Here is a 57,671-nt window from a genome sequence, read left to right on the forward strand (position 1 = left end):
GCGCCGCCGCCTCCTCGGCGGTGAGCGGGGAGAGCGGCACCGGCCGGGCGCCCTCGGTGGCGATGAGCGGCGTCAGCAGATTGCGGCTGGTGATCACGACGAGACAGCCGGGCGCGCCGGGCAGCAGCGGCCGCACCTGGGTGGCGTCGCGCGCGTTGTCGAGCACCACCAGCACCCGGCGCCCGGCGACCAGGCTGCGGTAGAGCGCGGCCTGCGGCCCAAGGCCGGCCGGCACCGACGAGGCCGGCACCCCGAATGCGTCGAGGAAACCGCGCATCACCTCGGCCGGGTCGGCGGCCGCACCCTCCGGGCCGAAACCGCGCAGGTCGGCGTAGATCTGCCCGTCGGGGAAGGCGGCGGCGGCGCGTTGCGCCCAGTGCACGGCCAGCGCCGTCTTGCCGACACCGCCGCTGCCGGACACCGCGGCGATCACCATCGCGTCGGTGGCGTCGGCCAGGGCGAGGTCGAGCTGGCGCATCTCGTCGGCACGGCCGGTGAACGCGGGAACCGCCGCCGGCAGCTGCGCCGGCACCCGGGTGGCACGCGGACGGCTCGCGGCGACCGGTGGCGGGCCGGGGCCGGCGGGTGTGGCAGCGGGCGCTGCCAGGCCGGCGTCCTGCCGCAGGATCGCGGTCTCCAGCTCGCGCAGCGGCGGGCTCGGGTCGATGCCCAGCTCCCGGCGCAGGCGGCCGCGCAGCTCCTGATAGGTGCGCAGAGCCTCGGCCTGCCGCCCGGCCCGGTAGAGCGCCAGGATCAGCCGGGCGTGCAACTGCTCGTCGAACGGGTGGGCGGCGGCCAGCTCCGCCAGCTCCGGCAGCAGCGCGGCGTCGTTGCCGATCGCCTGCTCGGCCTCGGCCAGGTCGCGGCGGGCCCGCAGGCGCAGGTCGTCGAGGCGGCGGGCCTGATCGTCGAGCCACGGCAGGGTCGACACGTCGGCGAGCGAGGAACCACGCCAGAGTGCCAGCGCCGACCGCAGCCGGCTCGCCCGCACCGCCGGGTCGGAGCTCTCGGCGGCCTCCCGGATCAGCGCCTCGGCGACGGCCACGTCGGTCTCGGTGGCCCCGGCCGGCAGCAGATAGCCGGGGGAGCGGGCCACGATCGCCGACCGGTCGCCGAGCACCTGCCGCAACTGGGAGACGTGCTGCTGCAGCGAGTTGGCCACGGTCGGCGGGGCGCCGGCCGCCCACACGCTGTCGACGAGCCGCTCGACACCGACCACCTCACCGCGGCGCAGCGCCAGCACGGCGAGCACCGCCTTGCGGCGCAACCCGGTCACCGGCCGGGGCAGTCCGTCGCGAACAACCTCGACCGGCCCGAGCAGGTTGATCCGCATGCCGTCCACTGTGGCACGTGCGGGACATGCCGCAGAAACAGTGACGTTGTCGGATATCCGCAGTCCGGGCGGGTGTTGCCGGGCCGATCTTGACCGGTTCACCACCGGCGACGGTGGCTGATCGGTCAAGGTCCGGCAGGGCGGCCCGGTGGACCGATCGCGCGATACGCACCGTGAGAGCAGGCCCTACTCCGTGTCCGTGTGGTGGACGAGGCGTAGCCAGCGGCAACTCCAATCGCCCTGTCCGGTGGCGGGGCCGGCTGGGGCGTAGCGGCCGTCCGCACCCTGGTGATCGCCGTGCCCGATCCGGTACCGCCCGGGACGGATCGGGAGCAGCGCGCCGATGCCCACCAGGCCGGGCAGGTCCAGCTTGATCGGTGTGTCCCGGCCGGCGGCGAGTGCTGCCGGGAGATCGATCACCTCGTCGGCCGGTGTCGCCGCCCACACCACGGCTATCCGGCCGGACGGCAGGTCGATCTCGCCGACGGTGTGGTGGTCCCGCGCTGCGGACCCGGTCACGTGGCGGCGTGGCCCGTCGTGGTCGGCGCCGACCCACGACCGCATGACCAGAAGGCTCGTCCGGTCGGCGTCGACGGCGATCTCGGCGGTGCCCGCGCCGTCCATCTGCCAGACCAGCCCGGTGTGCCGCCTCTCCGGCCCGAACTCCAGCAGCCCGGCTTCCACCTCATCGTCATCCGGGTGGAGCACCACTTCGGCGCGTGCCTGGTCGCAGGCCGGGTCGAGCTGCCAGTCCTCGTCGAAGACCCCGCCGGTCCAGTCCGCGAACGCCTCGGCCCCGCAGACGAGAAGGGAACCACCTTCGTTGCCGGTCCGGGCGACCCACGAGTAGTGCCTGTCGATCATCGAGCCACCGTATCGCCCGCGGTCGGGCTCAGCCCAGGTGCTTGGGGCCCAGGTAGCTGCCCCCGGTCGCGTCGATGGTGTTCGCGGTGAGCCAGGCGCTGTCGGGGCCGGCCAGGAAGGCGACCACGTTGGCGATGTCGGCGGGCCGGCCGACCCGTTCGATGGCCTGGCCGGCGGCGACCACTGCCTGCATCTCGGGGCGGTCGAAGACGAACGCCGTCTTGTCGGTGCGGGTGGGGCCGGGTGCGACCGTGTTGATGGTGATCCCCCGGGAACCGACCTCGTTGGCGACGTTACGGGTGAGGGTCTCCAGTGCGGCCTTCGTCATCGCGTAGGCCAGCTCGCCGGGCAGCGCGATCCGGGTGACGCCGGAGCTGATGTTGATGATGCGCCCGCCGTCGCCCATCAGCGGCAGCGCCCTCTGAATGAGGAAGAACGGCGCCCGCACGTTGACGGCGAACAACCTGTCGAACGCCTTTCGTGTCTCGGAGCCGATGCCGCCGTCGGAGTCGTCGATGCCCGCGTTGTTGACCAGGATGTCCAGCCGGGCGTGGCCGGTGCGGGCCCGCAGCCCGGCCTCGACGGCGTCGATCACGGCGTCGGCGTCGCCGTCGACACCGAGCTCGGCGCGGACCGGGAACGCCTGCCCGCCGGCGGCCTCGATGGTGGCGACGGTGTCCGCGGCGGCGGCGTCGTTGCTGGCGTAGTGCACCGCGACCAGGGCCCCGTCGGCGGCGAGGCGCTCGCAGATGCCCCGGCCGATGCCGCGGGAGCCACCGGTGACGAGTGCGGTCCGGCCAGCGAGAGTGCTCAAACTGTGTACCTCGTAATCAGTCATGTTTATGTTATACACAGTTCTGGAGTTCGGCGTCAACACCGGGATGAGAGGTTTCGATGAAAGCTGAGGTCAGCGCCATGGATCTGCTGTGGGGGCGGGGTGTCCGGGGGAGTCGCGGGCCCCGGCCGGTGCTCACGGTGGGGCAGATCGCCGAGGCCGCCGTCGAGATCGCGGATGCCGAGGGGTTGCCCGCGGTGACCATGCAGCGGGTGGCGCAGCGGTTCGGGTTCACGGCCATGTCGCTGTACCGGTATGTCCCCGGCCGGGCGGAGCTGGTCGCGTTGATGGTCGACAGCGCGATGGGAGTCGCGCCCGCCGTCGACGCCGCCGAGGGCTGGCGCCCGGCGCTGCGGCGGTGGGCGGGTCACCTGCGTGACGTGTTCCGGAGTCACCCGTGGGTCACCCAGGCCACGATCCAGGCGCGGCCGATCGGGCCGAACGAGTTGAGCTGGCTGGAGCGGGCCGTCGCGCTTCTGGGCGGATCAGGGCTGGCCGGCGGCGAGCGGGTGGATGCCGTCATGATCGTCACCGGTCACGTCCGAAATCAGGTCCAGGCCGAGATCGGCATCGCCGCGGACGATGGTGTCCACCTCGCCATGTCGCTGGCCGAGACACTGCGCGAGCGTGCCGCGGACTTCCCGGCGCTGACCGAGGCGGCGGCCGGCGGCGCGTTCGGCCCCGGCGATACGGACGGCTTCGCCTTCGGGCTCGAATGCATCCTGGACGGCCTGGAGCGGCGGATGCCGACGTGAATGCCGCGGTCCGTACTCGATGCGAGGCGGGCGGGCAGCATGGTCCGGAAAAGGGCAGGTAAACCAGGCGGAGACGAGAAATGGAAGCTCTGGAGTCTCTCGTTTCCCCTGGTTACCGTCCGGTAACGCAGCTCCACTCATTGACGCCGGTGAGTGGATTCGATGCTGAGTTCCCGGAGGCCGTACATGTCCGTACGTACCCGTATCTCCATCGCTCTGACAGCCACCGCCCTCGCCACCCTCACCACCGCGATCCCCGCGCAGGCCGCCACGTCCCGCGGCGTCACGATCCCGGACTTCTACACCCCGCCCGCGGCACTCCCGGCGGCCGACGGCACCCTGATCCGCACCGAACCGCTGCCCCTGGCACTGTCCCTGCCGGGGATCAGCGGAACCCTCCCGGGCCGCGCCACCCGGATCATGTACAAGACCACCGACTCGACCGGCGCCCCGGCCGCGGTGACCGGCGCCTACCTGGAACCGGCCGCCTCCTGGAAGGGCAAGGGCGCCCGCCCGCTGGTGGTCCTGGCTCCGGGCACGATGGGCCAGGGCGACCAGTGCTCCACCTCGCTGGCCCTGCAGCGAGGCCTGATCCTCGGCGTCGACGACGGCCAGACCACCGTGTCGATCGGCTACGAGGTGCTGGCCATCTACCGCCTGCTGGCCAAGGGCATAGCCGTCGTGCAGACCGACTATCCCGGCCTGGGGACCACCGACCGGGTGCACACCTACGTCAACCGGGTCGACTCCGGGCATGCCGTCCTCGACGCCGCCCGCGCGGCCCGGGCGTTGCCGGGCACGTCGATCACGGCCACGTCGGTGGTCGGCCTCTACGGTTACAGCCAGGGCGGGGGAGCGGTGGCGTCGGCGGCCGAACTCCAGGCGACATACGCCCCGGACGTGAAGGTCACCGCCACCTACGCGGGCGCTCCGCCGGCCGACCTGGCCGCCGTCACCGAGGGTATCGACGGTAGCGAGTTGCTCGGCGCGCTGGGCTGGTCGGTCAACGGGTTCGCGCAGGCGGAACCGGGACTCCAGCCGCTGCTCGACCGCTATCTCAGTGACTCCGGCCGGGCGGCGCTCAAGGATCTGTCCACGATGTGCGTGGGCGATGCGATCTTCGGGTACGCCGGCCGCCGCAGCACCGCCTGGACGACGAACGGGAAGTCGCTCACCGACATCATCAAGGCCGAGCCGCTGCTCCGCACGTACATCGGGAAGCAGTTGATCGGCACCCGGAAGCCGGCCGGTGTGGTCCGGGTGGCGACCGGTGTCTTCGACGATCTGGTGCCGCACGGTCAGGCCCGTACCATGGCCGCCGCCTGGTGCCGCCTCGGCGGCTCTGTCGTCTATGCGCCCGTGACGCTGCCGTGGACGGTGAGCCCGCTGCTCAACCACTTCGGTCCGCTGCTCACCGACCAGGGCACGGCTGTCGACTGGCTCTCCGACCGGCTGGCCGGTAGCACCGCGCGGAGCAACTGCTCGGTCATACCGCTGCTGCCCTGACCGGCAGGGTCACGACGAACTCGGTGCCGCCCCCGGGGCGTGGCCGGGCGATGACGGTGCCGTGATGCGCGGTGATGATGGCGTGCGTCACGGCCAGCCCGAGGCCGGTGCCCTTGATGCCGCGGCTGGTCGCGGTGCTGGCCCGGAAGAACCGGGTGAACAGTTTCGGGTACTGCTCGGCGGGGATGCCGATGCCGTTGTCGGCGACCGTCACCGTCACGGTGTTCCCGTCGTCGTGGCTGCTCACGACGACCGTCCCACCGGCCGGCGTGTACTTGACGGCGTTGGAGAGCAGGTTGTCGAGCACCTGCCGGAGCCGGCCGGCGTCGCCGTCGACCACGGGCACCGGCGCCAGGTCGGCGACGATCGTGACGCCGGCCGCGTCGGCGGCCGGCTGCCCGGACTGGACGGCCTCCCGCAACAGCCGGGCGATGGTGACCGGCCGCGGGTCGATGGTGTCGTGCCCGGCGTCGAGGCGTGCCAGGTCGAGCAGGTCCTGGACGAGGTGCAGCAGGTGGGCGCTGGTCCGCGCGATGACGTTGAGTTCGCGCCGCCCGGCCAGGTCCGGGTCGTCCAGCAGTTCCTCGGTGTAGGCGGCGATCACCCCGACCGGGTTGCGCAGCTCGTGGCTGACCACGGCGACCAGTTCGTCCTTCATCCGGTCGAGGCGCTGGAGCTGGGCGACGTGCTGTTCGCGCTGGTCGGCGAGTTCCCGGCGTTCGGTGATGTTGGTGCAGATGCCGTCGACGAACAGGCGGCCGTCCTCGTTGCGGCAGGTCGCCCGGGTCCACACCCAGCGCACCACGTCGTCGTAGCCGATCACCCGCACCTCGACCTCGGCGGGCTGCCCGCCACTGACGGTGGTGTGGAACCGGGCGAACAACGGCATGTCGTCCGGGTGGACGCGGGAGGCGAGGACGGCGGCCATGTCGGCGTCGACCGGCAGCACCGCCCCGAACACGCCCGTGCCGTTGGGGCTGGCGTAGACCGACTCGACCCGCCCGTCGGCGAGGACCTCCACGGTCCACAGGTAGTCGTCGACGTGCTCGATCATCCGGTCCAGGTCGCGGCGTACCGCGGCCAGGGCGAGGGTGAGGTCCTCGGCGCGACGGCGTTCGACGAACCGGCTGACCTGGGCCGCCACCGCCCGCAGCATGTCCAGGACACCGGTGTCGCAGGGGGTCTCCTCGTCGAGGTAGAAGGCGATCACGCCGGCCACCCGGCGGCCGCTGCGCACCGGCAGCCCGATCCCGGTGACCAGACCGGCGCGCAGGCCTTCGCGGACCCGGCCGGGCTGGTCGGCCTCGGCGGCGATGCGGCTGCTCCACAGGTCGGCGCCGCGTTTCCAGACGAGCCCGGCCAGGCCCTGGCCCCGGACGAAGGACAGCGGCCCGTCGCCGGTGAACGCGGACAGGTCCAGGCCGGGCCGGGTCCACGAGCTGGCCCGGACGATGTGCTCGCGCTCCTCGTCGACCTCCCAGTACTCCGCGCACGCCCAGCCGAGCTGCGCACCGATGGCGGCGGTGGCCGCGGCGGCGGCCTGCCCGGCGGTGGTCGCCTCGGCCAGCGCGGCCGCGGCGGCATGCTGGCAGCGCAGCAGGGTGTCGGCCCGGTGCGCCGCGGTGACGTCGTGCATCGCGGCGACAGCACCGGCCCGGCGGCCGTCACCGAGGTCGATCGGGCGGGCGTTCGTGACATACCGGGTCAGGGGGCGCCCCGGCGGGCGCACCACCAGATGCTCACCGTGCACCTGCTCGCCGGCGAACGCCCTGGCCAACGGCACTTCCTCAGGCTTCAACGGGGTACGCCCATCCGCCCCGTACAACCGATAGGCCCGCGCCCACTCCTCCGGCCCGAGCGGCTGCTCCTCGGCGTCGTGTGCCTCCCGCAGAGCCCGGTTGAACAGCCGCAGCCGCCCGTCACTGCCGCACGCCACCACCCCGGTGTCGAGGCTGTCCAGCAGCGCCTGCAGGAACGACCGCTCCTCGGCCAGCGTCTGCCGCTCGGTCTCCAGTTGCTGCTGCTCGGCCCGCCGCTCGCTGATGTCGTGCAGGAACGCGTGGAACACCGGCAGGTCACCGGAGGTGTCCACCGACAGGCTCATCTCGACCGGGAACTCGCGGCCGTCCCGGTTCACGGCGGTCAGCTCGGTACGCTGCCCGGCCAGCGCGGACCGGCCGGTCGTGGCGACCCGGGCCATGCCCCGTGCGTGCGCCTCCCGCAGTGCCGCCGGGATGATCAGTTCGGCGAGGGGCCGCCCGAGCGCCTCCGCCGTCGCGTGACCGAACAGCACCTCCGCGGCATGGTTCCAGGCCGTCACCCGGCCGGCGTGATCCGACGAGATGAACGCGTCGGGACTGGTGTCCAGGATCGCCTGCGTCCGGGCCGCGGCCAGCAGCAACTGCCCCTGGCTGACCCGCAACGCGATCTCCGCCTCGGCCTCCTGCGCGAGGTCACCGAGTACCGCCACGTCCCGCTCGGTCCACACCCGCGGCTCGCCGTCGAAGACGCAGAACGATCCGAGGACCTGCCCGTCCGGATCACGGAGCGGAAATCCGGCATAGGCGATGGCCTGATGCTCACCGATTGCCGGGTTTCCGGAGAGCCTTTCATCGGTACGGGCATCGCGCACGACCATCGGGGCGGCGTCCGCCACGACGTACTGACAGAAGGAGTACGACAGTGGTGTCTGCCGTTTCTCGGCCAGTTCCCCGGTCAGGCCGTGGTGACTGGCGAAGACCTGCCGGTCCGGCTCGATCAGCGTGACCACCCCGGCCGGGACGTCGAGCAGCCGGGTGGCCAGCCGGGTCAGCCGGTCCAGCCCGGTCACGACGGTGCCGTGCTCCAGCAGCCCGGTCGCGCGCAGCGCCCGTAACCGCTCGGGATCCTCGATCACGTGCGCCACATCCAGGTACATCGGCCGACGGCGGCCCGCTGTGAGGCGTTCAGCCGCCGGCCGGTCACATCTGGAAGCTGTGCCGTCCGGGGTGGGTGGCCGGGAGCAGGCAGTCGTCGCCGGTGGGCTGGTGGGCGTGATGGCAGATGTCGAGGTGGCTGAGCTCGCGACCCTGACGGCTCCACCGGATCCACCACCAGCGGTCACCGCCGTCGTCGGCCACGACGAACGCGGCGTGCATCTGGTCGTGCCCGGCGGCCAGCTCGCAGGCCACGCCGGTGTGCGGGGGCGCGCCCACCCGCTCGCGCAGCATGTGCAGGCCGGACAACTCGGCGGCGGTGAGGGTGGTGGCGACGGCACATCGCGGCCACACCCAGGCCGCTGCCGTGTCGTTCTCGACGATCATGACGGCGGGGCCGCCCGGTGTCGTGCCATGGTTTCCTCCCGCTGACTGAAACAGTTTGCGGCGCTGTACCCAAGATCGGCGATCGTAAACATGATTGCCGAATTATTTTCGGAGACACGTTACGCTGGCCGCGTGATCGAGATCGGCGGGCACGCCCCGCAAGCCGCACCCACCGCCTGGATCGCTCCCGGAGCGGTCGTGGCCGGCCGCGTCACCCTGGGTCCGGACAGCAGCGTCTGGTATTCCACGGTGGTCCGCGGCGACCTGGACTCCATCGCCATCGGTGCGGGGACCAACCTGCAGGACGGTGTGGTCGTCCACGCCGACCCGGGGCACCCGGCCAGCATCGGTGCCAACGTGAGCGTCGGTCACCGCGCGGTCCTGCACGGCTGCACCATCGAGGACGACGTGCTGATCGGCATGGGCGCGATCGTGATGAACGGTGCCCACGTCGGCGCCCACTCGATCATCGCGGCGGGCGCGCTCGTCCCCGAGGGCGTGACGATCCCGGCCGGTTCGCTGGTGCTGGGCGCCCCGGGCAAGGTGCGCCGGGAGACCACCGCCGACGAGCGTGCGGTGATCGAGGCCAACGCGCTGATCTACGTCGACCTGGCCAAGCAGCATCAGGCCGCGGCCGCCGCCGGCCCGGCCGCTGTCTCCGGCTCGGCCGCCGCCGGCTCGGCCGCCGTCTCCGGCCCAGCTGCATAGGAGACCCGGTCCCGTCCGGCCGCTTTCGCCTGGTAGAGGCGCTGGTCGGCGAGCAGTGGCAACTGCTGTGGCTCGATACCGTCGGCGGGGGAGCAGGCGACCCCGACGGAGACCGTGACGGCGATCGCGGTCTCCGGCCCGGCCTGGACCGGGGTGCCGCGGATGATGGCGTGGATCCGGCCGGCGACGGTCCGGGCCTGCTCGGGGTTCGCGCCGGTCAGCAGGACGGCGAACTCCTCGCCGCCGTAACGGGCGAGCACACCGTGCGTGCCGACGGCCGCCGTCAGCCGGCGCGCGACCTCGCGCAGCACCCGGTCGCCGCCGTCGTGGCCGTACGTGTCGTTCACCTTCTTGAAGTGGTCGATGTCGAGCAGCAGCACCGCTGTCGTCGCGCCGGCACCGTCCAGGGCGGCCTGGAAGTGGCGGCGGGTGCGCAGTCCGGTCAGTTCGTCGGTGATCGCCATCCGCCGCTGCACCGCCACGAGCCCGGCCAGGCGCGCGATGACCAGCAGGAACAGCACGCCGCAGCCGACACAGATCAGCGGGACGTGCATCGGCGCCCCACGCAGGTACTGGACCAGCAGCGCGGCCGGGGCCAGCAGCGACGCGAAGGCGAGCGCGGCCAGGCGCGGCATGCCGAGGTCGGGGGTGGTGTGCGCGGCCGGAGCGTCCACGTCCCGCAGCGACGGGTGTATGCCGACCAGCCCGATGAGCAGCGCGGCCGCGGTCCACAGCAGGTAGGCGAACGGCATCCACCGCTCGTCGCCGGAGACCGCGGCGATCGTGCTGATCGTGTCCGGGGCGATGATCAGCACGAGATATCCGGTGAGTGCGCGTACGGCCACCGGCTTCGGCCCGCCGTCCAGGAGCAGCCGGGCGCCTAGGGCGGCCAGCAGCAGGTCGCTCAACGGGTAGGCGGTGGAGACGGCCCGCACCGAGAGACCGGTGGTGCCGCCGACGAGCGGGTCGATGACGTAGATCCAGGACAGCAGCGTGGCGGCGACCGAGATGATCCCCGCGTCGATGAAACCGGGCACGTCCCAGCCGGGGGTCCGCCGCCGCACGATCCGCACCAGGGCGAACGCGCCGATCCCGGAGGCGGTCAGCAGTACCGCGTCGGCAAGACTCGGCGCACGGTTCGGACCGTCCTCCAGCACGCTCTGCGGCAGCAGCGGCGCCGCCAGGACCAGCAGCTGCGAGGTGACCAGCAGCCACGGCCAGCGGGAGGCGGGGCGGTGCCGACGGATGCCGTAGAGCATGGCGACGATGCCGCCGACCATCGCCACCAGCGAGAGCACGCTGGTGACGACGTCGGGGGCGGAGGTCAGCAGGGCGATCGCGTACGCCGTGAGCACCCCCACGCCGAAGATCACGTACGCCGTCCACGGGGTGCGTCTCATCGAGCAGAACAGTCGGCAGCCGCGATGTCCTCCTGAGGCCGGAGGAGGGTCGGAGGAGGTTCGGAGAGGGGTCGGAGGAAGCCGCGGGATGCCGAGTGACCTGGAGCGCTACCTGACCGGCCGGGCCCGCCGCCGTGGCCGGTCAGGTAACGCCGTCCCAGCGGGGCGTCAGCCGCGCCGCCACTTCTGGTTGAGGGTTCCGGCGCATTCCCACAGCTGCACCCGGGCGCCGTCGTCGCCGTTCCAGTCCTGGATGTCGATGCACTTGTCGGCCTGCGGGTTCACCAGGTCACCGGCCGCGCTCAGCACCCACTGCTGTGCGGGGTTGCCGTTGCACGTGACGATCTGCAGGACCACACCGTTGGCGGTCGAGCCCCACGGCACGTCGAGGCACTTGTTGTTGCCGGTGCGCAGCGTGCCTCCGGTCGCCTCCCAGCGTTGTGCGGCCGAGCCGTTGCAGTTCCACATCTGGACCAGCACGCCGTCGGAGAAGTTCCCGTTCGGCACGTCGAGGCACTTGTTGTTCCAGTTGCTGATCACGGCGCCGCCACCGCCCCCTCCGGAGGTGGTGAGCGAGAGGCCGTACACCGAAAGGATCTCGTTGACCGGCTGGAACCACATGGTGCCGCCGGTGGTGCAGTTGCCGCTGCCGCCGGAGGTGACGCCCTGGGCCTGGTTGCCGGAGATCCACGAGCCGCCGGAGTCGCCGGGCTGGGCGCACGCGTTGCTGCGGCTCAGCCCGGACACCGAGCCCTGGGCGTAGTTGATCGTCTCGTTCTTGCCGAGCAGGGTGCCGCAGCGCCAGCCGGTGGTCCGCCCGGAACGGCAGATCGAGCTGCCGATCGCGGCCTCCTGCGAGCCGGCGACCAGCACGTTGCCGCCCGAGTAGTTGTTGACCCAGGGCTGCGAGACCCAGTTGCCGTTGGTGCGTACCCACGCGTAGTCGTTGCCGGGGAACGACGACCCGGCGAACGTGCCCTGTGCGACGTTGTTGAATCCGAGGGTGGGGCTGCCGGTGCCGCCGCAGTGCCCGGCCGTGACGAACCCGCCGGCCACCGCGAACCCGACCGAGCACAGCGTGTTGCCGTTGATCACGTACTGGTCGCCGCCGCGGGTGTCGTACATCGGCTGCGGGCGGGCCACGGTGCTGGTCCGGACGGTGACCCCGTTCGCCCCGCTGGCCTCGGCGAACTTCCGGGCCTGGGCCTCGGTTCCGGGCGCGGCGGTGAGGACGACACTGTTGGTCGCCGGGTCCGCATACCAGCTGTGCACGCTGTCCGGGGCGGCGTCGCCGTGCTCGTCGAGTCTGGCCCGGGTGGCGTCGAGGTCGCTCGCGCCGCGCTTGACCAGCTTCGGGACGGCACCCTCGGCGCGGACCGCTGCGGCGTCGGCGGCGCTGGTGACGGCCACCGTCAGGCGGGTGGCGCCGTCCGGGATCCAGGCGCCGGCGAACCGTTCGCCGAGCTGGGCGCGCAGCCGTTTCTCGACGACCGGGGCCGCGGCCTCGACGGTCAGCCGTCGGGCGATCTCGTCGGCGTCCAGTCCGAGGTCGCGCCGCATGGCGTCGAGCATGCCGGGGGACAGGGTGAGTGCCGGGGGTTGCGGTGCCGGTGGCGCGGCATGTCCGGGGGTCGGGCTGAGGGTGGCGGCCAGGAGGAGCGCGGCGCCGAGCAGTGCGGGACGGTACATGTTTCGTCCTTTCTTGCACGCACTTGACGGGGGAAAGAGAGCGCTCTCACCGGCTGAGTCTTGTGACCGTTAAGGTAACTGTCAACAAGGTTCAACAAAATATGTCGATGCCTTGCGGTGACCCGGTTGCCAGGTTCGTGGCGATGCGCGAGGCTGTCATCTGGAACATGTTCGTTTCAGTTAGGTTTCCGAGCAAGTCCTTGACAGAAAAAGTTCGATGATGCGTGAATGTGTTCCACCGCGAGTCATCCTGCGGTCACCCCACGAGACATCACGCGGCGAGCTGCCGCTTCTCTCGCAAGGAGTTCACGCCATGAGTGTTCGGTCGAACAGGTGGCGGCCTGCGGCCGCCGTGCTCGGTGCTGCCATGGTGCTGGCCGGAGCGGGCGCCTGCGCCAAGTCCGAGGAGAGCCCGGCCGGCAGTGCCGCGGGCCCCGCACCTGCTGCTTCGCAGGTCGTCCAGTCGGCCGCGGCCGGCGCCGCGACCTGCACCATCGACCAGTTCGGTGGCACGAGGATCGATCTCAGGACGGCCAAGGTCGGCTTCTCCCAGTCGGAGAAGGAGGCCAACCCGTTCCGGATCGCCGAGACCCAGTCCATCGAGGACGAGGCCGCCAAGCTGGGCATCACCAACCTCACAACAGCGAACGCGAACTCACAGTTCAACAAGCAGATCAGCGACGTCGAGCAGATGATCGACTCGGGTGTGCAGCTGCTGGTCATCGCACCGCTCAACTCCGACGGCTGGGACTCGGTCTTCGCCAAGGCGTCGGCCAAGAAGATCCCGATCGTCACGATCGACCGCAAGATCAACGCCACCGCCTGCAAGGACTACCTGACCTTCATCGGTTCCGACTTCGCCGAGCAGGGCAAGCGCGCCGCCGACGAGATGGCCAAGGCCCTGGGCAACAAGGGTGAGGTCGCGATCCTGCTCGGCGCACCCGGCAACAACGTGACGACCCTGCGGACCAGCGGTTTCAAGGACCAGATCGCGAAGGTCGCCCCGGACATCAAGGTCACCTTCGAGCAGACCGGCAACTTCTCCCGCGAGGAGGGCCAGAAGGTCACCGAGCAGCTGCTCCAGTCCAACCCCAACATCAACGGCATCTACGGCGAGAACGACGAGATGGCCCTCGGCGCGGTGACCGCCCTCAAGGGCGCCGGCAAGAAGGCCGGCGACGTCAAGATCGTGTCGATCGACGGCACCAAGGGCGCGGTCCAGGGCATCGTGGACGGCTGGATCTCCGCGGTGATCGAGTCCAACCCGCGCTTCGGCCCGCTGGCCTTCGGCACCGCGACCAGGTTCTTCGCGGGCGAGGCCGTCGGCCAGGACATCATCATCTCCGACCGGGCCTACGACACCACCAACGCCAAGACCGACATCGGCAGCGCCTACTGATCGCGAGGGCGTCCGGCGTTCCGCCGGGCGCCCTTTCCCCACCCCCTTGAGAGGTACGCGTGACGCTGCTCGAAGTCGCCGGCGTGTCCAAGAGTTTCCCCGGGGTCCGCGCGCTCGACGACGTGTCCTTCACCCTGCGGCCCGGCGAGGTGCACGCCCTCGTCGGTGAGAACGGCGCCGGCAAGTCCACCCTGATCAAAGTCCTGACCGGCGTCTACCAGCCGGACGCCGGCTCGCTGCGCTACCAGGGCCGGCCGGTCACGTTCGCCGCCCCGATGGACGCTCAGCGAGCCGGGATCTCCACGATCTACCAGGAGGTCAACCTCATCCCGCTGATGAGCGTGGCCCAGAACCTGTTCCTCGGCCGGGAGCCCCACAACGCCCTCGGCCTGATCGACCGCGGCCGGATGGAACGCGAGGCCCGCGGCATCCTCGCCGACTACGGCGTCACCACCGACGTCCGCCGGCGGCTCGGCACCCTGGCGCTGGGCGCGCAGCAGATGGTCGCCCTGGCCCGGGCCGTGATGATCGACGCGAAGGTCGTCATCATGGACGAGCCGACGTCCTCGCTGGAACCGCGCGAGGTGCAGACGCTGTTCTCGGTGATCCGCCGCCTGCACGGCCAGGGCATCGGCATCGTCTACGTGTCGCACCGGATGGACGAGCTCTACGAGATCTGCGACTCGGTCACCATCCTGCGCGACGGCGGACTGGTCCACACCGGAAAGCTCGCCGATCTGGAACGCATCGAGCTCGTGTCGATGATGCTCGGCCGGGAGATGTCACAGACCCGCCGGGAGGGCTTCACCGCCTTCGCCGGGGACCACGAGACCGACGTCGGTGCCCGGCCGGTCCTCAAGGTCACCGGGCTGACCAGCCGTAACCGTCTGCACGACATCAGCTTCGACGTCCGCCCGGGCGAGGTCGTGGGGCTGGGCGGGCTGCTCGGTGCCGGGCGCAGCGAGACGATCAAGGCGATCGGTGGGGCGTACCCCATCGACTCCGGCACCGTCGAGGTCGACGGCGCCGAACTGAAACGGCCGACCACCGTCCAGGCCGTCGCGGCCGGCATCGCCGTGCAGCCGGAGGACCGCAAGGCCGAGGGCATCGTGGCCGGCCTGTCGGTCCGCGACAACATCGCCCTGGCCGTGCTGCCGCGCCTGTCGCGTCTCGGCATCGTCTCGGACGTCAAGATCGACCGGATCGTCGAGCGGTACATGACCCGGCTGCGGATCAAGGCGTCCGGCCCGGACCAGCTGGTCGGCGACCTGTCCGGCGGCAACCAGCAGAAGGTGCTGCTCGCCCGCCTGCTCGCCACCGACCCGAAGATCCTGCTCCTGGACGAGCCCACCCGTGGCATCGACGTCGGCGCCAAGGCCGAGGTGCAGAGCCTCATCGACGAGCTGGCCGGCGAGGGGCTCGGCGTCGTGCTTGTCTCCTCCGATGCCGAGGAACTCGTCGAGGGCTCCGACCGGGTGGTGGTGCTGCGCGACGGCGTCGTCGTCGGCCACCTCACCGGCGACCAGGTGACCACCGAAGACCTCATGGCCGGCATCGCCGCGGCTGCACCCTCCGAGGAACAACCATGACCACGACCACACTGACCGCCCGGCGCCCGGACATCCGATCCTGGCTGCCCGAGTACGGCGTCTACCTCGCCGTCGGGCTGCTGATCCTCTACAACATCTTCTTCACGCCGTACTTCCTGACCCTGAGCAACCTGCGCATCCAGCTGATCCAGGTCGCCCCGATCGTGATCGTCGCGCTCGGGATGGCGCTGGTCATCGGCACCGAGGGCATCGACCTGTCGGTCGGCTCGGTGATGGCGCTGGCCGCGGCCCTGATCCCGCTCTATCTCGGGTACGGCGTGGTCGCGGCCATCCTGGTCTCGCTGGCTGCCGGTGTGGCGGTCGGCCTGATCAACGGCGTGCTGGTTGCCCGGGTCGGGTTGCAACCCATCGTCGCCACACTGGCCGTGTTCGTCGGCGGCCGCGGCCTGGCCGTGGTGATCTCCGACGGGCAGCTCAAGGACATCCGTAACCCCGACCTGCTCTACCTCGGGTCGGGTGACCTGTTCGGCATCCCGGTTCTGGTGTGGATCGCCGCCGTCCTGGTCGCGATCGTCGCGTTCGTGCTGCGTCGCACCGTGTTCGGCCGCCGCCTGCTGGCCGTGGGCGGCAACCGCCGCGCCACCGAGCTGGCCGGCCTGCCGGTCAAGCGGGTGCTGATCACCGTCTACGTGATCTGCGCGGTCCTCGCCTCGATCGCCGGCCTGCTGTCGGTGGCCCGGATCCAGTCCAGCGACGCCTCCGCGGTGGGCCTGCTCATCGAACTGTCCGCGATCACCGCCGTCGTCGTCGGCGGGACCCCGCTCACCGGCGGCAGGGTCCGCATCCTCGGCACTGTCGCCGGCGCAATGCTCATGCAACTCGTGATCGCCACCATGATCAAGCACGATCTGGGACCCTCGACGGCCGAGATGGCGCAGGCCGTCATCATCCTCGTCGCCGTCTATGTGGCCCGCGAGAGGAAGTCGCGATGACCCCGGCCCTGCTCACCGGCAGCCCGGCCACCAGCGCCGCCGACGTGAGCCGCAGCGAGCGCACCGACCGGATCGTCGGCGTCGTCCAGCGGCAGGGCGCGCTCGCCGTACTGGTCACGGTCGTGCTCGTCGCGCTCGTCGCGTTCCCGGACTTCCGCAGTCTCGACAACTCCGGGACGATCCTGGTCGCGGCCGCCCCGCCGATGCTGATCGCGCTCGGCATGACCCTGGTGATCATCACCGGGGGCATCGACCTGTCGGTGGGTTCGCTCTACGTTCTCGGCGGGGTACTCGCGGCCTGGGCGTCCCAGTACGGCCTGGTCACGGCACTGCTCGTGCCGCTGGCCGTGTGCGGTGCGATCGGCGTGGCCAACGGGGTGCTGATCGCCTGCACACGGATGGCGCCGTTCATCGTCACGCTGGCCGCACTGCTCGGCGCCCGGGGACTGATGCGGGCGATCAGTGACGAGGGGTCCACCACCTACGTGGTCGAGAGCGACGCCTTCGGGCGGCTCGGGACCGGCTCACTGTTCGGAGTCGGCTGTCAGGTGTGGCTCGCCGTGGTCCTGGTGCTCGTCGGGATGCTGGTGCTCGCCCGGACCGGGTTCGGGCAGTCGGTGTACGCGATCGGCGGGAGTGAGGACGCCTCAGCTCTGATGGGGGTCGCGGTACGCCGTACCAAAGTGTTGGTCTATGTCTTTTCGGGGTTGCTCGCCGGTCTTGCCGGCGCCGTCAACGCCGCCAAACTGGGGTCCGGTGTCACCGTTCTCGGCGCCGGCATGGAATTGGACGCCATCGCCGCCGTGGTGATCGGCGGAACCCTGCTGACCGGTGGCGCCGGAAGCATCGCCGGAACCGTCGCCGGGGTGCTCCTGCTCGGCGTCATCCAGAACATGATCAACCAGGTGGGTGACCTCAACAGCAATTGGCAGCAGGTCATCAGCGGCACGTTTCTCGCCGTTGTCGTCGTCGCGCAGACCGTCCTCAACCGTCTCCGCCGCGTTTCCTAGGAGTTCCCCCATGCGCCGTTTCCTCGCGGTTCTGACCATGGCCGCCGCCGGCCCGGTCGGAGTCGCAGCGCCCGCCTCGGCGGCGATGCGAGTCGGCGCTGTCCGGATCATGCGCAATGACAACCGTGATCCGGTGTTCGACCGGCGACCCTCACCGTTCCGGGGCGTGGTGAGAAACAGCCGGTCGGTAGGCCGGTCCCGGCTCCACCGGGACGCCTTGGAGCATCGACACGGCGATCGTCGTCAGATGATCGGCCAGCTCGCCGGCCGGCTCGGTGAAACCCTGCACCACCCACTCGATGAGCAGCTCGGTGACCCCGGCGACCAGGCACAGCACGGCACGGTCGAACAGCCGCCGGTCCCGGGGTGTCCCGCCGGAACGGAGGATCAGATCACCGAGCAGCACGGCCTCCTCGTGCAGCAGGCCACGCCGGCGCACCTCCATGCGCGGAGCGTTCACGTAGATCACCCGCGCCCGTTCGGGATGCTCCCGCAACAACCGGGTCAGCGTGGACATCACCGGGGTGACCAGCTCCTCGATCGAACCGGCGGGCGGTCCGGCCGCGACCAGGGCGGCCAGCAACCACGAGTTCTGCTCGGTGTGCACCTGGAAGAGCAGGTCGGCGCGGTCGGTGAAATGGTCGTAGAAGTAGCGTTTCGACACCTTCGCCGCACCGCACACGTCGGCGACGGTCACCTCGTCGTAGTCGCGGGTCGCGAACAGATGAACGGCCGCGGCCACGATCCGGTCGCGCCGCTCGGACTCACGCTGCTCACGGGACCGGCCCGCGTACACCTCGCGTCCGCGGCCGGCAACGGCCGGAGGACTGTTCACGCTAACAGGGTAGCCCGTTCCCGAAAACTCCTGCCCGGTCGCGTCCGGTCACGTCTGATCGGCACAGCCAAGCCATAGGAGGTCGACGATGAACAGGCGGCGCCTCATCATCGCCGGCGCTGCGGGCCTGGCGGCCGGCGTCACACCGGCGGCCGCGGCCGGCCCGATCCCACAGCACCTGATCGACCGGTACGGCCTCGACACCCGCTGGTACGGCCGGTACCTCGACGCCTGGGGCCTGCCCGTTCTCGGTCCCCACCACATCCGGGACGCCACACTCGCCCGGATGCGCGACCAGCTCGGCACGCTGCTCCGGACCCAGCCGTACTGGCCGGTGCACGAGCTCGACCGCCGGAACGTGCGCCTGGTCGTCGTCGCCCGCGGCGAGCGGATGAGCGCGATCCCCGACGTGCGGCAGCGCTTCGGCACCGAGCTGGACGAGCGGTACCGGGGCGGGTTCGGTGCCACCGACTCGTTCCCGCTGTCGGTGTCGGCCGAGAGCAACCTGATGGACGGCGAGGGCGCGGAGAACGTGTTCGTCCACGAGTTCGGCCACACCCTGCACCTGATGTCGCTGCGGCACATCGACCCGGCCCTCACCGGTGAGCTGAACAGCGCCTACGGTGCGGCCCGGCGGCTCGGGCTGTGGCTCAACACGTATGCCGCGAGCACCGTCGACGAGTACTTCGCCGAGGGGATCCAGACCTACTTCGACGTGAACCGCCGGGGCCCGGTGGGCGGTGACGGCGTCCACAACCACATCAGCACCCGGGCGGCGCTGCGGGCGTACGACCGGCCGTTGCACGCCCTGTTCGAGCGGGTCTACCGCGGGCGTACCCTGCCCGGCTGAGACGGGTCCCGGGGCAGTTCGACGTGCACGTTCGTGCCGGGGCGGGCGCCGCGCGGACTGATCGTCACGGTCCCGTGGTGACGTTCGGCGATCAGTTTCGCGATCGCCAGACCGAGCCCGGCCCCGGGGATCGCGAGCTCGGTGGTGACCGCCCCGCGGTAGAAGCGATCGAAGACGTACGGCCGCTCGTGCTCCGGAATCCCGAAGCCGGTGTCGGCCACGTCCAGGGTCACCGCCAGCGCCGCCTCGGCGAGCGTCACGCCGACCGTGCCGCCGTCCGGGGTGTAGGTGATCGCGTTGTCCAGCAGCGCGCCGGCCAACTGGGCGAGCCGCCGTGGATCACCGCGCATCGGCATCCGCTCCGGTCCGTGGCGGGTGACCGTGATGCCGCGGCCCGCGGCCCGTTCCCCGACCGCCCGGACCGCGCTCGCGACCACGGTGACCAGGTCGAGCTCCTCCATCGTGACCGGCACCCGGCCGGCGTCGAGGGCGGACAGCTCCAGGAGCGCCTCGACCAGCCGCCGCAGCCGCTCGCCGCCCCGGCAGACGGCCTCGATCAGCGGCAGCAGCTCGGCCGCCGGGGTGTCCGGACCGGCGTCGGCGAGCAGCTCCAGGTACGACACGATGATCGTCACCGGGGTCCGCAGCTCGTGCCCGACCAGGTTGAGGTATTCGTCCTTGGCCCGGCTCAGCATCTGCTGCAGATCCTCGGCTCGGCGCGCCTCGGTGATGTCGTGGAAGACCTCCACCGCCCCGATCCGGTGGTCCGGCCCGTCGGCGATCGGGTGGGCGTTGACCCGCATCAGGCGCCGCCCGTCCCGGGTGTGCAGGACCTGTTCGACGTCCCGGACGTCACCGCCGTGCAGTGCGCGCAGCAGCGGGCCCTCCCGCGCGGCGACCGGTTCCCCGGCCGGCGTGGTGACCGGCAGCGTCCCGGCCCACTCGGCGGCGTGACCGTGCACCTCGCTGACGCCGAGCCGGTCCCGCAGCGAGCGGTTGACCACCACCATCCGGCCGTCGGCGTCACAGGCGGCGACCCCGGTGTCGAGGCTGTCGAGCAGGGTGTTGAGGAACAGACGCTGCGCGCGCTCACCCTGGTGGGCCCGCTGCTCGGCAACGAACGCGGCGCACGCCTGCGCGCCGTCGTCGACCGCGGTCAGTTCGTCGGGCTGCCACCGCCGGGGCAGGTAGTCCATCACCGCGCACACGCCGACGATCGCTCCGGCCGGGTCGCGGATCGGGTATCCGGCGTACGAGCGGATCCCGACGATCCGTACCGGCGCCTCGGCCGGTACCCGGTCGTCGGTGTCCACGTCGCCGATCACCACCGGGAAGCCGCTGCGCAGCACCTGACCGCCCAGCGTGAAGATCATCGGGACGCGCTGCATCGGCTCGAAGCCGGCCGGCAGGGCGTGCCCGCCGATCAGCCGCATGTTCGCGCCGTCGGTCAGGTGGATCATCGCGCAGGCGGCGCGTGCTCCGCGTACCGTCAAAGCGGCCAGACGGTCCGCGGCCGTGCGGGACATGCCGCCCGGAGCCATCTCCATCACCGCGGCCGGCGCTGCCGACTGTGTGCCGCGGTTCATTCCCGAAGTGTCCCGCCGGCCGGGTGCCCGCGTGGCCGGAACCTCCGAGGCAGGCCCCTCCGGCCACGGAAACAGGGCGAAACGAGAGGGTGGGACGGATGGTCGCGATCGTGGTGGCAGAGGACGATCACGACATCCTGATGGTCGTGCAGCGCCTGCTGACCCGCGCCGGGCACGACGTGGTGCCGACCGCCGACGGCGCCGAGGCGTGGGAGGCGATCCAGCGGCAACCGCCCGACCTGGTGGTCAGCGACATCAGCATGCCCAGGATGTCGGGAACCGAGCTCTGCCGGCTGATCCGGACCACCGAGGTGACCCGTGACATCCCGGTGCTCATCATCAGCGGCCACCTGATCCCGGGCGACACCGCCGCTGTCGAGCACGCCACCGCCGTACTGCGCAAGCCGTTCCTGGCCCGCGAGTTCGCCTCCTGCGTCGACAAGGTGCTGCAGACCGGGCACGTCGAGGGTCAGGGCCCGGCCGTCTGCCCGTGACCGCCCGGTTGCTCCCCGGCCGCAACCCAGCGTGTGTCATGTCGCACAGGTGCCGTGCCGAAGTGAGCCGAGTAGGTGAATCGCTGGAAGGTGATCATGGGCTCGGGTCGCGTGGCGTCGCGCTGGCTGGTCGGGCTGCTCAGCATCGTGCTGGCAGGCCTGTCCGGCTTCGCCGTGCTGGGCAGCCGTGAGCAGGCCGAGATCGTCTCGCAGCTCGCCTCCGACAGCGCCAACACCGACGCCTACCAGCGGACCGCCTACCTGGTCGCCTGGGAGATGGCCCTGATCCAGGCCTCGATGCGCGAACCCGACGGTGAGGAACGCCGCCAGCTGCTGAGCGTCTACGCGCAGACCCAGCAGGCGATGATCGAGATGGCCGCGATCGACAGCGAGGACCCACTGCTCACCGCCGAGATCGTCCGGGAACACCAGGGCCTGCGCCCGCAGATCCTCGCCTACCTGAAACTGCTCGACCAGGGTGACGCCGAGGGCGCTGAGGAGCGCCTGGAGAAGGTGATCGAGCCGATCGCCATGGAGATCATGAACGTGGTGCTCGACGAGCAACGGCATCACCTGGCCCTGCACGCCGACCAGCAGGCCGCGGGGGAGGCCGAGTCGCAGAGCCTGCTGCTGGGCAGCCTGCTGACCTTCACGGTCAGCCTGATCGCGCTCGTGCTCTTCGGCTGGTCCAACCGGTCCCACCGGCGGCAGGTCGAGGACATGGCGATCACCGACCCGCTGACCCGCCTGCCCAACCGCACCGCCTTCGCCCGCCGGGCCGCCCAGGCGCTGGCCGACGAGTCCGGTCACCGCCGCCGCCCGGGCCGGGCCCGGCTCGGGCGGCCCACCGTGCTCGTGGTCAACCTCGACGGCTTCCGGGACGTCAACGACCAGCTCGGGCACCAGATCGGCGACCTGCTGCTCATCCGCGCCGGCCGGCGCCTGCAGAAGGCCGTGCGCGAGAACGACTTCGTCGCCCGGCTCGGCGCCGACGAGTTCGCCGTCCTGCTGCGCGACACCGACCCCACCATCGGCGAGACCATCGCCGCCCGGGTCACCGAGGCCTTCGAGGACCCGTTCGTCATCGACGACGTGACCATCGACCTGGAGGTCAGCGTCGGCGCCGCCACCGCCGGGCCGGGCGAGGACGTCCCCACCGTGCTCCAGCACGCCGACACCGCGATGAACCTGGCCAAGGAACAGCGCCTCGGCTTCCGCCGCTTCAGCAACACCGGCACCGGCGACAGCAACGCCAGGCTCACCCTGCTCGGCGACCTGCGGCGCGCCCTGGACACCGGCGACGAGATAACCCTCAACTACCAACCCAAGATCGACATTGGTACGGGCGAACTGGCCGGCGTGGAGGCGCTGGCCCGCTGGCAGCACCCCACCAAGGGGCCCATCTCGCCCGGCACGTTCATCCCCGTCCTGGAGGCGACCACGCTCATCCACCGGTTCACCCACCAGGTGCTGACCGAGGCGCTCACCCAGGTCCGGACCTGGCTCGACCTCGGCCACCGGGTGCCCGTGGCGGTGAACATCTCCACCCGCTCACTGCTCGACCCGGCCTTCCCCAACCTGGTCGCCTCCCTGCTCCAGCAGGCCCGGGTCCCCGGGGAGCAGCTGTGCATCGAGGTCACCGAGCACAGCATCATGACCGACCCGAACACCGCCATCGAGGCTTTGCACCGGCTACGCAGTCTCGGCGTGAAGACCTCCATCGACGACTACGGCACCGGCTACTCGTCGATGACCTACCTGCGCCTGCTGCCGCTCGACGAACTCAAGATCGACCGCTCGTTCATCAAGGACCTGGTCACCGACACCGGCAGTCACGCCCTGGTCGCCTCCACCGTCGAACTCGGCCACAACCTCGGCCTCGCCGTCGTCGCCGAGGGCATCGAGGACGCCGACACACTCTCGGCGCTCCACGAACTCGGCTGCGACCTGGCCCAGGGATACCACCTGGCCCGGCCGATGACCGCCGACGCCCTCACCCAGCGCATCCACCGGCCCGCGGCCATGGTCGCCTGAGGCTGTGGAACCAGGGCGCTGTCGCCGTCCGGCTCCGGCCGCCCGGTCCCGGCCGGCACCAGCCGTTTCGGTTCCGCGGTCCCGGCCTTCGGCCGCCTGGTCCCAGCCGGCACCAGCCGTTTCGGTTCCGCGGTCCCGGCCTTCGGCCGCCTGGTCCCGGCCGGCACCAGCCGTTTCGGTTCCGCGGTCCCGGCCTTCCTCGACCACAGCCGCTCGCCGTCCCCGGCGTCCGGTGGCCGTACCGCATCGCATCGCCGGCAGGCGAAGATCGTCCTGTCACCCCCGTGCCGACCTCGGTCAACATCTACGTCGCGGCGGCGTTTCTCTCAACTCGGTTTCCGGCCCGCCGATGCACAGCCTCGGAGCGAAGGAGAACGGATGCGAGCGGCCCTGGTCACGGTGTACGTCGCGGCGACGCTGGTCGCGGCGACGTACGCGGTGCTGTGCCGGCGTCGTCGGCACCGGGCGCCGCTGGCCTCCTCACTGGCGCTGATCACCGGCGGGGCCGCGCTGTGGTCGCTCGCCCAGGCCGTCGCCGTCGGCACCACCTCGCTGCCGGTGGCGACCGCCGCGACCTACGTGATGTTCCCGGGCGTCGCCGTCGTCGTCGCCGGGTTCCTGTGGCACACCATCGTCTTCACCGGGCGCCTCGACCAGCTGCGCCGCTGGCGTGCCCTGCTGCTGGTACATCCGGTGCTGATGACGGCGGCGGTGATCACCGACCCCTGGCACCATCGGTTCCTCACGTCCGTCACCGCGTATCCCGACGGTGGCGTGACCGTCGCGCCCGGACCGCTGTACTGGACCCACACCGCCTACTGCTACGCGCTGATCGGCGTAGGCACCCTGATGTCGGTGGCCTCGATGCGCCGGGCGGTCCGCGGGCACCGGCGGGTCTTCGTGCTCTTCCTGGCCGGTGCGCTCGCCCCGCTGATCGGCAACGCGCTGACGATCTTCGCCGATCTCAGCGACCGCCAGGTCGACCTGACCCCGGTCCTGTTCCTGGTCACAGCCACGGTGTGGTGGTGGGCGGAACGGTCCGGCACCACGGCACGACGGATGCCGGTGGCGTACGACCAGGTGATCGCCGCCCTCAGCGACGCCGTGATGGTGCTCGACCCGGACGGCCGTGTCATCGACGTCAACCCGGTCGGTGCCGCGATGCTCGCCGAACTCGGCCACGTACCGGCCGGCACCCTGCTGGGCCGGATGTGGTTCGAGGTGGTCGGCCCCGAACTGACGGCGGCCTTCGCCGGCGGCAGCGACCAGCAGACCCTCTCCACCGCCGACGGAACCGTCTACGACGTGCGGGTGGTCCGCATGCGCACCGCCGACGGCAGCACCCCCGGCGCCGTCGTCGTGGTCCGCGACGTCACCGAGCTGGAACGACTCCGCGCCGAACTCACCGACCAGGCCGTCCGCGACGGGCTGACCGGGGTCTACAACCGCCGCCACCTGACGGCGGCGCTGCACGAGCTGGCCGTCACGGCCGACGCCGAAGGCCGGCCGCTCGCCGCGGTGATGCTCGACGTCGACCATTTCAAGGCCGTCAACGACACCCACGGGCATGCGGTCGGTGACGAGGTGCTGATCCGGATGGCGCAGGAGATCACCGCCGCGGTGGGCGACACCGGAACGGTGGCCCGCTACGGAGGCGAGGAGTTCGCCGTCATCCTGCCCGGCGTTTCGGCTCACGCGGCCGCGGCCCTGGCCGAACAGTGGCGTCGCTGCTGCGCCGAGGCGATGATCGCCACCCCGCGTGGCCCGCTGCGAGCCACGTTCAGCGCCGGCGTCGCCGAACTGGCCCCCGGCGCAGGCGTCGAGGATCTGCTGCGGCGTGCCGACCATGCGTTGTACGCGGCAAAGAAGCAGGGCCGAAACCAGGTGGTCACCGACACTTCGCTGGCCTTGCGCCCCTGACCGACCCTCGTCCCACCCGGTCCCACCCCGTCCCGTCCCTTTTTCGCGTCGTCCCGTTCTGTGCCGTCCCGTTCTGTGCCGTCCCGTTCTGTGCCGTCCCGTTCTGTGCCGTCCCGTTATGTTCCGTCCCGTTCTATGTCTTTCCCTCGCTGTGCCGGCCCGCCTTTTTCCGTCCGTCCCGTCCCCCTCTCGTCCCGTCCCGTCCCGTCTCGTCCGGCCCCGGCCAGCCCAATCCAGTTTTGTCCTTTCCTGTCCCGACACGTCTCTTTTCTGTCTCGTCGCGACCCGTCTCTTTCCGTCCCCGTCCATGGCTGGAGCCTGATGCGAACCCGGGCCCTTGCAATGCTCGAGCGTCGCGAACAGGCAGCAGAGTGTCACCGCCTTCCGTGATCTGCGAGTGCGCAAACCGTGTCGACCCATGTCTTGCGTTGTGATGCGTCGCGTAGCTGTCCACCGGTCGATGGACAACCGGGCTCAACGGCTCGGTCGTCCCGGCGGCAGGGCCCGGAACGGGAGCATGAATGCATCGCCGCCGAACGGCCGGCCACCATCGATGGGGGACTGTGATGCAGCACAACGGGACGCACACCAACGGACTCGCCGAGATGATCCGTGGACTGGTCTGGGACCTGGGACTGCCGCTGATCACCTACTACGGGTTGCACGCCGTAGGCGCCTCCGACAGCGCGGCACTGCTGGCCGGCACCGTGGGCGCGGCACTACGGATGGCGTGGGTAGCCGTGCGTAGCCGCACCCTGAGCCCGTTCTCCATGGTCATGGCCGCCGTCTTCGGTGTCGGACTGCTCTTCACCCTCCTGACCGGCGACCCGAGATTCCTGATCATCAAGCACTCGGCGATGGCCACCGCGATCGGTCTGGCATTCCTGGTTACCGCACTGCACGGCAGTCGACCTCTCACGCTGGCCGCCCAGCAGAGTTTCATGCCGGGCAAGGCCACCGAGTTGGCCGAGGCCTACGCCACCAACCCCGATGTCCGGCGGGGCCACCGTCTGGCCTCGCTCGTCTGGGGCGGCGGCCTGCTGATCGAGGCAGCGGCCCGCGCCGTACTGGTCTACCTCCTCCCGATCGAGATCATGGTCGGCGTCTCCACCGCACTGACCGTGGTCACGTTCGCCCTGCTGATCGCCTGGAACGCCCGCTACCTGGCTACCCACCGCCAGGCCGCCGCCGAGACCCGTCCCGAGCACCAGCTTCCGGTCGAGGACCACGTTTCGGTCAAGGACCAGGTTTCGGCCGAGGACCAGGTTTCGGCCGAGGACCAGGTTTCGGTCGAAGCCTCCGTCCGGGCAGAGGCTGCGGCCCACGTTTGAACCGGCCGACCCGGCGAGCATCCGAGACCTCGGCTCCCTCGGGCCGAGGTCTCAAACTCGCTTCCATCCAGGACCAACCCGCCCGCTGCCGGACCGCCCGGACCACCGGGCCGCCCGGACCGCTGGGCCGCTGGGCCGCCCGGGCCGCTGGGCTGCTGGGCCGCCCGGGCCGCTGGGCTGCTGGGCCGCCCGGGCCGCTGGGCCGCTGGGCCGCTGGGCCGCTGGGCCGCTGGGCCGCTGGGCCGCTGGGCCGCTGGGCCGCTGGGCCGCTGGGCCGCTGGGCCGCTGGGCCGCCGGGCCGCCGGGCCGCCGGGCCGCTGGGCCGCCGGGGCCGCCGGACCGCCGGGGCCGTCCGGAGTGCCTGGGTCACCCGGGCCGCCTCAGGCCTCCCCCGATCGCCCGGGGGAAGCCGGATTCGTGTGGGCCGTCTTGAGTGCTTTTGCTGCGGGACCCGCGGCAGTGGTTCGGGTGCCGGAGGAGGCCTGCCCGGCATCCTGGCCTTCGGCGCGGATCGGAGCTGCTCCGGTCCAGTGAACGCCAGGCTTCGGGCGGGTGGGTCGTTGGCGCCCTACTCGCTACGGAGGTTTCCTGGTCGGGTCAGGCGCATCAAGGTCGGTAGTGCCGCCGCGGTCGTTCCGAGGACCACCAACGCGGCCATTCCCGACGTCGTGCCGATGCCGAACCAGTCCACCGTGATCGGCGCCTCCACCGCCGCCATCAGGATCGATGACAGGCCACTGCCGAAACCGATCGCCAACGTCATGCCGAGCAGCACCGGCACCGCGGCCTGGAGGAGCACCGAACCGGACAGGGTTCGCCGCCTTGTCCCGAAGGCGACGAGCACCGCCAGGACCCTGCGTCGCTCCCGCATCTGCTCGGCCACGTTGACCACCATGCTCGCCCCGATCAGTACGAGCATCGCAATCGTGCCGGCCAGCAGACCCTGTCGGGTGCTCCGCAGCGCGTCGGCGACGGCCTCGTTGCCCGGACTGGCGATCAGCGCCTGCGGATCCAAGCGGGCAGCAGCATTGCGTAGCTGCTCCTGTGCGTCCGGGGATCCGCTGTCGAGAGTCAGCGTGTAGCGCGACTCACCGGCCGGGAACGCGTCGCCGGCTGCAGCGGGGGTGACCAGCAACAGGGGGCCGGAGTCCAGCAGAGCGTCGACAGGGGTCACGTCACGGGTCGACGACGGGGGCGTCCACGACCGGCCGCCCTCGATGGCGAAAGGCCCGCTGCTCGCCGTGTTGATGGCGAAGGCGTCACCGTCGGCGCAGCTGGGCATGGCGGCGTAGGTGGCCAGCGCCCAGCAACTCCCGATCCGAATCAGGACCGGTGCACCATCGTGGGTTGCGGCAACGATGCGCACGAGCTCGACGGACCGCACGCCGGGTGTCTCGCGCAGCGCGGTCGTCCATGTGCTGGTGGTGAGCTCCGTCTTAGGCATGACCTGATGGCGGACCTGCCCCGACGACGCGGTGTCTGCGCCACTGACCTGTGTTTCGATCCCGCTGACCAGGCCTTGGACGGCGATCACCCCGGCCACTGAGACGGCGATGCCGGACACCGCGCGCACCGCTGTGCCGCTGTCGAGCTGCAACCGGCGCACGGCCAGCTCCCAGGCGACGCCGCCACCACCGAGACGGCGCACGACCGCGTCGACCAGCCACGGCAGCAGCAGAGCGACGCCGATGAGCAGCAGGGCGACCCCCGTGGCCGCCCGGATCTCGATCGACCCCGAACCCGGCTCGGCATCGAGACCGTCCTTGAGGGGCCACAGCAGCCAGATCCCGGCGACCGGCAGGATGAGCCGCCACCACAGCCGCCGCCGGACCGTCGGGCTGAGCCGGACCACGCCGAGCGGCTCCACGACGACCCTGCGCATCGCCGACAGGGTGACCAGGACAGCCACGGCCGGGACACCCGCCGCGACGAGCACGACCAGCACCGGGACCGGGCGCATGTCGGACAGGTAGAAGCTGAAGGGGCCCGTCGCATATCTGCTGGCCAGCAACGCCGCGCTGAACGCGAGGACCGCGCCCACCAACAGCCCCAGGACAGCCCCGGCAAGGGTTTCGCCGGCGGCGATCCGCCGGGTCATGCCGGCATCCGACCCGACCAGCCGTAACGCCGCGAGCCGCTTGTCACGGGCCTCGCCGCCGAACCGGACGGCGCTGGCCATGAACACGATGACCGGCGTCAGCAGCACGACCATGCCGACGGCGGTGAGCAGCACCATCATCGGGGAGACGCCTTCCTCGGCATAGCGGTAGCCGAACGCGTCGATCCGATAGCCGCTGTCCTCAGTGAGGGTGTCGGCGCCCAGATAGAAGGCCAGATCGGCGGGACCGGTCAGGCCCTCGTCGCCGATCGTGCCGACGACCCGCGCGTCCCACCGCTGGGCGAGCACCGGATTACTGTCGATCAGCCGCTGGAGGGCGGGGGAGACCAGCATCTCGCCGGGGCCGGGCAGAGTGGTGACGCCCGGCGGGATCGGCGGCCGCGAGCCCTCCGGCTGAAGCATCCGGCCGTGGATCGCGTCGTCACGGAAGGTGGTCGTCGCGATGCCGATCAGCATCGTATCGTCGCCGCGCGCCAGGTCTCGCTCACTGCCGAGTGCCTCGGTGCGGGCCTCCTTGCGTGCCCCGCTCGCCTCCAGCGCGGACGGCAGCGCGGCCAGGCACAGCAGCAGAGCGACACCGACACCCGTACCGGCGGCGATCAACGCGAGCCGCGCCCAGCCGGCCCGGCCGCCGGCGACGCTCATCCGCGCCCCGAGCCCCAGCTCGAAGATCCACCGGCGCAGACGGCCGCGGCCCGTCATCGGGCGTGCTCCTGCTCGCGGACCCGGCCGTCACGGACGACGGCCTCGCGGTCGGAGTATGCCGCGACCCGTGCCTCGTGGGTGACCAGCACGACCGCGGCACCGGTCTCGCGGGCTGCCGCGATGAACAGTTTCATCACCAGCTCACCATTGAGCGAGTCGAGGGCGCCGGTCGGCTCGTCGGCGAACACCACGCGCGGCCTGCTGACCAGCGCGCGGGCCACCGCGACCCGCTGGCCCTGACCGCCGGACACCTGACCGGGCCGCTTGGTGGCGACCTCGCCGACCTCGAGCCGCTCCAGCCAGCCGGTGGCGGTGCGGTGCGCCTCCCGCCGGCCGACGCCGGACAGCCGCAGGGGCAACGCCACATTCTCCACACAGGTCAGCTCCGGAACGAGCTGACCGAACTGGAAGACGAACCCGAACTCGCCGCGCCGCAGAGCGCTGCGCTCGCTGTCGGACATCGCGGTCAGGTCGCGGCCGTCGTAGGACACCCGGCCGGCGGCGGGCTGGAGGATGCCGGCCAGGCAGTGCAGCAGGGTCGACTTGCCGGAGCCGGACGGGCCCATCAGCGCGACCACCTCACCCGCCCAGATGTGCAGGGAGGCGTCGTCGAGCGCCTTGGTCTCGCCGAAGTTGAGGGACAGGCCCTCGGCGGCCAGCAGCGGTTGATCGGTCATCGGGGAGACTCCCTGAGAGGTCACGGACGGATGCGGGCGGCCAGGCGGTCCAGGCGGGCGGCGGTCAGCTCCAGCCAGCGCAGATCGGCCTCCAGGTGGAACAGAGCGTGGTCGCAGATCAGCTCGTCTGCGAGGTCGCCGTCGTTCTTACGGCGGGTGAGCTCGCGCATCAGCCGCAGATGCTCGGCACGCTGGGCGTCGAGCACGTCGTTGGCGTCGCGCCCGGTCATCAGGGCCAGCACGACCTTGGTATAAAGGGTGCTCTGGAGATAGGGCTCCGGCTTCTCTGGTCGGCCGATCCACTCCGCCACGTCGGTGATCCCGGCATCGGTGATCGCGTAGCGCTTGCGGTCGGGGCCGTCGCCCGGCTCCGACTCGACCTCGACGAGTCCGTTTTTCAGCAACCTGGCCATCGTCGAGTAGACCTGCCCATAGTGCAGCGCCCGGTCACGCCCGAAGGTGTCGTCGTAGGTGCGCTTGAGGTCATAACCGTGTCGTGGCCCGTTCTCCAACAGACCCAGGAGTGCGAAGGTGACTGACATGCGGCTACTATACACACCATGTATAAACGTGGTGCATACCCAGCTCGGGGCCTCTACTTCTCCCACACGGGCACGGAGGGCAGACCACGTGCGGCCCGGGCCCGGTCGGTCAGCTCCTGGATGAGCGCGGTCTTGGCCCGTGCGTAATCGGCGGGGTGCGTGCCGGCGTCGGCCACGTCCCGTTTCAGCCGGGCATAGCGTTCGGCCTCGGCTGGGTGTGCCCGCAGATAATCACGCAGGATGCGCTGGTTGCGGGTTGGCCAGGTGTCCGCGGCGACCATGTGCAGGATGTGGGTGCGTCGCCGACCGGCAAAACGGACGTAAAGGAGCCGGTCCGTCATCGCGTTGGAGTGTCGCCGATAGCCGTGGTCGGCCAGCGAGCCCTCGCGGCCTTCGACTTCGGCGAGATCGGCGGCTGCCGCCATCAGGTCGATCGTCGGTTTTGCCGCCAGTCCGGGCACGGCGGTCGAGCCGATGTGCTCGATCGCCGACACCACGCCATGGAGGACGGTCCAGAGCTCGGCGATCGCCTCCGCTGCCATGCCGGGCCATGCCGGGTCGTAGTCGACAACCTCGATAGGGGTCCCATTCACGACCACATTGTTGGGTTCGGGCGCCTGCTAAGAGCGAAGGGCGACGGGCCTGGGGTGGCGGAAGCAGGCCTGGCGTGGCGGAAGGGCGGCCGGGTCCGCGGGCGGTAGTCGGGTGAGGCTTGGGCAACGGAGCGCGGCCCGGCCGGGGCGGCGCGAGAGGCCGGCGGCCTGGGGTGGTGCGAGAAGGCGGGCGGCCTGGGGTGGTGCGAGAAGGCGGGCGGCCTGGGGTGGTGCGAGAAGGCGGGCGGCCTGGGGTGGTGCGAGAGGCGGGCGGCCTGAGGCGGTGCGAGAAGGCGGGCGGCCTGAGGCGGTGCGAGAGGCGGGCGGCCCGGGGCGGTGCGAGAAGGCGGCCGGCGACGGGAGAGGAGGGGTGAGTCGGGCGGTAAGGAGGCAGTTATGCCGAGGCGGGTGGCGAAGAGGGTGGGCCGAGGCAGGCGGCGAGGACGAGGTGGGCGGACCTAGGTGGTGCAGGCCGGGAGCGGGTGGCGAAGAGGGTGGGCCGAGGCAGGCGGCGAGGACGAGGTGGCGGACCTAGGTGGTGCGGGCCGGGAGCGGGTGGCGCGGGAGCGGGTGGTGTGGGACGGGTGGTGTGGGGACGTGCGGTGGGGATTGAGGGGAACTCCGCCTCGTGAGGTAAGGGGTGCCTAACCTAACATCGGAGTGGTGACGTTGCATGATCATCCCGGGACGGCGGTGCTGCTCAGAGCGGTCCGACGCAACGGAAGGCTGCTGTGGACCGGGACAGCGCTCTCCGGCATCTATCAACTGAGCGCGGCGTTCGTACCCATCATGATCGGGGTGATCGTCGACCGCGCCGTCGCCACCGGTGACGTGATCGCCCTCCTGGCCTGGACCGCTGTCCTCGGTCTGGTCTATCTCGTTCACGTGGTGAGCTACCGCTTTGCCGCGCGGCGTCTGCAGCGCGCCATCGTCGAGGAGAGCCATCGGCTGCGTGTCGAGATCGCCGCTCGGATCCTGCACCCGCGCGGGGTGCGGACCGACCGGCACGCCGGTGATCTGCTGACGGTCTCCACGTCGGACGCCGAGTACACGTCCTACCTGCTGGATCACATCCCGCGGGTCACCAGTTCCCTGGTCGCGGTCGTCGTCAGCGCGGTCACCCTGCTGCTGATCTCGGCGCCGCTCGGCCTGACCGTGCTGATCGCCACACCGATCGTGCTGGCGGTGCTCAACCTGACCGCGCCGGTGATCGCTCGGCGCGTCCGGGACCAGCAGGATCAGGCGGGCCGGGCGACGTCGCTGGCCACCGACCTGGTCACCGGCCTGCGACCGCTGCGGGGGCTCGGTGCCCAGGACGCCGCCGCGGAACGCTACCGGGTGGTCAGTCGTCAGTCCCTGACCGCGACGGTCCGGGCCTCCCGAACCCAGAACGCGTATCTGAGCGCCTCCACCACCCTGAGCACGCTGCTGGCCGGGGGCATCGCGATCGTCGCCGGCTGGTTCGCGCTGACCGGCCGGATCACCGTCGGCCAGTTCATCACCGTGATCGGCTCCGCCCAGTTCCTCATCGAACCGTTCGGGACGCTCGCTGTCGTACCCAGTTGGACGGCCGCGGCCCGGGCGGCGGCCGACCGGGTCGCCTCGGTGACCACCGCGGGCCTGATCCTGCCCGACGGTGCCGCGGATCCGTCCGAGCAGCGGTGCGACCTGCGCCTGACCGGGGTGACGCACGGCCCGCTCACCGGCCTTGACCTGCACCTGCGCCCGGACGAGTTGCTCGGCGTGGTCGCGCACCGGCCCGGCGACGCCGAGGCGCTGGTCCGGCTCCTCGCGGTGCCGGACGGCTACGACGGCGACATCCTGCTCGGCGGCGAGCGGCTCGACGCCGTGGACCGCGCCCGGGCCCGGCGGCTGCTGCATGTCGAGCCGCACCACACCGATCTGTTCACCGGCACTCTCGCCACCAACATCGCCGTCCACGACTCCTCCGGCGAGCATCTGTCCGGTGTGCTGCGCGCGGCTGCCGCCGACGAGGTGGCCCGCCTGCATCCGGAAGGTCTCGGCACCCTGATCACCGAACGCGGCACCAATCTCTCCGGCGGCCAGCGCCAGCGGGTCGCCCTGGCCCGGGCGCTGCACGCCCGGCCGCCGCTGCTGGTCCTGCACGATCCGACGACCGCTGTCGACGCCGTCACCGAGCAGGCCATCGCCGACGGTCTCCGGGCTCTGCGGCACGGTCCGGGATCGGGGTTCGGCACGCTCGTCATCACCACCAGCCCGGCCCTGCTCGCCGCCGCCGACCGGGTCGTCGTCCTCACCGACGGCGCGGTCTCCGCCGAGGGCACGCACGCCTCGCTGGTCGACGGCGACGACACCTACCGCCGGGCGGTGCTGCGATGACCGCGCCGTTCCTGCCGGTCGCCGGCTCGCTGGTCGACGGCGATGACACCTGCCGCCGGGCGGTGCTGCGGTGACCGCGCCGTTCCTGCCGGTTGCCGGCTCGCTGGTCGACGGCGATGACACCTGCCGCCGGGCGGTGCTGCGGTGACCGCGCCGTTCCTGCCGGTCGCCGGTTCGCGGGAGAGCCGTGCCTGGCTCGGCGCCGAGCTGCGCACCCGCCCCGGTGACACCGCGCTGACCCTGCTCGCCGGGCTGCTGGCGGCGGTCGCCGCGATCGTTCCCGCCTATGCTCTGGGCCTGCTCGTCGACCGGGTCCGGGCCGGTGGTGACACCGCCGCGATCGTCCCGGTCGCCGTGACCATCGTGCTGGCCGCGCTGCTCGGCGGCCCCGCGACCGGGCTGGCCGGCCACCTGACCCGCCGGCTGGGTTCACGGATCCTCGCCGACCTGCGCGAACGCACCGTCGACACGGCACTGCGGCTGCCGGCGCAGATCCTCGACCGGGTCGGCCGCGGCGACCTGCTGTCCCGGGTGAGTGCCGACATCACCGCGATCGACCGGGCCGTCTCCGACGTGTTGCCCGGCATGGTGTCGGCGTTGCTGCTGGCCGCCATCAGTCTGGTCACGATCATCGGCATCGACTGGCGTCTCGGCCTTGCCGGTGCGATCGCGCTGCCGCTCTACGTGCTGGCGCTGCGCTGGTACCTTCCGCGGGCGGCGCCGTCCTACGCCGCCGAGCGGATCGCCGTCGCCGACCGGTCCCAGCAGCTCGTCGAGAGCATGCAGGGCTTGCGGACGGTCCACGCCTACCGCCTCGAGGACCGGCGGCTCGACGGTATCGCCGAGGCGTCGGCTCGCGCCCGGGACATCTCGATGTACGTGTTCTCCTTCTACACCCGTTTCGTCGGCCGGATCAACCGTGCCGAGCTGGCCGGTCTCGCCGCGGTGCTGATCGTCGGCTTCCTGCTGGTCCGCGCGGGTACGGCGACCGTCGGCGAGGTCTCGGCCACCGCCCTGCTGCTGCACCGCCTGTTCCTCCCGGTGATCCTGCTGATGGTCACGTTCGACAAGGCGCAGGACGCGGGTGCCAGCCTGGCCCGTCTCGTCGGCGTCCTCGGTATGCCCGTCGAGCGCCGTGGTTCCGGCTCCGAGCCGTCCGGCCGCGACCTGGTGCTGGACGACGTCACCTTCGGGTACGACGACGGCCCGCCCGTGCTGCGGGGTGTGAGTCTGCGTGTCGAGCCGGGCGAGCTGGTGGCGCTGGTCGGCTCGACGGGCGCGGGCAAGACGACCGCCGCCTCGCTGGCGGCCGGCATTCTGCGCCCCGCCAAGGGCGAGGTCACGCTCGGCGGCGTCCCGGTCACCGACCTGCCGGCCCACACGATCGCCATCGTCAGCCAGGAGACGCACGTGTTCGCCGGCCCGCTGTGCGAGGACCTGCGCCTGGCCCGCCCGTCCGCGTCCGACGAGGATCTGACCGCGGCGCTGGCGGGGGTGGGGGCGCTCGGCTGGGCCCGGAGTCTGCCCGGCGGACTGGACACGGTGGTCGGCGACGGCGGTCACGCCCTGACCGCGGCGCAGGCTCAGCAGCTGGCCCTGGCCCGGGTGCTGCTGATGGATCCGCCGGTGGTGGTGCTCGACGAGGCCACCGCCGAGGCGGGCAGCGCCGGCGCCCGGGATCTGGAGTTCGCCGCTTCGGCGGCACTGACCGGCCGGACCGCGCTGGTGGTGGCCCACCGGCTGACCCAGGCGGCGGCCGCCGACCGGATCATCGTGATGGAGGACGGCGAGATCGTGGAGAGCGGGCCGCACGGCGAGCTGGTGGCGGCCGGTGGACGTTACGCCCGCCTGTGGTCCGCGTGGTCTACCCGGTGAACCGGCCGGTGCGCCGCCGCTCGGCCTGCATCAGGGCCACCTCCTCGGCGCCGGTCACGACGATCCGCGGGTCGGGGGTGAAGTCCAGATCGACCGAGCGGTCCTTGTAGTCGACCGCCCCGAGGATGACCTTCATCGCGTTGAGCCGGGCCAGCTGCTTGTCGTTCGACCGGACGATCACCCACGGGGCGGGACGGGTGTCCGTACGCCGGAGCATCTCGTATTTGAAGGTCGTGAAGTCGTCCCATCGATCCTGTGCCTGCAGATCGATCTCGCTGAGCTTCCACTGGCGCAGCGGATCGGTGCGGCGCCGTTCGAACCGCCGGGCCTGTTCCTGCCTGGTCACGCTGAAGTAGAGCTTGACCAGGATCGTCCCCTGCCGGGTCAGGTCCTTCTCGAAGCCGGTCACACCGAGCAGGAAGTCGCTGTATTCCCGGGCCGTGCAGAAGTCGAAGACCCGTTCCACCATCGCGCGGTTGTACCAGCTCCGGTCGAACAGGACGAGTTCGCCGCCGGTCGGGAATTCGGCGACGTACCGCTGGAAGTACCACTGGGACCGCTGCTCGGCGGTCGGCCGGCCGAGCGCGACGACCCGGCAGTGCCGCGCGTTCATGTAGCGGGCGACCCGCCGGATGGCGCCGCCCTTGCCGGACGCGTCCCGCCCCTCGAACAGCACGATCATGCGGAGGTTCTGCGCTTCCAGGTGCTGCTGGAGCTTGAGCAGCTCGACCTGCCACGGCCGCAGCATGCCCTCGGCGTCGATCCGCCGGGCCAGGGTGTTGCGCTCGCGCCGCAGGCGGCTGATCTCCAGGAGTGCCTGCCCGTATTTCGCTGCCAGTTCCGTCGGCGCCGGTGGTGTCGTAGCGGGCATGGTGTGCCTCCTCCAGCGCTGTCGGGTCACGGCAGATCCAGGATCCCGCCCCTGGTGGTACGGCCGCGTCATCCCTGCCGAGTGATCCGTCCGCGGGCCGGCCCTCATCCGCAGCGGATGAACCCTGCCGCGTGCCTGCAACTTGCACGCTGGGAAAACGGCCTTGTTGCGCGCTGCGTGCGAATACCGATGGTTGCCGCTCGTGTGCGCGCTGTGATTCGGTGAGCCGGGGGCAAGGAAGATCGTCGATCACATCCGGTCACCGCATTCGCGAGCGGTGACCGTCCGGCATGCCCGCGGGGCTGGGGTCTAGGGGGCACACATGACAGAACAGGCGGACAGCCGCGTGACGGCGCCGATACCCATGGAACACACCGTCCCACCGCGGCTGTCGTCCGGGGTGGCGCCACGTCCGCGGCTGATCGGGCTGCTGGACACCGGCGTGCAGCGGGCGGTGACACTGATCTGCGCCGGACCCGGCTGGGGCAAGACGACCCTGGCCGCGTCCTGGGCGGCGGCGCGGTCCAAGGGCGGGCCGGTCGCCTGGCTCACCGTGGACGCACAGCACAACGACCCGTGCCGGTTCTGGGCGGACCTTCTCACGGCCCTGCGCGCCACCGGCGCCGTGCCGGTCCCGCCGGACGGCCCGCCCGCCGACGCCCTGCGCACCGCCGTGGCCGCGCTGGCCGGGCCGGTCGTCGTGATCATCGACGACCTCCAGGCGGTCACCGACGCGCGGGTCCTCGACATCCTCGCCGAGGTGCTGCGCCGGCACGCCGACCGGCTGCGGTTCGTCCTGGTCACCCGCCGGGAACCGGACCTGCCGCTGCACCGGTTCCGGGTCAGTGGTGGCCTCGTCGAGATCCGGCCCGGCGACCTGGGATTCCAGCTCGACGAGGCGGGCCTGCTGACCCTCGCCCGGGGCCGCACTCTGGGCCCGAAACCGCTGGCCGAGATGGTCCGCCGGACCGAGGGCTGGCCCGCCGGGCTGCGGCTGCTGCTCGACACCCCCGACCCGGTCGCCGCCGAGGAGGCCCTCGACCAGTACCTGATCCGGGAGGTGCTGCCCGGCCAGGACGACCGGGTACGCCAGTTCCTGTTGCGTACGAGCATCCCGAACCGGGTCTGCGCCGGGCTCGCCGACGCGCTCACCGGCGAGAGCGGCGGCCAGCAGACCCTGGAGCAGCTGGCCCGGCACAACCTGTTCGTCGAACGTGCCGGTACCGGCCGGTGGTTCCGCTACCACCCGCTGTTCCGGGCCGCCCTGCGCCGCCGGGTCGCCCGGCGCTGGCCCGGCGAACCGGCCCGGCTGCACCGAGTCGCGGCCGCCTGGCACGAACGCGACGGCAGCGCCCTGTCCGCGATCACTCACGCCGCCGACGCCGGCGATTGGGACCTCCTCGCCCGGTACGTCGTCCGCCGCGGCCTGCCCCTGTTCACCTCGGCCGACCGTCCCCAGTTCGTCGAGGTGCTCCAGCGCATCCCGCCCGAGCGGTTCGCCACCTCGGCCGAGCTGGCCGTCTGCGAGGCGATCCTCGTCTACGCCCACGGCGACCACGCGGCGATGCCCCGCAACGTGGCCACCGTCGAAGCCCTGCTCGCCGACCGGGACGGCACGACCCGGATGGAGATCGGCGCCGCCCTCGCGGTGCTGCGCGCCACCACCGTGCTGCGCTGGCGCGGCGACATGAACCAGCTCGTCGACGCCGGCACCAGCCTGCTCGATCAGCTCTCCCGGCTCAGTTTCGAGCAGATGCCGGTGCTCCCGCAGTACCGGGCGATGATGCTCAACTGCAAGGGCGCCGGACTGCTGTGGACCGGCCGTCTCGACCACGCCGACCGCTACCTGTGGGCTGCCACCAGCTCCGCCCGCACCGCCGGCGTGCCGCTCTTCGAGATCAACTCGATGGCACTGCTGGCCCAGCTCGCCTTCGTCCAGGGTTCCCTGCGCGAGGCCTGGGAGCACGCCGACGCAGCCGAGGAGGTCGCCCGGCGCATCGACGTGCAGTACCGGATGGCGGTCGGGCCGGCCTACCTGGCCCGGGCGCTGATCGAGTCGGAGCGTGGGCGCGAGTCCGAGGCAGAGGAACAGCTGCGCAGCGGATTGCACGCGCTCGGCGAGAAACCGGAGGTGGCCCAGGCGGTCCTGGCCGGGCTGGTCCGGGTGCGGCTGCTGACGGACCGGGGAGAGGCCGCGGCGGCCGGTGCGACCCTGGCCCGGCTCAGCACCCAGATCACGCCGCCGGTGGCCGTACCGCTGCTCGGTCGTCTGCTCGCCCTGGCCGACGCCGAGATCCGGCTGATGATCGGTGACCCGGCCGTCGTCATCGCCCGCTACCGGGGCCGGGCCAACCTGCTGCCCGCCGAGCAGCTCTGCCTGGCCCGCGCCCACCAGGCCAGCGGTGATCTGGCGGTCGCCGACATCCTGCTGAGCCGGATCCGCGACGGCTCGGACCGGGTCTCGGCCGTCGGCGCCTGGATCCTGACCGCGCTCGCCGCCGACACCCAGGGCCGCAGCTCGGTCGCCAGTGAGGCCCTCGCCCGGGCACTCGCGACCGCCGAGCCGGAACGCATCCGCCGGCCGTTCCGCACTTTCGACGCCCAGCGGGTGCTGGTCCTGGCCGAACGCCAGCAGTGGCTGACCGAGCTGCGGAGCCCCGGCGGTGGCGGTGGCGGCGTGCTCGCCGAGATCACCGGGGAGATCCCGGTCATCTCCGGCGGGCCGGCGGCCGGACCGCTGAGTGAACGCGAGATCGACGTCCTTCAGTACCTTCCCACCGTCCTGACCGCCGCCGAGATCGCCGAGAACCTGGGAATCTCGGTCAACACGGTGAAGGCCCACATGCGATCGATCTACCGCAAGTACGGCGTGGGCCGCCGCCGGGAAGCCGTGGTGGTGGCCCGCCAGGCCGGTCTGATCTGATGCAGCCGACCGGCGGCGGTGGGAACGACGTGCTCGAACGCAACGAGATCGAGGTGCTCCTGACCCTGGCCGAACAGTTGCACGTCGGGCGTACCGCGGAACGGCTGCACCTGCCCAGCGCCCGCGTCACCCGGATCATCCAGCGTCTGGAACGGCGGATCGGCGCCAGCCTGTTCGTCCGGACCAGCCGGGTCGTCGGCCTCACCCCGGTCGGCGCCCGCCTCGTCGGCGACCTCACCCCGCACGTGGCCGGAATCGAGGCCGCGGTCCGCCGCGCGGTCGAGGCCAGCCGCGGGATCCGCGGCACCCTGCGGGCCGGGTTCGCCGGGGCAGTCGCCGGTGGGCTGTTGCTGGGTGCCGTGGCGACGTTCGCCGACCGATATCCCGGCTGCACGGTCCGCGTCCAGGAGACCCGGCTGAGTGACGCGGGTGGCTTCGATCTGCTCGTCACCGCACCGCCGGTCGACGGCATGCGGGTCGGGCCGGTGCTGCTCGCCGAGCCGTGGGTGCTGGCCGTCGCCCGCGATCACCCCTTGGCAGCCCTCGAACTGGTCAGCCGGGAGGTGCTGGCGGCCCATCCTGTGCTCCGCTTGCGTGACGGCGCCACCGAGGAGTCCCGGATCTACCGGCTCCCGGCGGTGACACCCACCGGCCGCCCGGTACCCCGTGGTCCGGAGGCCGGCACATTCCCCGAGGCCTTGGCCCTGGTGGCGGAGGGACGGGGCGTCCTCCCGGTGGGCGAGCGCGCCGCCCGGTTCTCGCCCCGCCCCGACGTCGTCCATCTGCCGATGCCGGACGTGCCGCCGGTCCCGTGGTCGCCGGTGTGGCGGGCCGATGACGAGAGCGCGCTGTTACGGGCGTTCCTCACCGCATGGTGAGCAGCAGCGCGGCGAACCCGGCCGGGTCGCGCAGATGCGGGAAATGCTCGGCGCCGAGATGGGTGGACCGGGGGAGAGGTTCGGCGAGCCACTCGCGATAGCCGTCCAACAGGTCCGGATTCTGCCGGGGTACGGCGAACTGGCGATACAACTCAGGAACGTCGTCGAGACTCTCCGGGTCACCGCAGCCGACCGTGATGACCCGGTGGGTGACATACCGCTCCGCGAACGTCTCGGCCAGCCGCGCCGACTCGGCGTGCGCGATCAGGATCGGGGCGCGCCGCAGGTCCAGGCTGTTCACCAGCATCGCCAGGTCGTGGGCCAGGTCGCCGGCCCCGCAGTCGTCACGGGCCGCGGACTGGCCGTGGCCGGGCAGGTCGACGGCGACCGCCGAGACGCCGTCGCCGAGCTCGGCGGCCAGCGGCCACCACATGGTGCGGTCGTAGCGCAGCCCGTGCAGCAGCACGACGGGCCGGCCGAACCGGCCCCAGCGGTCGTAGACGAGCAGGTTCCGCGGCGTCCCGTAGGCATGGGTGGTACGGCGGGGTGGTTGTGGGTGCACGGGATCGTCTCCTGAATCGGGGGAGGCGCGGCGGGGGAGGAGGGCAGGGGAGGACCCGGCTCCTACACGCGCAACACACCCAGCCGGCTCAGGACGACGCCGGGAACCATCGATTCAGGGACGGGAAGAACAATTTCACAGCGCGGGTACGGCACCGCGGCGACGATCACCGGCCGGGCCCGCTGGCTGAGCCGTGGCGTCCAGTCGTTGCCGTGCCGGTGCTCGTGAGCGACCTCGTCGGCATGGGCCCGGTCGTCGCACGACGCCGCGACCGGACCGCCGCCGTGGTCGTGACGATGGTGCGCCGCGGCCGCCGAGAACAGCGCCGACGCGGACATCAGCAGCACCAGCATGACCAGCACCACGAAGCCGGAACGCCGGTTCGTCGGATGCTGGCGCGAGGTCACCGCTCCAGCGTACCGACCGCGCGGCGCGGCCGGATCAGTCGACGTCGACGATCTCGCGGCCCAGCGGCCACAGGGCGGCCGGGACCAGCTTGAAGTTGGCGATGCCGAACGGGATGCCGATGATCGTCACGCACTGGGCGACACCCGCGGTGATGTGGGCCAGGGCGATCCACCAGCCGAACAGGACCAGCCACAGGATGTTGGCGAGGCCGGAGGCGACACCGGCGTCGCGGCGGTCGACGATGGTCCGGCCGAACGGCCACAGCGAATACACCGCCAGGCGCATCGCCGCGACCCCGAACGGGATGGTCACGATCAGGGCGAAGCAGATGAGAGCGGCGAAGCCGTAGCCGATGGCGAGGACGAAACCGCTGCCGAAGATGAACCAGAGGATATTGAGGATCAAGCGCACGTGTTCATGATGAACCACCCGCGCCAAGCACCACCGGCGAGAGCGCCGGAGCCAGCGGCAGCCGGATCACGAAGGTGGTGCCGGCACCCGGCGACGAGTCGACACCGATCTGGCCGCCGGCGTCGGTGACGATCCCGTAGACGGTGGACAGGCCGAGCCCGGTGCCCCGGTCGGCCGGTTTCGTGGTGAAGAACGGTTCGAACAGCCGCTCCTTGACCTCGGCGGTCATCCCGGTACCGGTGTCACGGACCGTCATCTCGGCGTGGGTGGAGGTCCGGCCGGTCGCGATCACCACGTCGCCGCCGTCGGGCATCGCGTCGCGGGCGTTGATGACGAGGTTCATCAGGATCTGGTCGAGGCGGCCGCGGTTCGCCCGTACCGGGAGGGGCCCGGGATCCGGGCGGCAGGTCAGCCGGACCCGGCCGCCGATGCTGCGGCTCAGCAGCTCGCGGGCGTCGGTGACGACGTCGTTGAGGTCGACCGTCTCGACCTGGGTCGGTTCACGTTTGGCGAACAGCAGCAGCTGCCCGGTGAGGGTGCGGGCCCGGTCGGCGGCGTCGCGGATACGGGCCAGGTCGGCGGCCCCGTCCGGGGTGACCTCGTCGGCCATCAGGTCGGCGTAGTTCAGGATGATGGCGAGCAGGTTGTTGAAGTCGTGCGCGACACCGCCGGCGAGCTGGCCGAGACTCTCCATGCGCTCGGCGCGGATCCGTCGCTGTTTGTCGGTGACGTCGCGTTCGGTGGCCGCGGCGGCGACGATCCGGCCGCCGGCGTCCCGGATCGGCGTCACCGCCACGGAGACCAGCAGGTCGCTGCCGTCCCGGCGGATCCGGCGGACCTCGTCGAGGTGCAGCTGCCGGCCGGCGGCCAGGTCGGCGAGTGTCCGGTCGAGCACGTCGCGGCGTTCCGGCGGCAGGATCCGGCTGAAGTTACTGCCGACGATCTCCTGCGCGGTGTAACCGTAGAGGCGTTCGGCGGCACTGTTCCAGGTGGTGATGGTGCCGTCGAGAGCACTGCCGATGACCGCGTCGGACGACTGCTCGGCGAAGGCGGCGAGCATCTCCCGCTCCCGTGCCGCCTCCGCCGCGACGGCCTGCAGCCCGCGGTGGTGCCGGGCGAGCGCCCAGCTGATGATCGTGATAGTGATGATCACCAGCAGGCGCAGGGTCTGGTCGAGTGCGCCGAGCAGACCCTGCCAGGTGGAGATCGCTGCCGCCGCGGCGAACGCGTAGGCGCCGACCGCCAGGACGGCGACCGGGCTGGCGGAGGCGGCCGCGAGCGCCGGGCCGAGGGCCAGCATGCCGAAGGTGAGCATGCGGGGCGGTGTGGCGGCCGACAACGCCGCCAGCACCGTCACCAGCACCAGCGACGTCGCGACATACCTCGTTGCGCCGGCCGACAATCTCCATATCCGGGACATTCCTGAATTTTCACACGATAGGTACTTATCCGTGGAGGCGGCCGATCAACGCGTCACCGACCTCGACGCCGGTACGACCGGACGGGCGCGGCGGAATGCTCATCGGGCCACCGGTTCCAGGGAGTTCGCGGGCCGGGGAAGTCCGTAGTGCTCACGCAGCGTCGCGCCCGCGTAGTCGGTACGGAACCGGCCCCGCTCCTGCAGGATCGGCACCACCTTGTCGACGAAGGCGACCAGCCCGGACGGCAGCACCGCCGGCATGATGTTGAAGCCGTCGGCGGCCCCGTTGTCGGCCCACTCCTCGATCGTGTCGGCGACCTGTGCCGGGGTGCCGGCGAAGGTGCGGTGTCCGCGGCCGCCGCCGAGACGGCCGATCAGCTGGCGGACCGTCAGGTTCTCCCGGCGGGCCAGGTCGACGATGAGCGTGAAGCGGCTCTTCGCGCCCTCGATCTCGTCCTCGGTCGGCAGGTTGTCCGGCAGCGGCTCGTCCAGCGGCAGATCGGCCGGCGTCAGGTGGAATCGCTCGGCGAGCTGCGCGACGGCGTACCCGGGGCTGATCAGCCGTTCCAGTTCGGCGTCGAGCTCCCGGGCCTCGGCCGGGGTGTCGCCGATGACCGGCACGATCCCGGGCAGGATCTTGACACCGTCCGGGTCGCGGCCGAGCGCCGCGGCCCGCTGTTTGAGGTCGCGGTAGAACGCCTGCCCCTCGGCCAGGGTCTGCTGGGCGGTGAAGACGGCCTCGGCCCACCGGGCGGCGAAGTCCTTGCCGTCCTCCGAGGACCCGGCCTGCACCAGCAGCGGCCAGCCCTGCGGCGATCGCGGCACGTTGAGCGGCCCGTCGACCCGGAAGAACCGCCCCCGATGGTTGATCGCGCGGACCTTCCCGGCGTCGGCGTGCACACCCGCGTCCTTGTCGGCCACGACGGCGTCGTCGGCCCAGCTGTCCCACAGTTTCGTGGCGACGTCGAGGAACTCGTCGGCCCGGTCGTACCGCTCCCGGTGCAGGGGCACGTCGTCGAGGCCGAAGTTGCGGGCCGCGTCGGCTCCGGCGGTGGTCACGATGTTCCACCCGGCGCGGCCGTCCGACACGTGGTCGAGGGACGAGAAACGGCGGGCCAGGTTGTACGGCTCGTTGTACGACGTCGAAGCGGTGGCGATCAGGCCGATCCGCGAGGTGACACCGGCCAGCGCGGTCAGCAGCACGGTCGGCTCCAGCTTGCCGGTCGGCCGGCGGCCGGGATCGCCCTGCTGGACCGGGCTGTCGGCCAGGAACAGCGAGTCCAGCTTCCCACGCTCGGCGACCCGGGCCAGGTCCTGGTAGTGCCGGACGCTCCACCCCGCGTACGGGTCGCTCTCCGGCAGCCGCCACGACGCCTCGTGGTGGCCGACGCTCATCAGGAACGCGTTGAGGTGCAGTTTCCGCTTCTCAGGCATCGGCGGCCACCCCCAACCGGTCCAGCAGCAGGCTCCGCAGCGCGGCGAACCCGGCGTCGGAGCGGGACCGGTTCGCCAGCTCGACCCGCACGTCGGTGTCGACCACGCCGGCGTCCAGCAGGATCACCCGGTCGGCGAGCACGATGGCCTCGTCGACGTCGTGGGTGACCAGCAGTACCGCCGGCCGATGGGCCTCGCAGAGTTTGCGCAGCAGGGCGTGCATGCGAATCCGGGTGAGAGCGTCCAGCGCACCGAACGGCTCGTCGGCGAGCAGCAGTTGCGGTTCGCGGACCAGCGAGCGCGCCAGGGCGGCTCGCTGTTGCTCACCCCCGGAGAGTTCGTACGGCCACGCGCGCTCCCGTCCCGCGAGCCCCACCTCGGCCAGCGCCTGTCGCCCACGGTCACCGGCGTCCGGCCCGCGCAGGCCGAACGTGACGTTGTCGAGGATCCGTTTCCACGGCAGCAGCCGCGAGTCCTGGAACACCACCGACACCTGCTCCGGCACCGAGATCCGGCCGTGCCCGGACACGTCCCGGTCGAGCCCGGCCAGCGCCCGCAGCAGGGTGCTCTTGCCGGTGCCGGAGCGCCCGATCAGGGCCACGAACTCGCCTGGCGCGATGTCCAGGTCGAGCCCGTTGAGCACGCCGCCGTCTTTGTTGAAGCTGCGGTGCAGCCCCCGGACCCGGACCGCCGGCGCGGTGGTCAGCCCTCCAGCGTCTGCCGCCATGACAGCACCCTCCTCGCGGTGAGACGGACGGCGCTGTCGGCGCAGTAGCCGAAGACGCCGTAGATGACCAGGCCGACCACGATCACGTCGGTCTGCCCGTACTGCTCGGCCAGCGTGATCATGTGGCCGATGCCGGCGACCGCGTTGTACTGCTCGACCACGACCAGGCCCAGCAGCGACGACGTGACCGCGAACCGCATGCCGAGCAGGAACCCGGGCAGCGCCCCCGGCAGCACCACGTGCCGCACGAACTCGCCCCGGCTGATCCCGATCGTCTCGGCCAGCTCGGCGTACCGCCCGTCGATCGACCGCAGCCCGTTGTGCGTGTGGATGTAGATCGGCACCAGGCTGATCAGCGCGATCGTGATGATCTTCATCTCCTGGCCGATGCCGAACCAGGCGATGAACAGCGGGATCACCGCGAGCGTCGGCACCGACCGTTTGATCTGGATCGGCCCGTCGATCAGCGACTCGCCGATCCGCGACAGGCCGGACAGGACCGCCAGCACCGCGCCGGTGACCACGCCCAGGGTCAGGCCGATCGCCGAGCGTTGCAGCGACGACAGGATGTTGCCGAGCAGGTCGTGGTTGACCCACTGGTCCTCGAAGGCGATCACCACGTCCCACGGCGCGGACAGGATGGCCGGTTTGATGACGCCGGTCGCGGAACCGGCCGACCAGAGGGCCAGGGCGAGAGCCGGGCCGATCCAGAACGCGAACCGGATGCGGCGGCCGGGGCCGAGACGACGGCGTACGACCCGCGCGTCGACCTCGTCGGCGACGGTGACCGGGGGAGTGTGCAGGGTGGCGGTCACGACGCCTCCCCGGTGACGACCTCGTCGCCGGCGGCGGCCGCCTGCACCGGCTCGAACCGGCGGTCGATCAGCGTCGTCACGTCGAGCTTGTCGTGCTTCTGTTCGGTGGCGAGCAGGTCGGCGGTCTCCTGGAGACGGGTGATCGCGGCGTCCCAGCTCGCCGGGATGCCCTTGGTCCCGCCGATCTCGACGACCGCCCTGGCGTCCGCCTCGCTCAGGCCCTGGGTGTCCTGGTAATACGCCTTCGCGTACTCGGCCGGGTGGTCGTTGGCCCACAGCAGGGCCTTGGTGCGCACGCCGATGTAGGTCTTCAGCGCCGCGGCCTTGTTCGCGTCCTCGACCGCCGAGGTGAGGCAGTACAGGGTGGACGCGTCGTCCCGGATACCGGTGAAGATCGACGAGGAGCCCGGGTACTTCGCCTCGTACAGCTTGATGTTCTGCGCGCCGATCGGTGCGACGTCGACGGCCTTGCTGCCCAGCGCGGTCACGTAGGAGTCGCCGGTGCTGGTCAGCTCGACCAGCTGCACGTCGGACTGGGACAGCCCGGCCTTCTGCAGCACCCGCAGGACCAGGGCGCCCTGTGCCTGACCGGCGCTGTAGGCGATCTTCTTGCCCCGCAGGTCGGCCAGGGACGTGACGCTCACCCCGGGCGCGACGCCCAGCTTGTAGATCGGGTGCGCCAGCGGGTCGATGGTGACCGACTGGAACACGATCTTCGTGGAGGTGCCGGTCCATGCGGCGAACAGCGACGGGATGTCCGCGACCGCGCTGCAGTCCAGCTTGTCGGCGCGGAACGCCTGGATGCTCTGTGGGCCGCCGCTGATGTTGGCCCACTCGATCTCCACGCCCGCGGCGGAGAGCTCCTTGTCCAGCCCGGAGGCGCCGACGATGGCCTGGATCTGCGGGTCGCCGAGGCGGAGCACCGTGCCGCTGGGTACGGCGTCCGGCAGCGCGGCGGTCAGCTCCAGTTTGGTGGCGGCCGGTTCCTCCGAACAGCCGGCGGCGAGGGTGAGCACGGTGGCCAGCGCGGCGCCGACGGCGACACCGGCCGGGCGGCGGCGGAAGATCTGACGGAAGAAAGCGGCGTCGACGGAGACGGCGACGGTCATGGTGATGCTCCTGTCCTGCGACTTAATTCATACTATGCAGCTAGGATCAGTAGGTGAACCATGCACCGTTGTGAATTAAGTTCGGGCAGTTCAGGACGCTTTGAGGTGCGCCTGGAGATCGAGTGGAGACGCGTAGACCTGGTCGAGAGCGACCGATCCGCCGGCCACCGCCAGCACCGCGCCCGGGAAACTCGACGGGCACACCACCCGGTCCACGCCGGCGCCCGCCGACGACCTGGCCGCGATCTCCGCCCGCAGCATCGCCAGGCTCCCGGGCAGCTGGTTGGCGCCCGCCTCGGCGACGATCAGCACCTCCGGGTCGAAGAGGTCCAGCAGCAGTGCGGCCGCCCGGCCCACCAGCCGGGCCCGCTCCCGCAGCAGTGCCACGGCGCCCGCGCTGCCCGCCGCGGCAGCCTCCACCAGCGCCGGGATCTCCGGCCGGTCGATCAGCCGGTCGGCCAGCGCCCGCCGGATCAGCACCCGCTCGGACACCGCCGCCTGCAGGCACCCGACCCGCCCGCACGAGCACGCCTCCCGGCAGCCCTCCACCGGCAGGTGCGCGACGGCGCCCGACGCCGACCGCGGTCCCTGATGGACCGCCCCGCCGGTCGCGAACGCCACGTCCACCACGTTGCCGACGAACAGGTGCACGGCACTCTCCCGGGCCCGGACCGCCACGTCACCGAACAGCAGCTCACCACGCAGCAGCGCCCGCGAGTTGGTGTCGGCCCGCACCGGCAGCCCGGTCACCGCCGCCAGCTCCGCCGCGATCGGCACGTCCCGCCAGCCCAGAGCCGGATGCTCGACGATCGTCCCGTTCGGCGAGTCCACCCAGCCGCCGGTCGCCACACCCAGCCCCAGGATCCGCCGCCGAGACGCGTGCCGCCGCCGGAGCGCCGCGATCAGGGCCGCCACCGCGGCGATCACGCTCGCCGGGTCGGTCCGCCCGTGCGGCTCGGTCGACTGCGCGACGATCCGGCCGCGCAGGTCCAGCAGGGACACCGTGATCCGCGGAACCGCGATGTGCACACCGATCACCGCGGGCCCACCGCCCGGCAGATCCAGCGGCACGTGCGGCCGGCCGATCCCCGGCGGGCCGGCCGCCTCCGGCACCTCACGCACCAGGCCGCGCTCCAGCAGCGACCCGACCACGCCGGACACCGACGCCGGCGACAGCCCGGTCGCCCGCGCCACCGAACTGCGCGCGATCGGCCCATGATCGAGAACCGCGCGCAGCACCGCCCCGGCCGAGTCGCGCGACCGGCGTGCCCCGGGCGACGGCAGGTCTCCGCGCCGGGTCGTGCGCCGGCCGTCGATCATCCGGCCAGCGTAAATCGCCACGCACGTCAATGTCGCGTCCGGTTACCGGTCGTTTCACGGTCGGTAACATCGACCGCGACTGTCACGAGCGGCGCGGCATGATCGTCCCTGTCGCGCAGCGTGGCGAGCCGCCCCTCGTACTCCTCGGCGTCGATCTCACCGCGCGCGAACCGTGCGGCCAGCACCTTCCCGGTGTTCCCCCGGCCGGCGGCCGTTTCGGCGATTGCGAGGACCATCAGGACCCGGCCTGGGTACGGTCGGTCGCGGGGCCGCAGCGATGATTCTCAGTCTGGTCGTGCTCGCGGCGATCACCGGAGCGTGGGCGCTGCTCGCCGGGCGTCTGCGCCGCGCGCATGTGCGGCTGCCGTTCGTGATGGTGCTGGCCGGGATCGTGACCGGTCTGGTGCCCGGCAACACCGTGGTCGAGACGCTCGACTCGACCGTCGCCCAGCACGGTGCCGAGGTGATCCTGGCCGTGCTGCTGTTCGTCGACGCCGGCAAGATCGGCGGAGGGCGCCTCCTCGGGGACGAGCCGGCTCTGGCCGTACGCCTGCTGCTCGTCGCTCTGCCGTTGAGTGTCGCCGCGGCGTTCCTGCTCGGCGCGGTGCTGCTGCCCGGCGCCCTGACCTGGCCGGCCCTGCTGCTGATCGCCTGCATGCTGGTGCCGATCGATCTGGCGCCGGCCGAATCGCTGCTGGCCGGCGGTTTCCTGCCGGCCCGGGTGCGGGGTGTGCTCAGTGTCGAGAGCGGCTACAACGACGGTCTCGTCTCGCCGGTGTTCGCGTTCGCCCTGATCCTGGCGGGCACGTCGGCCGCCGCGGACACCCCGCTCGAAGCGCTCGGCGCGGCCCTGCCCAGCGCCGCCATCGCGATCGTCTCCGGTCTGCTGATCGGTGGCACGGTCGCCTCCCTGATGAACCTGGCCGAGCACGCCGAGTGGATGACCGGCCAGTCCCGGCGTATCGCCGTGGTGGTGGCGCCGCTGCTCACCTACGCCGCGACGGTCGCCGTGGGCGGCAACGGGTTCGTGGCGTCGTTCGTCTGCGGCATCACCTTCCGCTACCTGCGGGAGATCGTTCCGCGACGCAACCTGAAGGCCGTGCACATCGAGCACGACCTCCAGCTGCTGGAGGACCTGACCGCGTTGCTCACCATCGGCATGTGGCTCTACCTCGGCAACGCCGTCGTCTTGACGCTGCGTGACGGAGTGACCGGGCCGGTGGTGGTGTTCTGCCTGGCCGTGCTGACCGTGGTCCGGTTCCTGCCGGTGCTGGCCGCCACCGTCGGCACGAGCCTGAGCCGCGGGGAGCGCCTGGCCCTGGCGGCCGTCGGACCGCGCGGCACCTCCTCGGTCGTCTTCGGGCTGCTCGCCTTCAACGACCTGCCGTCCGGCGAACTGGCCGGCACCGCACTCACCGCGATGACCGTCACCGTCGTCGCCGGTGTGCTCCTCTTCGGTGTCGGCCCCGCTGTGCTTCCCCGCACCCGCTCGTCAGGTGTAGCCTGACGCCGTCAGGGTGTGCCTGACAACTCCGGGGAGGCGTGATGACCGACGTCGGACTCAACTGTTCGTTCTGCGCCAAGCCGGCCGAGGCGGTCGAGAAGCTGATCGCCGGGCCGGGGGTCTACATCTGCAACGAGTGCGTCGGCCTCTGCAACGACGTGCTCGGCATCGAGCAGCAGCGCGCTCCGGACGAGCCGTCCACGCCGCTGCCGGTGTGGGAGGAGTCGATGACCGACGAGCAGATCCTCGAGGTGCTGCCCCGGATCGCCGCCGTCGGCGTGCAGACCGAGGCGAGCCTGCAGCGGCTGGTCACCATCCTGCGCGAGCGGCGGGTGACATGGGCGCGGATCGGGGCCGCGCTGGCCATCACCCGGCAGTCGGCGTGGGAGCGGTTCTCCGGCGAGGAGTGAATCCCTAACGTGCGGGCCCGGCCGGCCGATCAGGCGTCTGGGCTCTGCGGAAGGTGCGGTGATGGTGGTTCTGGCGCTGACGGCACTCTTCGCCGCGGCGGCAGCCGTCGCCGGCACGGTGTTCGCGATCGCGTGGCGGCGCCGGGCCGAGGCGCCCGGCTTCGGGTCGATCGCCCTCGTCGCGGCCGGGGCCGCCTGGTGGTCGGCCGCCTCCACGGCGCCGCTGTTCCTGCGCGACCACACACTGATGATGATCGGTCTGTCGGTGCCCTACCTCGGCGTCTGCCTGCTGGTGGCGGGTTGGTGGGCGACCGCGCGGGCGCTGACCGACCGGTTCTGGACCATCAGCCGGCGCGCGACGGTCCTCCTGGCGATCGAGCCGGTCCTGTGCCTGCTGGCGCTGGCCACCAATCCGTGGCACCACCAGTTCATCCAGCGGCTCAAACCGACCGTCATCGACGGTGCGCTCGCCGCCGTGTTCGGACCGCTGTTCTGGGTGCACACCCTCTATTCGTACGTGCTGATCGGCTATTCGGCCTTCATCGTCATCCGCGTCTACATCCGGGAGACCGGCCGCTACCGGGGCTATCTGCTGGTGGTCCTGACCAGCCTGCCCAGTGGCGTGATCAACATGGCGGGCATCCTCGCCGGCGGCCGGATCATCGATCTCACCGCGGTCGGCTTCGCAATGACCGCCCCCGTCATCTACTGGCTGGTGGCCCGCCAGTCGATGCCGGCGCTCGCCCCGGTCGCCCACCAGGAGGTGATCCGGAACATGGACGACGCCGTCATCGTGCTCGACCCCGGCCAGCGCCTGGTCTTCACCAACCCGGCCGCCAACCGGTTCCTGCTGCGCCTCGGCCTGGCCACCGAGGAGGACGGCCGGGTGCGGCTCCCCGAGCGGATCACCGGCCTGTCGCCCGGCGCCGAGGGCAGGCACCTGCTCCGCGACGTCCACGGTTCCGGCATCGACTTCGACGTGCGGGTCAGCCCGCTGCGCGACGGGCGCGGGAAGACCGCCGGAGCGATCATGGTGGCCCGTGACGTCACCGAGCAGAACCGGCAGCGCGAACAGGCCGAACGCGCCAACGAGCAGCTGCGCACCCAGCTCGCCACGATCGAGGCGCTGCGCGCGAGCCTCGCCGACCAGGCCGCCCGCGACTACCTCACCGGGCTCTTCAACCGGCGGCACCTGATGGGCGAGCTGACCACCGCGCTGCGGGCCGGCGCCGGCTTCGCCATCGCCCTGATCGACATCGACCACTTCAAGAGGATCAACGATGGGTACGGCCACAACACCGGCGACGACGTGCTGACGCGGGTGGCCGGTCACCTGGTCCGCTACCTGGCACCCGGTGACGTGGCCGCCCGCTACGGCGGTGAGGAGTTCGCGCTGCTCCTGCACGGTGTCTCCGGTGACGAGGCCGCCGCCCGGGTCGACGACCTGCGCCGTACCGTCGCGGCCGCCCCGATCCCGGCCGGTGCCGGGCCCCCGCTGACGGTGACCTTCAGCGCCGGCGTGGCGGTGGCGGACGGCCGCCGCTCCGCCGTCGAGTTGATCCACGAGGCCGACGTGGCGCTCTACACGGCGAAGACGAACGGCCGTAACCGTGTCGAGCGGGCGACGACCCCGGTCAGAGGGTGAATCCGGAGACCAGTTCACGCAGCTCGTTGCTGGTGCGGCTGAGGGTTCCGGCGTTCTCCCGGGCCTTGGTGGCGATCGTCGTGGTGGCGCCGACCGCCCCGGCCACCCCGGCGATGTTGACCGCGATGTCGGCGCTGCTGTCGGCCACCTCGGTCACGTTGCGGCTCATCTCGCTGGTGGTGGCGGTCTGCTCCTCGACGGCCGCGGCGATCAGGGTCTGGAAGTCGCTGATCCGGGCGACCACGTCACCGATCTGGCTGATCGCGCCGACCGCCTCGTGCGAGTCCGTCTGGATCGCCTTGACCAGCCGGGAGATCTCGTCGGTGGCCCGTGCGGTCTCCTGGGACAGCTCCTTGACCTCGCCGGCCACCACGGCGAACCCCTTGCCGAGCTCGCCGGCGCGGGCGGCCTCGATCGTGGCGTTCAGGGCGAGCAGGTTGGTCTGTTCGGCGATCTTGGTGATCATGGCGACCACGTTGCCGATCTCGATCGACGAGTCGCCGAGCTTGCCGACGGTCTGGTTGGTCTGCTCGACCACGGTGACGGCCTCGCCGGCGACCCGGGCCGCCGCACCGGCGTTGCGGGCGATCTCGTCGATCGCCTGGGTCATCTCGGCGCTGCCGGCCTGGAGGGTCTGCACGTTGCCGGAGACGTGACCGGCCGAGTCGGCGACGGTCGCGGCCTGCGAGTCCATCTCGGTGCTGGCGTCGGCGATCTGCTCGGAGACGGCCGACAGCTCGTGCGACGCGCTGGCGACGGCGCCGGCGTGCCCGGCGATCGCCGAGACGGTGGCCCGCAGTGAGGCGGCGGTCTCGTTGACGGCGTCGCCGAGGCGGCCCAGCTCGTCGCCGCGCTTCAGGTCGACGCTGACGGTCAGGTCGCGGTCGGCCAGGCGCCGCAACGCCGCGACGACGGTGGCCAGCGGGCCGACCACGGACCGGGTGACCCAGACGCCCATCAGGACCGCGACCAGGACGGCCAGTGCCAGCGTCACGCCGAGCATGGTCAGTGCCGTGGTCCGGACCTGGTCGACCTCGGCCCGCAGCGCCTCGACCCGGGCGTTGACGGACTCGTCCAGCGCCGCGGTGATGTCCAGGACCTTGCCGTACGCCGCCGACGCCTCACCGCCGTTGACGCTGTCCATCGTCTTGGCGAGCGCCGCCCGGTTGTCGGCGGACAGCCACTCGTCCAGCTTCTCGTCCCAGGTGAAGAACTCGTCCCAGGCCGGCGCGAGGTCGTCGAACCCAGCCCGTTCCTCGGCGGTCATGCCGGCGGTGTTCGTCGCCTCCAGCCCCTCGTAGAGGGCCTTCTTCGACTTGATTTCACCCTGCCGGTTGTAGCCGTCGGCGCCGGTGGCGTAGGCGTACCCGTACGCCGCGACGTCGGAGATCCACAGGCCCTGCCAGCCGGTCACGTCGGCGGCGTTGTACTTGGCGTCCTGGATGTCGTCGCGGAGTTGCTCCAGGACGGCGAGTTCCCGTTCGGCCGCTGCCTGCTGGCGCAGGCCCCACCAGCCGGCTCCGGCGGAGGTGACGATGAGGGCGGTCAGGGCACAGTAGGAGACGGCGAGACGCTTGCCGACACTGACATCACCGATACGCACGAGGGCTCCTAGTCGAGGCGATTCCCCTCGTTCGGGCGTGGCGTGGTCAGGCTGAGAGAAAGCGCCGCGGGGGTGGCCCCGCGGCGCTGTTTCACGCTCAGGCTGCGGCGCAGGTCACAGCCGGTTTGCTGTTCGTTGCGCCGCGGGAGGCGGTGAAGCCCCAGCTGGTCTCGGCGCCGGCCGCGAGCTTGCCGTTGTAGGCGGCGTTGCGGGCGGTCACCGTCTCACCGGAGGTGGTGACGGTCGCGTTCCACGTGTTGGTGAAGCGCTGCCCGTTGGGCCACGTCCACGTGACGGTCCAGCTGTTGATCGCGCTGCTGCCCGCCTTGACCGTGACGTTGCCCTGGAAGCCGCTGGTCCAGTCGTTGGTGACGGTGTAGGCGGCGGTGCAGCCACCGGCCGGCGGGTTGCTGGGCGAGGTCGACGGCGACGGTGGGTTCGACGGGGACGGCGACGACGAACCGCTGGGCGACGGCGACGTGGTGCCGCCGTAGACGCTGGCCTCCTTCGAGGTGGCCTTGATGCCGTTGGCGCCGTTGAAGAGCCGCTGGCCCCAGCTGGTCAGCTGGGCCGGGTCGAAGTTGGTGACCATGTCGAGGTACTCGACGCCGCCGCCGTTACCGGACCAGGACCAGCCGAGGTAGCCGATGCCGAGCTGCTGGCTGGTGGCCAGGATGGTGTCCTCGTCGGGGTTGCCGTCGGAGTGGTTGTGCCCGAACTCGCCGACCACGATCGGCAGGCCGGCGGTCTGGAAACGGCCCAGGTAGTCGTTGATCTCCGCGGCGGTGTCGAACACGCCGTACATGTGGATCGAGAAGACGGTGTTGCGGTTGGGGTCGGCGGCGAACACCGAGGCGGCGTTGTCACGCATGATGAACTGCCAGTCCTGACCCCAGTTGGGTGCGTCGACCATGATCTGGTGCTGGAACCCGGCGGCCCGCAGCCGGCTGATCGCGGACTTGGTGTCGGCGGTCCAGCTGGTGGAGGCGGTGCCGTTGCCGTACGGCTCGTTGCCGATGTTCAGGATGACGAAGTTCTCCTGGCCGGTGAGCGCGCTCTTCACCGAGATCCAGTAGTCGACGGCCTGGGCGAGGGTGGCGGCGCCGGACTGCTCGCCGTAACCGGTGGTGTCGTGCACCTCGAGCACGCAGATCAGCCGGTTGGCCTTGCACTGGGTGATCACGTTGCTGACGTCGGACGCCGAGTTCGCGGTCCAGCGCTGGCCGCTGGCGAGCACCACCCGGACGGTGTTGGCGCCGAGGGCCTTGATGTCGGCCAGCGACTTGCTGGTCTGGCTCGCGTACCAGGTGTGGGCGTGGTTGACGCCGCGCATCACGAACGTGTTGCCGTTGGCGTCCAGGATGCGGGTGCCGGAGACGGTGAATCCGGCGGCGGCCTGCGCGGGCTGGGCGAGGGTGACGACCGCTGCGGCGGCGGTCAGGACGGCCGCGAGGCCGCCCCACCATTTGGCTTTCATGGGGATTCCTCCCTGTCCGCCTGGGGACGGCGGCGGACAGATGTCGGGGACGGTCGTCGAGAATCTAAAATGGCTTAACTAAGCCGGTCAAGAGGCTGAAGGCTAATGATCTTCGATGGGAATCCGCGCTTGACATCGCAAACTTAAGCCGCTTAATAATGAGCGACATCGAAGTTGATCCCTGCCTGGAACGAGGACCCGCCGATGAAGAAGACCGTCGCGGCTGCCGCCGTGGTGGCGCTCGCGCTTGCCGGCTGCTCCGGCTCCGGCGACGAGACCAAGCCGGATGCCGCGAACAGCTCGATCACCATCTTCAACGGCGCGAACGGCACGATCGTGGAGAACTGGAATCCGTTCTCACCGACGCAGCTGCAGCCCACCAACGGCACCATGCACGAGGCGCTGTTCTGGTACAACGTGGCCTCCGAGGCGCCGCCCGCGCCGATGCTGGGCACCGCCTTCCAGTGGAACGCCGACGGCACCGAGCTGACCGTCACCACTCGCGACGGCGTCACCTGGAACGACGGTCAGCCGTTCAGCGCCAAGGACGTGGCGTTCACCTTCGACCTGATCCGGCGTACCAAGGCGATCAACGCGACCGGGCTCGATCTCAAGTCGTCGGTGGCCAAGGACGACAAGACCGCGGTCCTCACCTTCGGCAGCAAGTCGTTCACCGACGAGGCGTCGATCATCGGCCACACCCCGATCGTCCCGGAGCACGTCTGGAGCAATATCGACGACCCGGCGAAGACCATCAACCCGAACCCGGTCGGCACCGGGCCGTACAAGCTGAAGTCCTTCTCCTCGCAGAGCTACGTCCTGGAGAAGAACCCGAACTACTGGCAGCAGGGCAAACCGCAGATCCAGAACGTCCGCTACATCTCGCTGGCCACCGCCGACGCCGCGAGTGCCGCGCTCACCGCCGGCCAGGTCGACTGGATGAGCTCCTTCCTGCCCGGCCTGGACCAGCTGCTGAAGAACCACAAGGACCTGTCGTACGTGAACACGCCGGTCCTCACCGCGTCGATCTTCACGTGTTCGAGCACCTCCTACGGATGCTCCGGCCCGCAGACCGACACCGCCGTGCGCCAGGCCATCTACCACGCGATCAACCGCGACCAGCTCAACAAACTGGCCGGCGGTGGGTACGCCGGAGTCGCCTCGCCGACGCTGCTGCTGCCCGAGCGTGACAAGAAGTGGATCGCCGACCCCACCCAGGTGACCATCCCCGGCACGCCGGACGTGGCGAAGGCCAACCAGATCCTCGACGCGGCCGGCTGGGTCAAGGGCGGCGACGGCATCCGCAGCAAGGACGGCCAGCGGCTGTCCCTGACCATCCAGACCGTCACCGGGTGGAGCGACTTCATCTCGCTCAACGACGCCATGGGCCAGCAGCTCAAGGAGGCCGGCATCGAGCTCAAGCCGACCCAGCTGTCCTGGAACGAGTGGAACAACAACCAGGTGCAGGGCCGCTACCAGCTGTCCCTCGACTCGATCGGCCTCGGTGCCAACTCCAACCCGTACCACACCTACCAGGCCAAGTACGCCACCGTGACCACGGCGAAGGTCGGCGAGGCGGCACAGACCAGCGGCAACTTCGCCCGCTACAGCAACCCGGCCGTCGACGCCGCGCTCGAGATCGCCGGCGGCACCAACGACGAGGCCGCGCAGAAGGAGCAGTACACGATCATCCAGAAGGAGATCGTGCGGGACCTGCCGTACATCCCGATCTACGTGAACTCGCTGCTCACCGAGTTCAACACGAGCCGCGCCACCGGCTGGCCGACGAACGACAACAAGTACGCGCTGCCCGCCTCCTGGAAGATCTGGGACAACGGCATCGTCCTGGCCAACCTGCAGCCCGCCAAGTAGCCGTACCGTGCGCCATCTGATCCGCAAACTCGGTTTCTACGTGGTCGCCCTGTGGGCGGCGCTGACCGTCAACTTCGCGATCCCGCGGATGATGCCGGGCGACCCCGTGGAGATCATGCTGTCCAAGATGGGCCAGAAGGGCCCGGTGACCGACGAGACCCGCAAGGCCATCGAGGCCCTCCTCGGTGCCGACTCCAGCCGGCCGATCTGGTCGCAGTACGCCGATTACCTGGCCGGACTGGCCCGCGGCGACCTGGGCGTGTCCCTGGTGTTCTTCCCCGCGCCGGTCAGCACGATCATCGGGCAGACGCTGCCCTGGACGATCGGGCTGATCGGCCTGGCCACGATCATCTCGTTCCTGACCGGCGTGGGCCTGGGCACCCTCGCCGGCTGGAAACGTGGATCGTGGACGGACAACCTCATCCCGGTCACCACGATGTTCCAGTCGGTGCCGTACTTCTGGCTCGCCCTGATCCTGCTCTTCGTCCTCGGCAGCATCTACCCGGTCTTCCCGCTCAACGGCGGCTACGACGTCTACAACGTCACGCCCGGCTGGAACGGGCCGTTCCTCGGCTCGGTGCTCTACTACGGCACCCTGCCGGCACTCACCATCATCATCTCGTCGATCGGCGGCTGGATGCTCGGCATGCGCAACATGATGGTCTCCACGCTCTCCGAGGACTACATGGTCACCGCCGAGGCCAAAGGGCTCAGACCCAAAAAGATCATGATGCGGTACGCCGCACGCAATGCGATCCTGCCGTCGGTGTCCGGGTTCGCCATCTCGCTGGGTTTCGTCGTCGCCGGGTCCATCGTCACCGAGGCCGTCTTCTCCTACCCCGGTATCGGGTCGGCCCTGCTGCAGGCCGTCGGCGGCAACGACTACGCGCTCATGCAGGGCATCTTCCTGATCATCACGCTGTCCGTGCTCGGCGCGAACCTGCTCGTCGACCTGCTCTACTCGGTCATCGACCCGCGTACCCGGGCCACCTCGTGACCGGCAAACTCGCGGCCGGA

Annotated in this window: 48 protein-coding genes (1 of these 48 only partly in view); 22 read left to right on the forward strand and 26 right to left on the reverse strand. The window is 71.1% G+C overall.

Translation table 11 applies throughout. From position 1 onward, the window contains the following. The 3 genes from ACFO0C_RS16715 to ACFO0C_RS16725 all read right to left on the reverse strand — a co-directional run. Positions 1-1,333: AfsR/SARP family transcriptional regulator (locus tag ACFO0C_RS16715; RefSeq protein ID WP_378067547.1), on the reverse strand; the 1,333-nt coding region annotated here is incomplete at its 3' end. 186 nt (positions 1,334-1,519) lie between these two features. Next, a complete protein-coding gene (locus ACFO0C_RS16720; protein ID WP_378067548.1) occupies positions 1,520-2,197 on the reverse strand; it encodes a hypothetical protein in 678 nt (225 codons plus the stop codon). A gap of 28 nt (positions 2,198-2,225) precedes the next feature. Continuing rightward, positions 2,226-3,011 carry an SDR family oxidoreductase gene (locus ACFO0C_RS16725; protein WP_378067549.1) on the reverse strand — a complete coding sequence of 262 codons (786 nt, stop codon included), beginning with the start codon at positions 3,009-3,011 and terminating at the stop codon, positions 2,226-2,228. A gap of 80 nt (positions 3,012-3,091) precedes the next feature. Here ACFO0C_RS16725 and ACFO0C_RS16730 point away from each other — a divergent pair, with 80 nt between their 5' ends. Further along, on the forward strand, positions 3,092-3,787 hold the full coding sequence (locus tag ACFO0C_RS16730; RefSeq protein ID WP_378067550.1) for a TetR/AcrR family transcriptional regulator: 696 nt from the start codon (positions 3,092-3,094) through the stop codon (positions 3,785-3,787). Between the two features lie 186 nt (positions 3,788-3,973). After that, the gene (locus tag ACFO0C_RS16735) at positions 3,974-5,293 is read left to right on the forward strand and encodes a lipase family protein (protein WP_378067551.1); all 1,320 of its coding nucleotides are present in this window, start codon (positions 3,974-3,976) and stop codon (positions 5,291-5,293) included. Here the strand turns inward: ACFO0C_RS16735 and ACFO0C_RS16740 are convergent. Together ACFO0C_RS16740 and ACFO0C_RS16745 are read right to left on the reverse strand one after the other, a co-directional pair. After that, complete coding sequence (locus ACFO0C_RS16740) at positions 5,274-8,210, reverse strand: ATP-binding protein (protein WP_378067552.1); 2,937 nt, start codon at positions 8,208-8,210, stop codon at positions 5,274-5,276. The genes ACFO0C_RS16735 and ACFO0C_RS16740 overlap by 20 nt on opposite strands. A gap of 43 nt (positions 8,211-8,253) precedes the next feature. Further along, positions 8,254-8,595 (reverse strand): hypothetical protein, encoded by a 342-nt coding sequence (locus ACFO0C_RS16745; protein ID WP_378067553.1) that lies wholly within the window; start codon positions 8,593-8,595, stop codon positions 8,254-8,256. 132 nt (positions 8,596-8,727) lie between these two features. Here ACFO0C_RS16745 and ACFO0C_RS16750 point away from each other — a divergent pair, with 132 nt between their 5' ends. Next, the gene (locus tag ACFO0C_RS16750) at positions 8,728-9,303 is read left to right on the forward strand and encodes a gamma carbonic anhydrase family protein (protein ID WP_378067554.1); all 576 of its coding nucleotides are present in this window, start codon (positions 8,728-8,730) and stop codon (positions 9,301-9,303) included. Here the strand turns inward: ACFO0C_RS16750 and ACFO0C_RS16755 are convergent. Both ACFO0C_RS16755 and ACFO0C_RS16760 read right to left on the reverse strand, forming a co-directional pair. Further along, entirely contained in the window at positions 9,219-10,703 is a 1,485-nt protein-coding gene (locus ACFO0C_RS16755; RefSeq protein WP_378067555.1) for a GGDEF domain-containing protein, read from the reverse strand. The two genes, ACFO0C_RS16750 and ACFO0C_RS16755, sit on opposite strands and share 85 nt — an antisense overlap. Before the next feature lie 168 nt (positions 10,704-10,871). Further along, positions 10,872-12,392: a ricin-type beta-trefoil lectin domain protein gene (locus ACFO0C_RS16760; RefSeq protein ID WP_378067556.1), complete on the reverse strand. Its 1,521-nt coding sequence runs from the start codon at positions 12,390-12,392 to the stop codon at positions 10,872-10,874. 313 nt (positions 12,393-12,705) lie between these two features. Here ACFO0C_RS16760 and ACFO0C_RS16765 point away from each other — a divergent pair, with 313 nt between their 5' ends. From ACFO0C_RS16765 to ACFO0C_RS16780, 4 genes are read left to right on the forward strand one after another with little or no spacing between them, the layout of a single operon-like run. Continuing rightward, the gene (locus ACFO0C_RS16765) at positions 12,706-13,791 is read left to right on the forward strand and encodes an ABC transporter substrate-binding protein (protein ID WP_378067557.1); all 1,086 of its coding nucleotides are present in this window, start codon (positions 12,706-12,708) and stop codon (positions 13,789-13,791) included. Positions 13,792-13,850: 59 nt separating this feature from the next. Continuing rightward, the gene (locus ACFO0C_RS16770) at positions 13,851-15,380 is read left to right on the forward strand and encodes a sugar ABC transporter ATP-binding protein (RefSeq protein WP_378067558.1); all 1,530 of its coding nucleotides are present in this window, start codon (positions 13,851-13,853) and stop codon (positions 15,378-15,380) included. After that, positions 15,377-16,333, forward strand: a complete 957-nt coding sequence (locus ACFO0C_RS16775; RefSeq protein WP_378067559.1) for an ABC transporter permease — start codon at positions 15,377-15,379, stop codon at positions 16,331-16,333. Before ACFO0C_RS16770 ends, ACFO0C_RS16775 begins: the two co-directional genes overlap by 4 nt. Further along, positions 16,330-17,343, forward strand: coding sequence for an ABC transporter permease (locus ACFO0C_RS16780; protein ID WP_378067560.1), 1,014 nt, complete (start codon positions 16,330-16,332; stop codon positions 17,341-17,343). The genes ACFO0C_RS16775 and ACFO0C_RS16780 overlap by 4 nt, the downstream gene beginning before the upstream one ends. A gap of 151 nt (positions 17,344-17,494) precedes the next feature. On the opposite strand, the gene ACFO0C_RS16785 is transcribed toward ACFO0C_RS16780, so the two are convergent. After that, positions 17,495-18,178, reverse strand: coding sequence for a TetR/AcrR family transcriptional regulator (locus tag ACFO0C_RS16785; RefSeq protein ID WP_378067561.1), 684 nt, complete (start codon positions 18,176-18,178; stop codon positions 17,495-17,497). A gap of 88 nt (positions 18,179-18,266) precedes the next feature. Here ACFO0C_RS16785 and ACFO0C_RS16790 point away from each other — a divergent pair, with 88 nt between their 5' ends. Continuing rightward, positions 18,267-19,028 (forward strand): hypothetical protein, encoded by a 762-nt coding sequence (locus ACFO0C_RS16790; RefSeq protein WP_378067562.1) that lies wholly within the window; start codon positions 18,267-18,269, stop codon positions 19,026-19,028. Here ACFO0C_RS16790 and ACFO0C_RS16795 read toward each other — a convergent pair. After that, positions 19,001-20,614 (reverse strand): sensor histidine kinase, encoded by a 1,614-nt coding sequence (locus ACFO0C_RS16795; RefSeq protein WP_378067563.1) that lies wholly within the window; start codon positions 20,612-20,614, stop codon positions 19,001-19,003. The genes ACFO0C_RS16790 and ACFO0C_RS16795 overlap by 28 nt on opposite strands. Before the next feature lie 98 nt (positions 20,615-20,712). Here ACFO0C_RS16795 and ACFO0C_RS16800 point away from each other — a divergent pair, with 98 nt between their 5' ends. The 4 genes from ACFO0C_RS16800 to ACFO0C_RS16815 all read left to right on the forward strand — a co-directional run bounded on the left by ACFO0C_RS16800 (position 20,713) and on the right by ACFO0C_RS16815 (position 26,393). Next, positions 20,713-21,108 carry a response regulator gene (locus tag ACFO0C_RS16800; RefSeq protein WP_378067564.1) on the forward strand — a complete coding sequence of 132 codons (396 nt, stop codon included), beginning with the start codon at positions 20,713-20,715 and terminating at the stop codon, positions 21,106-21,108. Between the two features lie 75 nt (positions 21,109-21,183). Next, positions 21,184-23,142 carry a putative bifunctional diguanylate cyclase/phosphodiesterase gene (locus ACFO0C_RS16805; RefSeq protein WP_378067565.1) on the forward strand — a complete coding sequence of 653 codons (1,959 nt, stop codon included), beginning with the start codon at positions 21,184-21,186 and terminating at the stop codon, positions 23,140-23,142. 378 nt (positions 23,143-23,520) lie between these two features. Then, positions 23,521-25,062 (forward strand): histidine kinase N-terminal 7TM domain-containing diguanylate cyclase, encoded by a 1,542-nt coding sequence (locus ACFO0C_RS16810; protein ID WP_378067566.1) that lies wholly within the window; start codon positions 23,521-23,523, stop codon positions 25,060-25,062. Between the two features lie 566 nt (positions 25,063-25,628). Further along, positions 25,629-26,393 carry a VC0807 family protein gene (locus ACFO0C_RS16815; protein WP_378067567.1) on the forward strand — a complete coding sequence of 255 codons (765 nt, stop codon included), beginning with the start codon at positions 25,629-25,631 and terminating at the stop codon, positions 26,391-26,393. Positions 26,394-26,961: 568 nt separating this feature from the next. On the opposite strand, the gene ACFO0C_RS16820 is transcribed toward ACFO0C_RS16815, so the two are convergent. Genes ACFO0C_RS16820 through ACFO0C_RS16835 form a run of 4 tightly spaced genes read right to left on the reverse strand, consistent with a single transcriptional unit; the run spans position 26,962 to position 31,035 of the window. Next, positions 26,962-29,214, reverse strand: a complete 2,253-nt coding sequence (locus ACFO0C_RS16820) for an ABC transporter permease (RefSeq protein WP_378067568.1) — start codon at positions 29,212-29,214, stop codon at positions 26,962-26,964. Then, positions 29,211-29,894, reverse strand: a complete 684-nt coding sequence (locus tag ACFO0C_RS16825) for an ABC transporter ATP-binding protein (protein WP_378067569.1) — start codon at positions 29,892-29,894, stop codon at positions 29,211-29,213. Before ACFO0C_RS16825 ends, ACFO0C_RS16820 begins: the two co-directional genes overlap by 4 nt. A gap of 20 nt (positions 29,895-29,914) precedes the next feature. After that, complete coding sequence (locus ACFO0C_RS16830; protein WP_378067570.1) at positions 29,915-30,436, reverse strand: PadR family transcriptional regulator; 522 nt, start codon at positions 30,434-30,436, stop codon at positions 29,915-29,917. Between the two features lie 53 nt (positions 30,437-30,489). Beyond that, on the reverse strand, positions 30,490-31,035 hold the full coding sequence (locus tag ACFO0C_RS16835) for a GrpB family protein (protein WP_378067571.1): 546 nt from the start codon (positions 31,033-31,035) through the stop codon (positions 30,490-30,492). A gap of 657 nt (positions 31,036-31,692) precedes the next feature. Between ACFO0C_RS16835 and ACFO0C_RS16840 the strand changes: the two genes are divergently transcribed. Both ACFO0C_RS16840 and ACFO0C_RS16845 read left to right on the forward strand, forming a co-directional pair. After that, on the forward strand, positions 31,693-33,390 hold the full coding sequence (locus tag ACFO0C_RS16840; RefSeq protein WP_378067572.1) for an ABC transporter ATP-binding protein: 1,698 nt from the start codon (positions 31,693-31,695) through the stop codon (positions 33,388-33,390). Between the two features lie 144 nt (positions 33,391-33,534). Next, positions 33,535-35,265 carry an ABC transporter ATP-binding protein gene (locus ACFO0C_RS16845; protein WP_378067573.1) on the forward strand — a complete coding sequence of 577 codons (1,731 nt, stop codon included), beginning with the start codon at positions 33,535-33,537 and terminating at the stop codon, positions 35,263-35,265. On the opposite strand, the gene ppk2 is transcribed toward ACFO0C_RS16845, so the two are convergent. Continuing rightward, entirely contained in the window at positions 35,255-36,136 is an 882-nt protein-coding gene (gene ppk2, locus ACFO0C_RS16850; RefSeq protein WP_378067574.1) for a polyphosphate kinase 2, read from the reverse strand. The genes ACFO0C_RS16845 and ppk2 overlap by 11 nt on opposite strands. 322 nt (positions 36,137-36,458) lie before the next feature. Here ppk2 and ACFO0C_RS16855 point away from each other — a divergent pair, with 322 nt between their 5' ends. Continuing rightward, positions 36,459-39,059, forward strand: coding sequence for a LuxR C-terminal-related transcriptional regulator (locus ACFO0C_RS16855; protein ID WP_378067575.1), 2,601 nt, complete (start codon positions 36,459-36,461; stop codon positions 39,057-39,059). Then, on the forward strand, positions 39,059-39,937 hold the full coding sequence (locus ACFO0C_RS16860; RefSeq protein WP_378067576.1) for a LysR family transcriptional regulator: 879 nt from the start codon (positions 39,059-39,061) through the stop codon (positions 39,935-39,937). Before ACFO0C_RS16855 ends, ACFO0C_RS16860 begins: the two co-directional genes overlap by 1 nt. Here ACFO0C_RS16860 and ACFO0C_RS16865 read toward each other — a convergent pair. The 10 genes from ACFO0C_RS16865 to ACFO0C_RS16910 form a co-directional block, all read right to left on the reverse strand. Next, complete coding sequence (locus ACFO0C_RS16865; RefSeq protein WP_378067577.1) at positions 39,924-40,499, reverse strand: alpha/beta fold hydrolase; 576 nt, start codon at positions 40,497-40,499, stop codon at positions 39,924-39,926. The genes ACFO0C_RS16860 and ACFO0C_RS16865 overlap by 14 nt on opposite strands. Before the next feature lie 62 nt (positions 40,500-40,561). After that, a complete protein-coding gene (locus tag ACFO0C_RS16870) occupies positions 40,562-40,906 on the reverse strand; it encodes a hypothetical protein (RefSeq protein WP_378067578.1) in 345 nt (114 codons plus the stop codon). A gap of 34 nt (positions 40,907-40,940) precedes the next feature. Then, on the reverse strand, positions 40,941-41,318 hold the full coding sequence (locus ACFO0C_RS16875; protein WP_378067579.1) for a YccF domain-containing protein: 378 nt from the start codon (positions 41,316-41,318) through the stop codon (positions 40,941-40,943). A gap of 4 nt (positions 41,319-41,322) precedes the next feature. After that, positions 41,323-42,738: a two-component system sensor histidine kinase NtrB gene (locus ACFO0C_RS16880; RefSeq protein WP_378067580.1), complete on the reverse strand. Its 1,416-nt coding sequence runs from the start codon at positions 42,736-42,738 to the stop codon at positions 41,323-41,325. 99 nt (positions 42,739-42,837) lie between these two features. Beyond that, positions 42,838-44,172, reverse strand: coding sequence for an LLM class flavin-dependent oxidoreductase (locus ACFO0C_RS16885; protein WP_378067581.1), 1,335 nt, complete (start codon positions 44,170-44,172; stop codon positions 42,838-42,840). After that, on the reverse strand, positions 44,165-44,899 hold the full coding sequence (locus tag ACFO0C_RS16890; RefSeq protein WP_378067582.1) for an ABC transporter ATP-binding protein: 735 nt from the start codon (positions 44,897-44,899) through the stop codon (positions 44,165-44,167). Before ACFO0C_RS16890 ends, ACFO0C_RS16885 begins: the two co-directional genes overlap by 8 nt. Beyond that, the gene (locus ACFO0C_RS16895) at positions 44,875-45,714 is read right to left on the reverse strand and encodes an ABC transporter permease (protein ID WP_378067583.1); all 840 of its coding nucleotides are present in this window, start codon (positions 45,712-45,714) and stop codon (positions 44,875-44,877) included. Before ACFO0C_RS16895 ends, ACFO0C_RS16890 begins: the two co-directional genes overlap by 25 nt. Next, complete coding sequence (locus tag ACFO0C_RS16900; protein WP_378067584.1) at positions 45,711-46,823, reverse strand: ABC transporter substrate-binding protein; 1,113 nt, start codon at positions 46,821-46,823, stop codon at positions 45,711-45,713. The genes ACFO0C_RS16895 and ACFO0C_RS16900 overlap by 4 nt, the downstream gene beginning before the upstream one ends. Before the next feature lie 90 nt (positions 46,824-46,913). Then, the gene (locus ACFO0C_RS16905; RefSeq protein WP_378067585.1) at positions 46,914-48,164 is read right to left on the reverse strand and encodes an ROK family transcriptional regulator; all 1,251 of its coding nucleotides are present in this window, start codon (positions 48,162-48,164) and stop codon (positions 46,914-46,916) included. Positions 48,165-48,169: 5 nt separating this feature from the next. Next, complete coding sequence (locus tag ACFO0C_RS16910; protein ID WP_378067586.1) at positions 48,170-48,328, reverse strand: hypothetical protein; 159 nt, start codon at positions 48,326-48,328, stop codon at positions 48,170-48,172. A gap of 92 nt (positions 48,329-48,420) precedes the next feature. On the opposite strand from ACFO0C_RS16910, the gene ACFO0C_RS16915 reads away from it, so the two are divergent. From ACFO0C_RS16915 to ACFO0C_RS16925, 3 genes are all read left to right on the forward strand, one after another. After that, on the forward strand, positions 48,421-49,650 hold the full coding sequence (locus ACFO0C_RS16915; protein WP_378067587.1) for a cation:proton antiporter domain-containing protein: 1,230 nt from the start codon (positions 48,421-48,423) through the stop codon (positions 49,648-49,650). A gap of 38 nt (positions 49,651-49,688) precedes the next feature. After that, positions 49,689-50,057 carry a ClpX C4-type zinc finger protein gene (locus tag ACFO0C_RS16920; protein WP_378067588.1) on the forward strand — a complete coding sequence of 123 codons (369 nt, stop codon included), beginning with the start codon at positions 49,689-49,691 and terminating at the stop codon, positions 50,055-50,057. Between the two features lie 61 nt (positions 50,058-50,118). Continuing rightward, the gene (locus ACFO0C_RS16925) at positions 50,119-51,702 is read left to right on the forward strand and encodes a GGDEF domain-containing protein (RefSeq protein ID WP_378067589.1); all 1,584 of its coding nucleotides are present in this window, start codon (positions 50,119-50,121) and stop codon (positions 51,700-51,702) included. On the opposite strand, the gene ACFO0C_RS16930 is transcribed toward ACFO0C_RS16925, so the two are convergent. Together ACFO0C_RS16930 and ACFO0C_RS16935 are read right to left on the reverse strand one after the other, a co-directional pair. Further along, a complete protein-coding gene (locus ACFO0C_RS16930) occupies positions 51,692-53,305 on the reverse strand; it encodes a methyl-accepting chemotaxis protein (RefSeq protein WP_378067590.1) in 1,614 nt (537 codons plus the stop codon). The two genes, ACFO0C_RS16925 and ACFO0C_RS16930, sit on opposite strands and share 11 nt — an antisense overlap. Before the next feature lie 97 nt (positions 53,306-53,402). Continuing rightward, positions 53,403-54,782 (reverse strand): cellulase family glycosylhydrolase, encoded by a 1,380-nt coding sequence (locus ACFO0C_RS16935; protein WP_378067591.1) that lies wholly within the window; start codon positions 54,780-54,782, stop codon positions 53,403-53,405. 204 nt (positions 54,783-54,986) lie between these two features. Between ACFO0C_RS16935 and ACFO0C_RS16940 the strand changes: the two genes are divergently transcribed. The 3 genes in view from ACFO0C_RS16940 to ACFO0C_RS16950 are tightly spaced (at most 7 nt apart) and all read left to right on the forward strand, a layout consistent with a single transcriptional unit that may run on beyond the window. Then, on the forward strand, positions 54,987-56,654 hold the full coding sequence (locus ACFO0C_RS16940) for an ABC transporter substrate-binding protein (RefSeq protein ID WP_378067592.1): 1,668 nt from the start codon (positions 54,987-54,989) through the stop codon (positions 56,652-56,654). A gap of 7 nt (positions 56,655-56,661) precedes the next feature. After that, complete coding sequence (locus ACFO0C_RS16945; protein WP_378067593.1) at positions 56,662-57,651, forward strand: ABC transporter permease; 990 nt, start codon at positions 56,662-56,664, stop codon at positions 57,649-57,651. Then, positions 57,648-57,671, forward strand: partial view of an ABC transporter permease gene (locus ACFO0C_RS16950; protein ID WP_378067594.1) — the 5' portion only. 855 nt of this gene lie beyond the right edge of the window; only the first 24 of its 879 coding nucleotides appear in the window; the start codon lies at positions 57,648-57,650; its stop codon lies off the right edge, out of view. Before ACFO0C_RS16945 ends, ACFO0C_RS16950 begins: the two co-directional genes overlap by 4 nt.

The sequence above is a fragment of the Actinoplanes subglobosus genome (genome assembly GCF_042650585.1).
GTDB lineage: Bacteria > Actinomycetota > Actinomycetes > Mycobacteriales > Micromonosporaceae > Actinoplanes > Actinoplanes subglobosus.

Coding starts and splice junctions, on each gene's coding strand:
- ACFO0C_RS16720 (WP_378067548.1), bottom strand. CDS start 2,197: ATGATCGACAGGCACTACTCGTGGGTCGCCCGGACCGGCAACGAAGGT.
- ACFO0C_RS16730 (WP_378067550.1), top strand. CDS start 3,092: ATGAAAGCTGAGGTCAGCGCCATGGATCTGCTGTGGGGGCGGGGTGTC.
- ACFO0C_RS16735 (WP_378067551.1), top strand. CDS start 3,974: ATGTCCGTACGTACCCGTATCTCCATCGCTCTGACAGCCACCGCCCTC.
- ACFO0C_RS16740 (WP_378067552.1), bottom strand. CDS start 8,210: ATGTACCTGGATGTGGCGCACGTGATCGAGGATCCCGAGCGGTTACGG.
- ACFO0C_RS16745 (WP_378067553.1), bottom strand. CDS start 8,595: ATGATCGTCGAGAACGACACGGCAGCGGCCTGGGTGTGGCCGCGATGT.
- ACFO0C_RS16755 (WP_378067555.1), bottom strand. CDS start 10,703: ATGAGACGCACCCCGTGGACGGCGTACGTGATCTTCGGCGTGGGGGTG.
- ACFO0C_RS16760 (WP_378067556.1), bottom strand. CDS start 12,392: ATGTACCGTCCCGCACTGCTCGGCGCCGCGCTCCTCCTGGCCGCCACC.
- ACFO0C_RS16765 (WP_378067557.1), top strand. CDS start 12,706: ATGAGTGTTCGGTCGAACAGGTGGCGGCCTGCGGCCGCCGTGCTCGGT.
- ACFO0C_RS16775 (WP_378067559.1), top strand. CDS start 15,377: ATGACCACGACCACACTGACCGCCCGGCGCCCGGACATCCGATCCTGG.
- ACFO0C_RS16780 (WP_378067560.1), top strand. CDS start 16,330: ATGACCCCGGCCCTGCTCACCGGCAGCCCGGCCACCAGCGCCGCCGAC.
- ACFO0C_RS16790 (WP_378067562.1), top strand. CDS start 18,267: ATGAACAGGCGGCGCCTCATCATCGCCGGCGCTGCGGGCCTGGCGGCC.
- ACFO0C_RS16795 (WP_378067563.1), bottom strand. CDS start 20,614: ATGAACCGCGGCACACAGTCGGCAGCGCCGGCCGCGGTGATGGAGATG.
- ACFO0C_RS16800 (WP_378067564.1), top strand. CDS start 20,713: ATGGTCGCGATCGTGGTGGCAGAGGACGATCACGACATCCTGATGGTC.
- ACFO0C_RS16810 (WP_378067566.1), top strand. CDS start 23,521: ATGCGAGCGGCCCTGGTCACGGTGTACGTCGCGGCGACGCTGGTCGCG.
- ACFO0C_RS16815 (WP_378067567.1), top strand. CDS start 25,629: ATGCAGCACAACGGGACGCACACCAACGGACTCGCCGAGATGATCCGT.
- ACFO0C_RS16820 (WP_378067568.1), bottom strand. CDS start 29,214: ATGACGGGCCGCGGCCGTCTGCGCCGGTGGATCTTCGAGCTGGGGCTC.
- ACFO0C_RS16825 (WP_378067569.1), bottom strand. CDS start 29,894: ATGACCGATCAACCGCTGCTGGCCGCCGAGGGCCTGTCCCTCAACTTC.
- ACFO0C_RS16830 (WP_378067570.1), bottom strand. CDS start 30,436: ATGTCAGTCACCTTCGCACTCCTGGGTCTGTTGGAGAACGGGCCACGA.
- ppk2 (WP_378067574.1), bottom strand. CDS start 36,136: ATGCCCGCTACGACACCACCGGCGCCGACGGAACTGGCAGCGAAATAC.
- ACFO0C_RS16855 (WP_378067575.1), top strand. CDS start 36,459: ATGACAGAACAGGCGGACAGCCGCGTGACGGCGCCGATACCCATGGAA.
- ACFO0C_RS16860 (WP_378067576.1), top strand. CDS start 39,059: ATGCAGCCGACCGGCGGCGGTGGGAACGACGTGCTCGAACGCAACGAG.
- ACFO0C_RS16880 (WP_378067580.1), bottom strand. CDS start 42,738: ATGTCCCGGATATGGAGATTGTCGGCCGGCGCAACGAGGTATGTCGCG.
- ACFO0C_RS16885 (WP_378067581.1), bottom strand. CDS start 44,172: ATGCCTGAGAAGCGGAAACTGCACCTCAACGCGTTCCTGATGAGCGTC.
- ACFO0C_RS16890 (WP_378067582.1), bottom strand. CDS start 44,899: ATGGCGGCAGACGCTGGAGGGCTGACCACCGCGCCGGCGGTCCGGGTC.
- ACFO0C_RS16900 (WP_378067584.1), bottom strand. CDS start 46,823: ATGACCGTCGCCGTCTCCGTCGACGCCGCTTTCTTCCGTCAGATCTTC.
- ACFO0C_RS16915 (WP_378067587.1), top strand. CDS start 48,421: ATGATTCTCAGTCTGGTCGTGCTCGCGGCGATCACCGGAGCGTGGGCG.
- ACFO0C_RS16920 (WP_378067588.1), top strand. CDS start 49,689: ATGACCGACGTCGGACTCAACTGTTCGTTCTGCGCCAAGCCGGCCGAG.
- ACFO0C_RS16925 (WP_378067589.1), top strand. CDS start 50,119: ATGGTGGTTCTGGCGCTGACGGCACTCTTCGCCGCGGCGGCAGCCGTC.
- ACFO0C_RS16935 (WP_378067591.1), bottom strand. CDS start 54,782: ATGAAAGCCAAATGGTGGGGCGGCCTCGCGGCCGTCCTGACCGCCGCC.
- ACFO0C_RS16940 (WP_378067592.1), top strand. CDS start 54,987: ATGAAGAAGACCGTCGCGGCTGCCGCCGTGGTGGCGCTCGCGCTTGCC.